General features: G+C 66.8%; 58 protein-coding genes, 1 tRNA gene and 2 pseudogenes (2 of these 61 only partly in view). 45 read left to right on the top strand and 16 right to left on the bottom strand.

Annotated elements, in window-relative coordinates; genetic code table 11:
• The 7 genes from ACIHA7_RS05445 to ACIHA7_RS05415 form a co-directional block, all read left to right on the top strand.
• A protein-coding gene (locus ACIHA7_RS05445) for a fused (3R)-hydroxyacyl-ACP dehydratase subunits HadA/HadB (protein WP_397286535.1) crosses the window boundary here: on the top strand, window positions 1-561 show its 3' portion. 501 nt of this gene lie to the left of the window's left edge; only the last 561 of its 1062 coding nucleotides appear in the window; its start codon lies off the left edge, out of view; it ends in the stop codon at window positions 559-561.
• 230 nt (window positions 562-791) lie between these two features.
• Window positions 792-864 (top strand) — tRNA-Trp (locus ACIHA7_RS05440).
• Window positions 865-931: 67 nt separating this feature from the next.
• The gene (secE, locus tag ACIHA7_RS05435; protein WP_167768870.1) at window positions 932-1324 is read left to right on the top strand and encodes a preprotein translocase subunit SecE; all 393 of its coding nucleotides are present in this window, start codon (window positions 932-934) and stop codon (window positions 1322-1324) included.
• A gap of 118 nt (window positions 1325-1442) precedes the next feature.
• Window positions 1443-2222, top strand: coding sequence for a transcription termination/antitermination protein NusG (gene nusG / locus ACIHA7_RS05430; RefSeq protein WP_397286533.1), 780 nt, complete (start codon window positions 1443-1445; stop codon window positions 2220-2222).
• Window positions 2223-2318: 96 nt separating this feature from the next.
• Entirely contained in the window at window positions 2319-2753 is a 435-nt protein-coding gene (gene rplK / locus ACIHA7_RS05425; protein ID WP_107659500.1) for a 50S ribosomal protein L11, read from the top strand.
• Window positions 2754-2830: 77 nt separating this feature from the next.
• The gene (gene rplA, locus ACIHA7_RS05420; protein WP_107659499.1) at window positions 2831-3544 is read left to right on the top strand and encodes a 50S ribosomal protein L1; all 714 of its coding nucleotides are present in this window, start codon (window positions 2831-2833) and stop codon (window positions 3542-3544) included.
• A 104-nt stretch (window positions 3545-3648) separates the two neighbouring features.
• Entirely contained in the window at window positions 3649-4179 is a 531-nt protein-coding gene (locus tag ACIHA7_RS05415; RefSeq protein WP_397285786.1) for an NADPH-dependent FMN reductase, read from the top strand.
• Window positions 4180-4230: 51 nt separating this feature from the next.
• Here the strand turns inward: ACIHA7_RS05415 and ACIHA7_RS05410 are convergent, their stop codons facing one another.
• Complete coding sequence (locus ACIHA7_RS05410; protein ID WP_397285784.1) at window positions 4231-5853, bottom strand: MFS transporter; 1623 nt, start codon at window positions 5851-5853, stop codon at window positions 4231-4233.
• A gap of 412 nt (window positions 5854-6265) precedes the next feature.
• On the opposite strand from ACIHA7_RS05410, the gene rplJ reads away from it, so the two are divergent.
• From rplJ to ACIHA7_RS05305, 21 genes are all read left to right on the top strand, one after another.
• Window positions 6266-6814 (top strand): 50S ribosomal protein L10, encoded by a 549-nt coding sequence (gene rplJ, locus ACIHA7_RS05405; protein ID WP_397285782.1) that lies wholly within the window; start codon window positions 6266-6268, stop codon window positions 6812-6814.
• Window positions 6815-6958: 144 nt separating this feature from the next.
• Entirely contained in the window at window positions 6959-7339 is a 381-nt protein-coding gene (gene rplL / locus ACIHA7_RS05400; protein ID WP_218471879.1) for a 50S ribosomal protein L7/L12, read from the top strand.
• A 242-nt stretch (window positions 7340-7581) separates the two neighbouring features.
• Window positions 7582-8658, top strand: coding sequence for an ABC transporter ATP-binding protein (locus tag ACIHA7_RS05395; protein ID WP_135233583.1), 1077 nt, complete (start codon window positions 7582-7584; stop codon window positions 8656-8658).
• 11 nt (window positions 8659-8669) lie between these two features.
• Window positions 8670-9464 carry an ABC transporter permease gene (locus ACIHA7_RS05390; RefSeq protein WP_107659493.1) on the top strand — a complete coding sequence of 265 codons (795 nt, stop codon included), beginning with the start codon at window positions 8670-8672 and terminating at the stop codon, window positions 9462-9464.
• Between the two features lie 105 nt (window positions 9465-9569).
• Window positions 9570-10334 carry an ABC transporter permease gene (locus ACIHA7_RS05385; protein ID WP_226887528.1) on the top strand — a complete coding sequence of 255 codons (765 nt, stop codon included), beginning with the start codon at window positions 9570-9572 and terminating at the stop codon, window positions 10332-10334.
• On the top strand, window positions 10331-11737 hold the full coding sequence (locus tag ACIHA7_RS05380) for an MCE family protein (RefSeq protein ID WP_397285778.1): 1407 nt from the start codon (window positions 10331-10333) through the stop codon (window positions 11735-11737). The genes ACIHA7_RS05385 and ACIHA7_RS05380 overlap by 4 nt, the downstream gene beginning before the upstream one ends.
• The gene (locus ACIHA7_RS05375; RefSeq protein WP_397285776.1) at window positions 11734-12810 is read left to right on the top strand and encodes an MCE family protein; all 1077 of its coding nucleotides are present in this window, start codon (window positions 11734-11736) and stop codon (window positions 12808-12810) included. The genes ACIHA7_RS05380 and ACIHA7_RS05375 overlap by 4 nt, the downstream gene beginning before the upstream one ends.
• On the top strand, window positions 12810-13820 hold the full coding sequence (locus ACIHA7_RS05370; RefSeq protein ID WP_397285774.1) for an MCE family protein: 1011 nt from the start codon (window positions 12810-12812) through the stop codon (window positions 13818-13820). The genes ACIHA7_RS05375 and ACIHA7_RS05370 overlap by 1 nt, the downstream gene beginning before the upstream one ends.
• Before the next feature lies 1 nt (window position 13821).
• The gene (locus ACIHA7_RS05365) at window positions 13822-15075 is read left to right on the top strand and encodes an MCE family protein (RefSeq protein ID WP_397285772.1); all 1254 of its coding nucleotides are present in this window, start codon (window positions 13822-13824) and stop codon (window positions 15073-15075) included.
• A 41-nt stretch (window positions 15076-15116) separates the two neighbouring features.
• Window positions 15117-16310 carry an MCE family protein gene (locus ACIHA7_RS05360; protein WP_397286528.1) on the top strand — a complete coding sequence of 398 codons (1194 nt, stop codon included), beginning with the start codon at window positions 15117-15119 and terminating at the stop codon, window positions 16308-16310.
• The gene (locus ACIHA7_RS05355) at window positions 16307-17548 is read left to right on the top strand and encodes an MCE family protein (RefSeq protein WP_397285768.1); all 1242 of its coding nucleotides are present in this window, start codon (window positions 16307-16309) and stop codon (window positions 17546-17548) included. The genes ACIHA7_RS05360 and ACIHA7_RS05355 overlap by 4 nt, the downstream gene beginning before the upstream one ends.
• A gap of 29 nt (window positions 17549-17577) precedes the next feature.
• A complete protein-coding gene (locus tag ACIHA7_RS05350; RefSeq protein WP_397285766.1) occupies window positions 17578-18285 on the top strand; it encodes a hypothetical protein in 708 nt (235 codons plus the stop codon).
• Between the two features lie 11 nt (window positions 18286-18296).
• Window positions 18297-19016 (top strand): hypothetical protein, encoded by a 720-nt coding sequence (locus tag ACIHA7_RS05345; protein WP_397285764.1) that lies wholly within the window; start codon window positions 18297-18299, stop codon window positions 19014-19016.
• Between the two features lie 388 nt (window positions 19017-19404).
• The gene (locus ACIHA7_RS05340) at window positions 19405-22911 is read left to right on the top strand and encodes a DNA-directed RNA polymerase subunit beta (RefSeq protein WP_397285762.1); all 3507 of its coding nucleotides are present in this window, start codon (window positions 19405-19407) and stop codon (window positions 22909-22911) included.
• Window positions 22912-23051: 140 nt separating this feature from the next.
• The gene (locus tag ACIHA7_RS05335; protein ID WP_397285760.1) at window positions 23052-27005 is read left to right on the top strand and encodes a DNA-directed RNA polymerase subunit beta'; all 3954 of its coding nucleotides are present in this window, start codon (window positions 23052-23054) and stop codon (window positions 27003-27005) included.
• 224 nt (window positions 27006-27229) lie between these two features.
• The gene (locus ACIHA7_RS05330; protein WP_397285758.1) at window positions 27230-28261 is read left to right on the top strand and encodes an alpha/beta fold hydrolase; all 1032 of its coding nucleotides are present in this window, start codon (window positions 27230-27232) and stop codon (window positions 28259-28261) included.
• A gap of 8 nt (window positions 28262-28269) precedes the next feature.
• A complete protein-coding gene (locus tag ACIHA7_RS05325) occupies window positions 28270-28407 on the top strand; it encodes a hypothetical protein (RefSeq protein WP_397285756.1) in 138 nt (45 codons plus the stop codon).
• A 58-nt stretch (window positions 28408-28465) separates the two neighbouring features.
• Complete coding sequence (locus tag ACIHA7_RS05320; RefSeq protein ID WP_397285754.1) at window positions 28466-29296, top strand: zinc-binding dehydrogenase; 831 nt, start codon at window positions 28466-28468, stop codon at window positions 29294-29296.
• The gene (locus ACIHA7_RS05315; RefSeq protein ID WP_397285752.1) at window positions 29265-29435 is read left to right on the top strand and encodes a zinc-binding dehydrogenase; all 171 of its coding nucleotides are present in this window, start codon (window positions 29265-29267) and stop codon (window positions 29433-29435) included. Before ACIHA7_RS05320 ends, ACIHA7_RS05315 begins: the two co-directional genes overlap by 32 nt.
• Before the next feature lie 94 nt (window positions 29436-29529).
• A complete protein-coding gene (locus ACIHA7_RS05310) occupies window positions 29530-30558 on the top strand; it encodes a glycerophosphodiester phosphodiesterase family protein (RefSeq protein WP_397286526.1) in 1029 nt (342 codons plus the stop codon).
• A gap of 131 nt (window positions 30559-30689) precedes the next feature.
• Window positions 30690-31160 (top strand): PaaI family thioesterase, encoded by a 471-nt coding sequence (locus ACIHA7_RS05305; protein ID WP_397285750.1) that lies wholly within the window; start codon window positions 30690-30692, stop codon window positions 31158-31160.
• 67 nt (window positions 31161-31227) lie between these two features.
• Here ACIHA7_RS05305 and ACIHA7_RS05300 read toward each other — a convergent pair.
• Window positions 31228-31791: pseudogene (locus tag ACIHA7_RS05300) on the bottom strand (aldo/keto reductase); the annotation flags it as partial.
• Between ACIHA7_RS05300 and ACIHA7_RS05295 the strand changes: the two are divergent.
• Window positions 31708-32577, top strand: coding sequence for a helix-turn-helix transcriptional regulator (locus tag ACIHA7_RS05295; RefSeq protein ID WP_397285748.1), 870 nt, complete (start codon window positions 31708-31710; stop codon window positions 32575-32577). The pseudogene ACIHA7_RS05300 and the gene ACIHA7_RS05295 sit on opposite strands and share 84 nt — an antisense overlap.
• Window positions 32578-32582: 5 nt before the next feature.
• Here the strand turns inward: ACIHA7_RS05295 and ACIHA7_RS05290 are convergent, their stop codons facing one another.
• Window positions 32583-33209, bottom strand: a complete 627-nt coding sequence (locus tag ACIHA7_RS05290; RefSeq protein WP_397285746.1) for a hypothetical protein — start codon at window positions 33207-33209, stop codon at window positions 32583-32585.
• A gap of 115 nt (window positions 33210-33324) precedes the next feature.
• Complete coding sequence (locus ACIHA7_RS05285; protein ID WP_194831923.1) at window positions 33325-33795, bottom strand: MarR family winged helix-turn-helix transcriptional regulator; 471 nt, start codon at window positions 33793-33795, stop codon at window positions 33325-33327.
• A gap of 84 nt (window positions 33796-33879) precedes the next feature.
• Here ACIHA7_RS05285 and ACIHA7_RS05280 point away from each other — a divergent pair, with 84 nt between their 5' ends.
• Window positions 33880-34251, top strand: coding sequence for a VOC family protein (locus tag ACIHA7_RS05280; protein WP_397285743.1), 372 nt, complete (start codon window positions 33880-33882; stop codon window positions 34249-34251).
• 23 nt (window positions 34252-34274) lie between these two features.
• On the opposite strand, the gene ACIHA7_RS05275 is transcribed toward ACIHA7_RS05280, so the two are convergent.
• The 3 genes and pseudogenes from ACIHA7_RS05275 to ACIHA7_RS05265 all read right to left on the bottom strand — a co-directional run.
• Entirely contained in the window at window positions 34275-35261 is a 987-nt protein-coding gene (locus ACIHA7_RS05275; RefSeq protein ID WP_397285741.1) for a pirin family protein, read from the bottom strand.
• A 40-nt stretch (window positions 35262-35301) separates the two neighbouring features.
• Complete coding sequence (locus tag ACIHA7_RS05270; protein ID WP_397286524.1) at window positions 35302-35613, bottom strand: GNAT family N-acetyltransferase; 312 nt, start codon at window positions 35611-35613, stop codon at window positions 35302-35304.
• Between the two features lie 21 nt (window positions 35614-35634).
• Window positions 35635-36096, bottom strand: a pseudogene (locus ACIHA7_RS05265) (carboxymuconolactone decarboxylase family protein); the annotation flags it as partial.
• A gap of 172 nt (window positions 36097-36268) precedes the next feature.
• Between ACIHA7_RS05265 and ACIHA7_RS05260 the strand changes: the two are divergent.
• Window positions 36269-36439, top strand: a complete 171-nt coding sequence (locus tag ACIHA7_RS05260) for a hypothetical protein (protein WP_167837573.1) — start codon at window positions 36269-36271, stop codon at window positions 36437-36439.
• A gap of 62 nt (window positions 36440-36501) precedes the next feature.
• Here the strand turns inward: ACIHA7_RS05260 and ACIHA7_RS05255 are convergent, their stop codons facing one another.
• Genes ACIHA7_RS05255 through ACIHA7_RS05245 form a run of 3 tightly spaced genes read right to left on the bottom strand, consistent with a single transcriptional unit; the run spans window position 36502 to window position 38318 of the window.
• Window positions 36502-36792: a putative quinol monooxygenase gene (locus ACIHA7_RS05255; protein ID WP_397285739.1), complete on the bottom strand. Its 291-nt coding sequence runs from the start codon at window positions 36790-36792 to the stop codon at window positions 36502-36504.
• Window positions 36793-36822: 30 nt separating this feature from the next.
• On the bottom strand, window positions 36823-37830 hold the full coding sequence (locus ACIHA7_RS05250; RefSeq protein ID WP_397285737.1) for an aldo/keto reductase: 1008 nt from the start codon (window positions 37828-37830) through the stop codon (window positions 36823-36825).
• Complete coding sequence (locus tag ACIHA7_RS05245) at window positions 37827-38318, bottom strand: MerR family transcriptional regulator (RefSeq protein WP_397285735.1); 492 nt, start codon at window positions 38316-38318, stop codon at window positions 37827-37829. Before ACIHA7_RS05245 ends, ACIHA7_RS05250 begins: the two co-directional genes overlap by 4 nt.
• Window positions 38319-38569: 251 nt before the next feature.
• Between ACIHA7_RS05245 and ACIHA7_RS05240 the strand changes: the two genes are divergently transcribed.
• Entirely contained in the window at window positions 38570-39145 is a 576-nt protein-coding gene (locus ACIHA7_RS05240; protein ID WP_397285733.1) for a Uma2 family endonuclease, read from the top strand.
• Between the two features lie 60 nt (window positions 39146-39205).
• Here ACIHA7_RS05240 and ACIHA7_RS05235 read toward each other — a convergent pair whose 3' ends face one another.
• Window positions 39206-39574, bottom strand: a complete 369-nt coding sequence (locus tag ACIHA7_RS05235) for a glyoxalase superfamily protein (protein WP_397285731.1) — start codon at window positions 39572-39574, stop codon at window positions 39206-39208.
• Between the two features lie 58 nt (window positions 39575-39632).
• Here ACIHA7_RS05235 and ACIHA7_RS05230 point away from each other — a divergent pair, with 58 nt between their 5' ends.
• Window positions 39633-39836 (top strand): hypothetical protein, encoded by a 204-nt coding sequence (locus ACIHA7_RS05230; RefSeq protein WP_397285729.1) that lies wholly within the window; start codon window positions 39633-39635, stop codon window positions 39834-39836.
• An 8-nt stretch (window positions 39837-39844) separates the two neighbouring features.
• Here ACIHA7_RS05230 and ACIHA7_RS05225 read toward each other — a convergent pair whose 3' ends face one another.
• The gene (locus tag ACIHA7_RS05225) at window positions 39845-40336 is read right to left on the bottom strand and encodes a SixA phosphatase family protein (protein WP_397285727.1); all 492 of its coding nucleotides are present in this window, start codon (window positions 40334-40336) and stop codon (window positions 39845-39847) included.
• 158 nt (window positions 40337-40494) lie between these two features.
• Between ACIHA7_RS05225 and ACIHA7_RS05220 the strand changes: the two genes are divergently transcribed.
• Complete coding sequence (locus tag ACIHA7_RS05220) at window positions 40495-42165, top strand: FAD-dependent oxidoreductase (RefSeq protein ID WP_397285725.1); 1671 nt, start codon at window positions 40495-40497, stop codon at window positions 42163-42165.
• 126 nt (window positions 42166-42291) lie between these two features.
• On the opposite strand, the gene ACIHA7_RS05215 is transcribed toward ACIHA7_RS05220, so the two are convergent.
• Window positions 42292-43068, bottom strand: a complete 777-nt coding sequence (locus ACIHA7_RS05215) for an acyl-[acyl-carrier-protein] thioesterase (protein WP_397285723.1) — start codon at window positions 43066-43068, stop codon at window positions 42292-42294.
• A 152-nt stretch (window positions 43069-43220) separates the two neighbouring features.
• On the opposite strand from ACIHA7_RS05215, the gene ACIHA7_RS05210 reads away from it, so the two are divergent.
• The 4 genes from ACIHA7_RS05210 (at window position 43221) to ACIHA7_RS05195 (ending at window position 48491) form a co-directional block, all read left to right on the top strand.
• The gene (locus ACIHA7_RS05210; protein ID WP_397285721.1) at window positions 43221-43412 is read left to right on the top strand and encodes a hypothetical protein; all 192 of its coding nucleotides are present in this window, start codon (window positions 43221-43223) and stop codon (window positions 43410-43412) included.
• Between the two features lie 71 nt (window positions 43413-43483).
• Complete coding sequence (locus tag ACIHA7_RS05205) at window positions 43484-45337, top strand: serine/threonine-protein kinase (protein WP_397285719.1); 1854 nt, start codon at window positions 43484-43486, stop codon at window positions 45335-45337.
• Window positions 45337-47277, top strand: a complete 1941-nt coding sequence (locus tag ACIHA7_RS05200; protein WP_397285717.1) for a serine/threonine-protein kinase — start codon at window positions 45337-45339, stop codon at window positions 47275-47277. The genes ACIHA7_RS05205 and ACIHA7_RS05200 overlap by 1 nt, the downstream gene beginning before the upstream one ends.
• Window positions 47277-48491 carry a hypothetical protein gene (locus tag ACIHA7_RS05195; RefSeq protein ID WP_397285715.1) on the top strand — a complete coding sequence of 405 codons (1215 nt, stop codon included), beginning with the start codon at window positions 47277-47279 and terminating at the stop codon, window positions 48489-48491. Before ACIHA7_RS05200 ends, ACIHA7_RS05195 begins: the two co-directional genes overlap by 1 nt.
• A 9-nt stretch (window positions 48492-48500) precedes the next feature.
• On the opposite strand, the gene ACIHA7_RS05190 is transcribed toward ACIHA7_RS05195, so the two are convergent.
• The gene (locus tag ACIHA7_RS05190; RefSeq protein WP_397285713.1) at window positions 48501-49622 is read right to left on the bottom strand and encodes a transglycosylase SLT domain-containing protein; all 1122 of its coding nucleotides are present in this window, start codon (window positions 49620-49622) and stop codon (window positions 48501-48503) included.
• The gene (locus tag ACIHA7_RS05185; RefSeq protein WP_107659465.1) at window positions 49619-49942 is read right to left on the bottom strand and encodes a type VII secretion target; all 324 of its coding nucleotides are present in this window, start codon (window positions 49940-49942) and stop codon (window positions 49619-49621) included. The genes ACIHA7_RS05190 and ACIHA7_RS05185 overlap by 4 nt, the downstream gene beginning before the upstream one ends.
• 200 nt (window positions 49943-50142) lie before the next feature.
• Between ACIHA7_RS05185 and ACIHA7_RS05180 the strand changes: the two genes are divergently transcribed.
• Together ACIHA7_RS05180 and ACIHA7_RS05175 are read left to right on the top strand one after the other, a co-directional pair.
• Window positions 50143-51117: an NADPH:quinone oxidoreductase family protein gene (locus tag ACIHA7_RS05180; protein WP_397285710.1), complete on the top strand. Its 975-nt coding sequence runs from the start codon at window positions 50143-50145 to the stop codon at window positions 51115-51117.
• Between the two features lie 13 nt (window positions 51118-51130).
• Window positions 51131-52243: a winged helix DNA-binding domain-containing protein gene (locus tag ACIHA7_RS05175; protein WP_397285708.1), complete on the top strand. Its 1113-nt coding sequence runs from the start codon at window positions 51131-51133 to the stop codon at window positions 52241-52243.
• Window positions 52244-52249: 6 nt separating this feature from the next.
• On the opposite strand, the gene ACIHA7_RS05170 is transcribed toward ACIHA7_RS05175, so the two are convergent.
• Window positions 52250-52774 (bottom strand): Lrp/AsnC family transcriptional regulator, encoded by a 525-nt coding sequence (locus tag ACIHA7_RS05170; RefSeq protein ID WP_107659462.1) that lies wholly within the window; start codon window positions 52772-52774, stop codon window positions 52250-52252.
• 187 nt (window positions 52775-52961) lie between these two features.
• On the opposite strand from ACIHA7_RS05170, the gene hppD reads away from it, so the two are divergent.
• The 5 genes from hppD to rpsL form a co-directional block, all read left to right on the top strand.
• The gene (gene hppD, locus ACIHA7_RS05165; protein WP_397286522.1) at window positions 52962-54170 is read left to right on the top strand and encodes a 4-hydroxyphenylpyruvate dioxygenase; all 1209 of its coding nucleotides are present in this window, start codon (window positions 52962-52964) and stop codon (window positions 54168-54170) included.
• A 68-nt stretch (window positions 54171-54238) separates the two neighbouring features.
• The gene (locus ACIHA7_RS05160; protein WP_397285706.1) at window positions 54239-54445 is read left to right on the top strand and encodes a hypothetical protein; all 207 of its coding nucleotides are present in this window, start codon (window positions 54239-54241) and stop codon (window positions 54443-54445) included.
• Window positions 54446-54542: 97 nt separating this feature from the next.
• Entirely contained in the window at window positions 54543-55070 is a 528-nt protein-coding gene (locus tag ACIHA7_RS05155) for a DUF3558 domain-containing protein (RefSeq protein ID WP_397285704.1), read from the top strand.
• Between the two features lie 14 nt (window positions 55071-55084).
• Window positions 55085-55636: a DUF3558 domain-containing protein gene (locus tag ACIHA7_RS05150; RefSeq protein WP_397285702.1), complete on the top strand. Its 552-nt coding sequence runs from the start codon at window positions 55085-55087 to the stop codon at window positions 55634-55636.
• A 269-nt stretch (window positions 55637-55905) separates the two neighbouring features.
• Window positions 55906-56196, top strand: the 5' portion of a protein-coding gene (rpsL, locus tag ACIHA7_RS05145; RefSeq protein ID WP_019049359.1) for a 30S ribosomal protein S12. It continues 84 nt past the right edge of the window; only the first 291 of its 375 coding nucleotides appear in the window; the start codon lies at window positions 55906-55908; its stop codon lies off the right edge, out of view.

The following is a 56196-nucleotide window of genomic DNA, read 5'->3' as shown; positions in this document are numbered from 1 at the left end:
GACCCGAACCTCAACGACACCGTCCGCAACGTGCTGATGCACGGCATCGGCGAGGACGCCCCGGATCACAAGCCGCGCGCCAATATCATCGCCGCGCCGGTGCAGCCCGCCACGGTGCCCGAGATCACGCCGAGCAAGCACGCGATCAGCTTCGACGACATCGCGGTCGGCGACGAACTGCCCGCCCGCATCGTCCGGCTCACCCGCGGCGACCTGGTGAACTACGCCGGTGTCTCCGGCGACGCCAACCCGATCCACTGGAGCGACGAGGTCATCAAGCTCGTCGGCCTGGACAACGTGGTGGCGCACGGCATGCTCACCATGGGTCTCGGCGGCGGTTTCATCACCTCCTGGCTGGGCGATCCCGGCGCGGTCAAGGAGTACAACGTCCGCTTCACCAGCCCGGTCTACGTGGGCACCGACGAGGCCGCCGAGATCGAGTACACCGGTAAGGTGAAGTCGGTGGATCCGGAGACGCGGACCGCGGTCGTCGCCATCGTGGCGAAGTCGGCGGGGCGCAAGATCTTCGGGCGCGCGACGGCGACCGTGCAGCTGGCCTGACCTGGTCGACTGACCCTGATTGGCTAACGACGTGGGCGGTAACGTACACTCAAGTTTCTGGGGTCACCAGCCGCTGCGCGCTGCTCTGTAGGGCTGGTTCCAGGTGAGGCCGTGAAGGTTTCGCCTACGGGGCCGGCGACTGCGAAAGCAGCGCGCGTGTCATGTGGTGGCACCGGAGTTCTACAACTGAATACCGAACAGTGGTTGGACAGCCGATACGGTCCAACCGAAGGGGCGTAGCTCAACTGGCAGAGCAGCGGTCTCCAAAACCGCAGGTTGCAGGTTCAAGTCCTGTCGCCCCTGCCTTTCCGAAGCGACTGCTTGCAGGTCGCTCGAAAAGAACCAGCATGCCAGCGACGAAAGGATCGACGTGGTCGACGAGCGGGATTCTCGCCACGGCGCGCATGCGACCGACGACGGCGACGACACCGCCGCGGTGGCCCGGCCGAGCGGCAAGCGTTCCGCCCGGCGGACACGCGGCGCGTCGCCCGACACAGGTTCGATCGCCACCCTCGATCGGCCTTCGTCGCGCAAGGCAGCCAAGACCGATCGGGCCGAACGCACAAAAACGGCTAATCCGTTCAAGCGTTTGATCAAGTTCCTGCGTGAAGTAGTCGCGGAACTGCGCAAGGTGATCTGGCCCAACCGGAAGCAGATGGTCACCTATACGAGCGTTGTTCTGGTGTTCGTGATTTTCATGGTCGCGTTCATCAGCGGGTTGGATGTGGCGTTCATCAAGGGTGTCAACTGGCTGTTCGGCTAGAGATCGACGCCGACGCCGCCGGCCGATCCCGGGGCGGACACGGGTGGAGTAGTTCCGCCGCGCGCCCGGCCCCGGCACGCAGAGGATGTACGTGACGACACAGGAAGCGAGTGCCCCAGTGAGCACCCCGGAGAACGACACAAACGAAGAGTTCCCGGTCGAGGACGCGGTGGTGGATCCCACGACCGACGACGCCACGACCGTCGAAGACTCCGAGGACGTGGACTCCGAGGAAGCCGCACCCGAGGCCGCTCCCATCGACGAAGAGCCTGCCGACCCGGTCGCGGAGATGAAGGCCGCGCTGCGCCGCGCGCCCGGTGACTGGTACGTCATCCACTCCTACGCGGGCTACGAGAACAAGGTGAAGGCCAACCTCGAGACCCGCGTGCAGAACCTGGACCTCGAGGAGTACATCTTCCAGGTCGAGGTGCCGACCGAAGAGGTCACCGAGATCAAGAACGGCCAGCGCAAGAACGTCAACCGCAAGGTGCTGCCCGGCTACATCCTGGTCCGGATGGAGCTCAACGACGAGTCCTGGGGCGCCGTGCGCAACACCCCCGGTGTCACCGGTTTCGTCGGCGCCACCTCGCGCCCGTCGCCGCTGTCCATCGACGATGTGGTGAAGTTCCTGGTCCCCGCTGCCCAGCAGAAGAAGGCGCCTGCCGCCGCCGGTGCCGCGGGTTCGGCCGAGTCCGCCGCCGAGTCGGTGTCCAAGCCGACCATCGAGGTCGACTTCGAGGTCGGCGAGTCGGTGACCGTGATGGACGGCCCGTTCGCGACGCTGCCCGCCAGCATCTCCGAGGTCAACGCCGAGCAGCAGAAGCTCAAGGTGCTCGTGTCGATCTTCGGCCGCGAGACCCCGGTCGAGCTCGGCTTCACCCAGGTTGCGAAGATTTAGTCCTGTTACGTGAGCGGCCGACGGCATCCGCCCGGCCGCGGACCGCAACACCAGCACTTGCAAAGAGCAAGGAAAACAGACACCTAGGAAAGAAAGATGCCCCCCAAGAAGAAGAAGCTCGCCGGGATCATCAAGCTTCAGATCCAGGCCGGCCAGGCGAACCCCGCCCCTCCGGTGGGTCCCGCGCTCGGTCAGCACGGCGTCAACATCATGGAGTTCTGCAAGGCGTACAACGCCGCGACCGAGTCGCAGCGTGGCAACGTCATTCCGGTCGAGATCTCGGTCTACGAGGATCGCTCGTTCGACTTCAAGCTGAAGACCCCGCCCGCCGCTCGGCTGCTGCTCAAGGCCGCCGGTGTGCAGAAGGGTTCGGCTGAGCCGCACCGCCTCAAGGTCGCCAAGGTGACCATGGATCAGGTGCGCGAGATCGCCAAGACCAAGCAGGAAGATCTGAACGCCAACGACATCGATCAGGCGGCGAAGATCATCGCGGGTACCGCGCGTTCGATGGGTATCACCGTCGAGGGCTGAGCCTCCGCAGCTCCAGGTGGGAGGGCCGGCCAGGCCCGCAAACCACGGCTGAACCAGACACTTAAGGACAGAGAATTATGGCAAAACGAAGCAAGGCGTATCTCGCCGCGGCCGAGAAGGTCGATCGCGACACCCTGTACTCCCCGCTCGCCGCTGCGCGGCTGGCCAAGGAGACCGCAACCACCAAGACCGACGCGACCGTCGAGGTCGCCGTCCGTCTCGGCGTGGATCCCCGCAAGGCGGACCAGATGGTGCGCGGCACGGTCAACCTGCCGCACGGCACCGGTAAGACCGCCCGCGTCATCGTGTTCGCGGCAGGCGAGAAGGCCGCCGAGGCCGAGGCCGCCGGTGCGGACGCCGTCGGCGCCGAGGACCTGATCGAGCGGATCCAGGGCGGCTGGCTCGAGTTCGACGCCGCGATCGCCACCCCGGACCAGATGGCCAAGGTCGGCCGGATCGCGCGTGTCCTCGGACCGCGTGGCCTGATGCCGAACCCGAAGACGGGCACGGTCACCAACGACGTGACCAAGGCCGTCAACGAGATCAAGGGCGGAAAGATCAACTTCCGCGTCGACAAGCAGGCCAACCTGCACTTCGTTATCGGCAAGGCATCCTTCGACGACGCCAAGCTGGTGGAGAACTACGGCGCCGCGCTGGAGGAGATCCTGCGCGTGAAGCCGTCGACCGCCAAGGGCCGCTACGTCAAGAAGGTGACGGTCTCGACGAACACCGGACCGGGCATCCCGGTGGACCCGAACCGCACCCGCAACCTCCTGGACGAGGACGCGTAAGTAGCACCTGAGCAAATCCGCAAGGGCGGGAACGCATTACGCGTTCCCGCCCTTGTGCGTTTCGGGCTCGGACTATTTCCAAGTTCGGCATCGTTTGCACAGAGGTGACGGTTGTCCTGCTCATCTCCGGTAGCACCCGCGGCGCGTCGACCAACTCCGCCGCATTGCGCACCGTGCAAGCGCTCGCTCCCGTCGGCCTCGACGTGCGCTTGTTCGGCGGCCTCGCCGACCTGCCCGCCTTCGATCCGGATGACGACGGCACCGCGCACCCGTCGGTTCGCGCACTGCGCGAACAGCTTTCGCAGGCCGACGCGGTGCTGTTCTGCACCCCCGAATACGCGGGCACACTACCCGGCAGCCTGAAAAATCTGCTGGACTGGACCGTCGGCAACGCCGACCTCTACGAGAAACCCACCGCTTGGATCACTGTGGCCGCGCTCGGTCGCGGCGAAGGTGCCGCCGCGACACTGGCACTCGTCCTCGGTTACGTGGGTGCCGACGTCGACCCCGACGGCTGTGTCCGGCTGCCGGTCGGCCGGGACGACGTCGGACCGGACGGCTTGGTCGGCACGACCGAATTTCGCAGCGGCGCAATCGAAGCCTTGCACAAACTGGTGGCCAGAGCGGCGGCCTGATACCGGCGAAGACCGGAACCCTGCCGAATCCCGATCTTCGTCCGTGCGCGGTCAGTTGACCGAATCCTCCTGGGGCTCAGCGTCTTTCCGCCAGGCGAGCAGGACCGACTCATCCTCGGGCGCGCCCCACGGCAGGAAGGTGGCCACGATCACCGCGCACACCACGACTGCGCCCGCCGCGACGAGCGAGGCGGTATGGGAGCCTTCGAGCGCGGCCGTTTTCATTGCCACGATGAGGTTTTCGCGTTGACTCTCGAAGAACGGCGGGAGTGGCCGCTTGCGGATCTCCAGCACGCTGAGCGGACTGGATTTGACCAGACCCCGCTCGTTCTCGCTCATCAACGTGGTCGGTAGCGCGTCGATCCGCGGACCGATCCTGGTGGTGTAGTACGACGCCACGATCGAGCCGAGCACCGCGACGCCGAGGGTGCCGCCGATCTCGCGGGTGGTGTCGTTGACCGCGGACCCCGCACCGGCCTCGTTGAGCGGCAGCGATCCCATGATCGACTCGGTAGCCGGTCCCTGCACGATGCCGACGCCGAGCGCCATGAACACCATCGCGGGCAGCACGTCGGTGACGTAGGGACTGTCCACCGTCACCTGACCGCCCAGATACAGCCCGAGCCCGGTGCTCAGCAGCCCGATCACGATGACCGGCGTCGGCCCGAACCGCTGGGCGAGCAGGGTGGCAATGGGTGCGCCGATCGCCACCGAGAACGCGAAAGGCAATGAGGCGATACCGAATTCGAGCGGCGTGTATTCCCGCACCCCTTGGAAATACTGGGTGATGAGGAAAAGAAAGCCGAACATCGAGAAGTAGCAGATCGCAATCGCCAAGGCGGGCATGGAGAATCGCCGATTGCGGAACAGCGTCATATCGAGAATTGGTGCGGGAGTGCGTAATTCCCAGATGATGAACGCGGCAAGCAGGACGAGGCCGAGCGCGCCGGTGCTCAGTGTGGTGGTGGAGAGCCAGCCGAAGCGCGGCGCCTCGATGATGGACCACACCACCAGCGTGATGCCCGCGACGGACAACCCGATGCCGGGCAGATCGAGCTTGCCGACCTGGGTCGCCCGGGATTCGGGCACCCAGATCAGCGTGGCGACGAACGCGATGAGCGCAAGCGGCACGTTGATCCAGAACACCGAGTGCCAGGTGAAGTGGGCCAGCAGCCAGCCGCCCGAGATCGGCCCGATCGCGATGGCGAACCCGGCCATGGCCGTCCATGCCGCGATGGCGAGGGCCCGTTCGCGTTTGTCGTGGAAGATGTTGATGATCAGCGCCAGTGTCGCCGGGAAGACGGCCGCGGCGAACACACCCATCGCGGCGCGCGCGGCGATCACGCCACCCATCGAGCCGGACAGCGCGCCCGCGATCGACATGGCGCCCACGCCGATCAGGCCGACCATCATGATCCGGCGGCGGCCGAGCCGGTCGCCGAGGTTGCCGAAGGCCAGCAACAGGCCTGCGAAGGTGAGGGTGTACGCGTCGACGACCCATTGCAGGCCGCTGACGCCGGTGTGCAGCTGCACCCCGATGGACGGGAGCGCCACGTTCACGATGGTGTTGTCCAGGACGACGATCAGCTCGGCGAGGCAGATCACGGCCAAGGCGAGAAAGCGCTGGTTACGTCGTTCCAGCAGCATCGGTGGATCGACTATGGAGGTTGCCATAGTCAAGCAGTCAAACAGTAACTGTCACCTTAAGTAACGGATAGTGGGGGCGATCTCAACCACATCGCCGGGTGAATGTGACGCGATACACAACGAATCGCGCACTGAATGGTCCCGATTCGCCGGGGAGCACCCCCGTTTTGGCAGATGGAGGTGGCTCCGGGTACATTGGACAGCAGTTATCGACTAGTTCGATTCCTACCCAAATCCGTTCTACCGAAGACCGTTGGTCGTCGAGCCCGCATGGGTTCGATCGAAGGTCCGGCGACATTGCCGGCGGCCCACGCAGGGAGAACCGAGGCCGTGTGATTGTTGTGCGCCCCGGAACGCCTTGCGTCCGGGGCGTTTGTTTTGTCGCCGTCCCCCTGATCGGTAGTTCGTATCGAACCGACCATCAGAGAGGAGGCGAAGTATGGCAAAACCCGAGAAGGTCACTGCGGTCGAGGAGATCGCGGAGCAGTTCAAGAGCTCGACCGCCACCGTGGTCACGGAATACCGTGGCCTGTCGGTCGGCAAGCTCACCGAGCTGCGTCGTGCGCTCGGCGCCGAAGCCACGTACTCCGTCGCCAAGAACACCCTGGTCAAGCGCGCTGCCGCCGAGGCGGGCGTGCAGGGCCTGGACGACTTGTTCGTCGGACCGACCGCGATCACCTTCATCAGTGGTGAGCCGGTTACCGCGGCGAAGGCCCTGAAGACCTTCGCCAAGGAAAACAAGGCGCTCATCATCAAGGGCGGCTACATGGACGGCGCGCCGCTGTCCGTGTCCGAGGTCGAGAAGATCGCCGACCTGGAGTCCCGCGAGGTCCTGCTGGCCAAGCTGGCCGGTGCGATGAAGGGCAACATGGCCAAGGCCGCCGGCCTGTTCAACGCTCCGGCGTCGCAGGTGGCTCGCCTTGCCGCCGCGCTCGTCGAGAAGAAGCAGGCCGAAGCCGGTGGCGACACCGCCGCTGCCGCTGAATAAACCCACCGCGGCCTGAGCATCAGGCCCGGAGGCGGCAGCGCCAGCGTAACCACGCAGGGCCAGTGAAGGCCGCCAATCGAACACAGCGGGTGATTCGCGCGCGGCTCGCCCTCATAGACAACAACTACCGAAAGGAACAACATCATGGCCAACGTTGACGAACTGCTGGAGACCTTCGGCAACATGACCCTGCTCGAGCTGTCGGACTTCGTCAAGAAGTTCGAAGAGAAGTTCGAGGTCACCGCCGCCGCTCCGGTCGCCGTCGCGGGCCCCGCCGGCCCGGGCGCGGTTGCCGAGGCCGTCGAGGAGCAGGACGAGTTCGACGTCATCCTCGAGGGTGCGGGCGACAAGAAGATCCAGGTCATCAAGGTGGTCCGCGAGATCGTCTCCGGCCTGGGCCTGAAGGAAGCCAAGGACCTCGTCGAGGGTGCCCCGAAGGCCATCCTGGAGAAGGTTGCCAAGGATGCCGCCGAGGCTGCCAAGGCGAAGCTGGAAGAAGCCGGCGCCAAGGTTTCGGTCAAGTAATTCCGCGATCGAATCGCCCGACAGGCGGCCCCCATTTGGGGGCCGCCTGTTTGCTATTTACGGCGACCTGCGCGAACAATCCGGAAATACCACATGAAACGGGGTTACTCTTCAGTCAGGTTGGGGTGTGCGTCGTCTCGCTCTTGGGATACAGTGGCCCGACCCACTGTGACGTGACACACCGCTCGACCCAGCACGCGGTTCGCCGGTGGGCAGCTCGCTGAGAAATTGTGGAGGTTGGCGTGGGCGTCGAGGTCAGAACCGAAGGTGTTACCAAGTCCTTCGGATCCCAGCGAATTTGGCAGGATGTCTCCCTGACCTTGCCGACCGGCGAGGTCAGCGCATTGCTCGGCCCGTCGGGTACCGGCAAGTCCGTCTTTCTGAAGTCGCTGATCGGCCTGCTGCGCCCGGAGCGCGGCTCGATCTACGTCGGTGACACGGACATCACCACCTGCTCCAACAAGGAGCTCTACGAGATCCGCAAGCTCTTCGGCGTGCTGTTCCAGGACGGCGCGCTGTTCGGCTCGATGAATCTTTTCGACAATGTCGCGTTCCCGCTTCGTGAGCACACGAAGAAGTCCGAGTCCGACATTCGCAAGATCGTCATGGAGAAGCTGGAGCTGACCGGTCTGCTCGGTGCCGAGAACAAGCTGCCCGGCGAGATCTCCGGCGGTATGCGCAAGCGTGCGGGCCTGGCCCGTGCCCTGGTGCTCGACCCGCAGATCATCCTCGTCGACGAGCCGGACTCCGGCCTCGATCCGGTGCGTACCGCCTACATCAGCCAGCTGCTGATCGACATCAACGCCCAGATCGACGCGACGATTCTGATCGTCACGCACAACATCAACCTGGCCCGCACCGTGCCGGACAACATCGGCATGATGTTCCGCCGCCAGCTGGTCATGTTCGGCCCGCGCGAGGTGCTGCTCACCTCCGACGAGCCGGTGGTCAAGCAGTTCCTCAACGGCCGCATGCAGGGTCCGATCGGCATGTCCGAGGAGAAGGACGAGGCCCAGATGGCGCGCGAGCAAGCGATGTTCGACGCCGGGCATCACCACGGCGGCGCCGAAGAGGTCGAGGGCATCATTCCGCAGATGCAGGCCACTCCAGGCATGCCGGTGCGCCAGGCCGTGCTGCGCCGCAAGGAGCGGGTGCGCGAGATCATGCACACCCTGCCGCACGCGGCGCAGACCGCGATTCGCGAGTCACTTGATCAGAACGACGAGACCCAGGTCTTGGCGTACAACAACAGCGACCTGGGTGGTTACCCGGGCGGCGCGTACGAGACCACCACTCGACACAACACAACTAACGGGTAACATCTGCGATCGTGAATTCCTCCCTGGCGCGATTGCGGACTCCACTGGAGTCGGGGTTCGGCCAGGCCGGCAACATCTTCGCGCTGTTCGTGGACGTGCTGCGCAAGACGTTCCGCCGGCCGTTCGAGTGGCGGGAGTTCATTCAGCAGTCGTGGTTCATCGCCAGCGTCTCGATCCTGCCCAGCGCACTCGTCGCTATCCCGTTCGGCGCGGTGGTGGCGCTGCAGACCGGTTCGCTGATCAAGCAGCTCGGCGCCGAATCCTTCACCGGCGCAACGAGCGTGCTCGCCACGGTGCAGCAGGCGGCGCCGGTGGTGACCGCGTTGATCATCGCGGGTGCCGCCGGTTCGGCGGTCGCCGCCGACCTCGGCTCGCGCACCATCCGTGAGGAGATCGACGCGCTGGAGGTGCTCGGCGTCGACCCGGTGGCCAAGCTGGTGGTGCCGAGGGTGCTCGGCATGACGCTGGTCGCGCTGCTGCTCAACGGCCTGGTCTCGGTGGTCGGCATCGCGGGCGGCTACTTCTTCAACGTGCTGCTGCAGGGCGGCACGCCGGGCGCCTATCTCGCCTCGTTCTCCGCGCTGGCGCAGCTACCCGACCTGTGGATCGGTGAGATCAAGGCGCTGGTGTTCGGCCTGATCGCCGGTGTGATCGCCGCGTACAAGGGGTTGCATCCCAAAGGGGGTCCGAAAGGAGTAGGTGAAGCGGTGAACCAATCGGTGGTCATCACCTTCTTGGTGTTGTTCTTCGTGAACCTCATCCTCACCCTGGTGTATCTGCAGGTCGTCCCGGCCAAGGGCGCCTGACCGGTGGCCACCCAGTACCGCAACCCCGTTCTCGCCAAGTCGCTTCGCCGGGCCGGCGACGTCGTGCGCGCACCGCTGAAGGTGATCGACCGGGCCGGCGAGCAGATGTCGTTCTACTCGCGCGCCATCGCCTGGATCCCGCGCACCGCCGTGCATTACCGCAAGGAGGTCATGCGGCTGCTCGCCGAGGTGACCTTCGGCAGCGGCGCGCTCGCGGTGATCGGCGGCACCATCGGCGTCATCGTTTTCATGTCGGGCTCGGTCGGCGTCGTCGTCGGCCTGCAGGGCTTCAAGGCGCTGGACGCGCTCGGCAGTTCCGTGCTCACCGGCTTCCTCACCGCCTATATCAACACCCGCGAGATCGCGCCGCTGGTCGCGGCTCTGGCGCTGTCGGCGACCGTTGGCTGTGGTTTCACCGCGCAGCTCGGCGCGATGCGGATCTCCGAGGAGATCGACGCGCTCGAGGTGATGGCGGTGCCCGGCGTGCCGTTCCTGGTCACCACCCGGGTGATCGCGGGCTTCCTCGCGGTGATCCCGCTGTACATCGTCGGCCTGCTCGGCACCTTCCTGGCCTCGCGGATGATCAGCATCTGGTTCAACGGGCAGTCCAGCGGCTCCTACGACCACTACTTCAGCCTGTTCCTACCACCTGAGGACGTGCTCTATTCGTTCCTCAAGGTGCTGGTCTTCGCGTTCGTGATCATCATGGTGCACTGCTACTACGGATTCCACGCCACCGGCGGACCGGCCGGTGTCGGCGTCGCGGTCGGCCGCGCGGTGCGGGCCGCCATCGTGCTGGTGAACGTGCTCGATTTCTTCCTCAGCTTGGCGATTTGGGGGACCACGACGACCGTGCGGGTGGCCGGATGAGCACAGCATCGCGTAGCGATTCGGTGAGGGGTGGCGGTCGGGCGACGGGTGGGCCGCGCGGCGTGCAGGCTTGGCGGTCGACCGAGAAGCTGCGCGTCCGGTTGCTGGGCATCGCGTTCTTCGTGGTCGTCGCGCTGTTCCTGGCTACCACCATCGCGATATACAACAAGCAGTTCGTGAAGACGGTCGACGTCGACCTGGTCACCGACAGCGTCGGCAACGCGCTGACCAAGAACGCGGACGTGAAGGTGCGCGGCATCAGCGTCGGTGAGGTGCGGTCCAGCTACTCCGAGAACGGCAGGGTGACACTGAACCTCGCCATCCAGCCGGACAAGGCGGACCAGATCCCGGCCAACGCGACCGCCCGGCTGCTGCCGAAGACGCTGTTCGGCGAGCGGTATGTGGATCTGGTGATCCCCGCCGACCGCAGCGCGGCGCACCTGACCAACGGCGTGGTGCTGCAGCAGGACAAGAGCGGCAACGCGATCGAGCTGAGCAAGCTGCTCGACGACCTGATGCCGCTGCTGCAGGCGATTCCGCCGCAGGACCTCGCCGCCACCCTCGGCGCGCTCTCGCAGGCGCTGTCCGGTCAGGGCGGCGCGCTCGGCGAGAGTGTGGACAAGCTGGACAACATCTTCCGTCAGGTCAACGGCGTGCTGCCGGACCTGCAGGAAGACCTGCGTAGCTTCGCCGAGGTGGCCGCCACCTACTCCGACGCCGCGCCGCAGCTGGTCAATGCGCTGGACAACCTGCGCACCACCAACGCGACCGTGGTGCAGCGCCGCTGGGACATCGACTCGCTGTACGCGGTGCTGACACCCGCCTCGTCGAACACCGCCGATTTCCTGGTCGCCAACCGCGACAACATCATCGACCTGTCCGCCGACTCGCGCCCGCTGCTGGAAATGCTGGCCACCTACTCGCCCACCTTCCCGTGCGTGATGGCGAACTTCGCACAGCTCAAGCCGCGCATCGACGAGATCCTCGGCAAGGGCAGCGAGCACCCCGGCTCCCGGGTGACCATCGAGTTGACCAACCCGCGCGGCAGGTACCTGCCGAACCAGGACGAGCCGCGATGGCTGGATGACCGTGGGCCGTGGTGTATTCCGGAGAAGCCGCTCGGCGTCGACCCGGGCCAGTACACCGGCGGCGCCAACAACGACGGCTCCTACGCGGTGCCGAGCCGTAACCCCGGCGACCAGGAGACGGGCAAGCTTTCGCCGCCGCAGTTCGGGGTCTACCCGGCGGGCAATGTCGCGACCATCGCGGGCTCGCCGCTGGAGCAGCAGTCGCTCGGCGCGATTTACGGTGCGGCACACGGTGTCTCGCCTGATCAAGTGCCGAGCTGGGTGACCAGGGCCGGCGCGCCCGCGTTCCGTGGCAGCGAGGTGAGTGTGCGATGAAGCAGACACTGCGCGGCTTGGGCGGGCCGCTGACCAAGCTGATCATCTTCGTCATCGTGACGTTGTTCGCCACCACGATGCTCGGGCTGTCCATCGCCAACTACAGCGGTGGCGGCACCAAGTTCAAGGCTCGCTTCACCGATGTCACCTCACTGAACGCGGGGGACGAGGTGCGTATCGCCGGAGTGCGGGTCGGCAAGGTCACCGACGTCTCGATCGTGGACAAGCGCCTCGCCGAGGTGAAATTCGAACTCACCGACCGCGATTGGCTGCCCGCCTCGACCACCGCGAGCATCCGCTACCGCAACCTGGTCGGCCAGCGCTACATCGCGCTGGAGCAGGGCACCGGTGAGCAGGGCCGCAAGCTCAACGCGGGCGGCACCATTCCGCTGGAGCGCACCAATCCCGCGCTCAACCTGACCACCCTGTTCAACGGCTTCCGCCCGCTGTTCCGCACGCTGACCGCCGACGACGTGAACAAGCTTTCCTTCGAGATCATCCAGGTGTTCCAGGGCGAGCAGGGCACGATCCACGACCTGGTGGCCACCACCGCGAGCCTGACCAACAAGATCGCGGACAAGGACGCCGTGATCGGTGAGCTCGTCCGCAACCTGACCACCGTGCTGGACACGGTCAACCAGCGCGACGACCAGTTCAACCAGCTCATCGTCAATACCGAGGCGCTGGTCAGCGGGCTGTCCGCGGAACGCGACACGATCGGGCGCTCGGTGACCTCGCTCGGCAATCTGGCCTCGGCCACCGCCGACCTGCTCGTCCCCGTTCGCCCGACACTGCAGGGTTCGATCGCCGGACTGAGCCAGCTCACCGGCACCATGAACGAGCGAAGCGACGACGTGAACGCCGTGCTGGCCAACCTGCCGATCAAGATGGAGAAGCTCGGCCGGGTAGGCAGTTACGGCTCCTGGTTCCAGTTCTATCTGTGCGGTATCGACATCGTCGTCGGCCCCGGCGCGGTGGACGCGCCGCAGCTGAACCTGCCCGCCGGACTGCCGACGATCAACCAGCCGCTCTACACCAACGCCGCGCCGCGCTGCTCCGGGAAGGCCCGCTGATGGACGACCGGATTCTGCTCGGACGCCGCAGCCCCGTCTTCATGGGGGTGCTCGGCCTCGCGATGGTGCTGCTGGTGACGGTGTCGGCGTTCTTCCTCGACCGGCTGCCGATCATCGGCGCGGGCACCAAGTACACCGCCGAATTCTCCGAGGCCGCAGGTCTGAAGAAGGGCAACGAGGTCCGCATCGCGGGCGTGAAGGTCGGTTCGGTGTCCGACGTGCGCCTCGACGGCGCCAAGGTGCTGGTCGACTTCCGCACCCAGGACGCCTGGATCGGCAGCGAGACCACCGCCTCGATCCAGATCAAGACCGTGCTCGGCCAGAAGTACCTGGCGCTGGACCCGAAGGGCTCCCGCGCGGCCGACCCGGCGACCCGGATTCCGTTGTCGCGCACCGTCTCTCCGTATGACGTGGTGGACGCCTTCAGCGACGCGGCGAAGAACATCGATCAGATCGACACCGCGCAGCTGGCCACCAGCATGCGGGTGCTCTCCGACGCGTTCGCCACCACGCCGCCGGAGCTGCGCGGCTCCATCGACGGCGTCGCGCGCCTGTCGGAGACGCTGGCCAAACGCGACGAGGAACTGAAGAAGCTGTTCGCCGCGACCAGGCAGACCACCAAGGTGCTCGCCGATCGCAACGCGGAGTTCGAGCGGTTGCTCGCCAACGGTGGACAGCTGCTGGCCGAGCTCAATATCCGGCAGCAGTCGATCGCGCAGCTGCTCTCCGGCGCCAAGACGGTGTCGGCCGAACTCACCGCGCTGGTGCACGACAACGAGGAGCAGATCGGCCCCGCGCTGAAGAACCTGCGCGGCTCGATCGATCTGCTGAACGCCAACCAGCAGAACATCGCCAAGACCTTGGAGCTCGCGGCGCCGTTCTACGGGATCTACGCCAATGTGCTCGGTACCGGCCGCTGGTTCGACGCGGTGATCGTCAACTTGATCCCGCCCGCGCTGCCGGAGATCCCCGGTGCCCGTCCGCCGATCCGCAACATGGGAGGTAACTGACATGGCGGACCGGTTGCAGGCGCTGCGCGCTGCGGGCCGCGGCACCAAGATCACCATCGCGCTCGTCGTCGTGGTGGCCGTGGTCGCCGCCGCAGTGCTGTGGTGGACGTTCGACCGGCTGACCACCACCAAGATCACCGCGTATTTCGATCGCTCGGTCGGCATCTACGAGGGCTCGGACGTGCGGGTGCTCGGGGTGCCGGTCGGCCGGGTGGACTCGGTCGAGCCGCAGGGCGATCAGGTCAAGATCGTCATGAGCGTCGATCGCTCCTACGACGTCCCGGCCGAGGCGCGGGCCGCGCAGATCACGCCCTCGATCGTGTCCGACCGCTACATCCAGCTGACCCCGGTCTACACCGGCGGGCCGAAAATGCCGCGCACCGCGACCATTCCGCGCGATCGCACGGTCACCCCGGTCGAGGTGGACCAGTTGTACAAGAGCATCACCGAACTCTCGGATGCGCTGGGCCCCAACGGTGCCAACAAAGAGGGCGCGGTCAACGAGCTGGTGCGCACGGGCGCCGCCAACCTGGACGGCAACGGCGAGGCGCTGGGCAACAGCCTCACCCAGCTGTCCAAGGCCGCCAAGTACCTGTCCGACGCCCGCGGCGACATCTTCGACACCGTCAAGAATCTGCAGAGCTTCGTCGCCATGCTGGCCCAGAACGACGCGCAGGTGCGCCAGTTCAATGGGCAGCTGGCCGATCTGTCCAGCTTCCTGGCGAGCGAACGCGACGATCTCGGCGCCGCGCTGAATCTGCTGTCTGTCGCGCTCGGTGACGTCGCCAGGTTCATCGACAACAACCGCGACCTGATCGCCAGCAATGCCGAAGGCCTGGTCACGCTCACCAAGACCCTGTCGGATCAGCGTGACGACCTGGCCGCGGCGCTGCCGGTGCTGCCGCTGGCGCTCAGCAACCTGATCAATATCCATAACGCCGAATCCGGCACCCTGGACATGCGCGCCAACTTCACCGATCTGCAGGACCCGTTCGGTGTCATGTGCAAGTTGATCGACGTGTCCAAGTTGCGGCCGGGTGATCCGCAGTTCGAGGCCCTCGGCAGGCAGATGCGCCCGATCCTGGACCACTGCAAGGAGATCTCCGACCAGATCACCGCCGGGGTGCAGACGCCGACGCTGATCCTGCCGTTCGGCATCCTCAGCGGCGAGAACCAGCAGCGGGCACCGGTGCCGGGCACCGTGCCCGGCGTCCCGTCGGATCGGCTGCCGCCGTCGCAGGGAGGTGAACGGTGAGTCACCGAATCCGTTCCGTCACAAGAGGTATCGGCACGGCAATGGCCCTCGGGCTGGCCGCGGCGCTGGTCGCCTCGTGCTCCTCCGACGGCATCTACAGCGTCCCGCTGCCCGGCGGCGCCGATGTCGGCGAGCACCCGATGCGCATCGACATCCAGTTCGACGACGTGCTCGACCTGGTGCCGCAGTCCGCGGTGAAGGTCGAGGGTCTGCCGGTGGGCCGGGTCGAGGACATCACGATCGGCAAGGACCAGTGGACGGCGACCGTGCGCACCGTGGTGAACTCCTCGGTCGACCTGCCCGCCAACGCGCGGGCCGAAGTACGTCAGTCGAATCTGCTCGGCGAGAAGTTCATCGAGCTGTCCAAGCCCGCGGCCGAGCCGGACGCGAAGAAGCTGACCGACGGTTCGACCATCCTGGTCGCCAACACCCGGCACGCCACCGAGATCGAGCAGGTGCTCGGCGCGATGTCGTTGCTGCTCAACGGTGGTGGTGTCGCACAGCTGCAGCCGATCGTCACCGAGCTGAACAAGACCATCGGCGGCCGCGAGGATCGGGTGCGTTCGCTGCTCGAGCAGGCCAACATCCTGATCAAGGGCCTCGACGACCAGGTCAACGACATCACGAGGGCCCTCGACGGGCTCGATGTGCTGAGCAGCCGGGTGAGCAGCCAAACCGAGCAGATCGGCAAGATCCTCGACGAGCTGCCGCAGGGGGTCAAGATCCTCGAGGAGCAGCGCCCCCAACTGGTCGGGCTGCTCAGCCAGCTGGATCGGGTCGGCGAGGCAGGCTTCGACGTGCTGAACCACTCGAAGGACGACCTCATCCGTGATCTGACCTCGTTGCGCCCAACCCTGCAGGAGCTCGGCAAGGCCGCCCCGGATCTGATCACCGCATTGCCGCTGATCCCGACCTATCCGTTCCCCGACTCCACGCTGGAGTCCACCTTCGGCGGGTCGGTGAACACCTGGCTGTCGGTGGATCAGCAGATCGGCGTCACGCTGAGCAATCTCGGTGTCGGCAAACCGGATCCGGTGTACACGCCGCCGCTCGGCCCGCCGGTGCCGGTGAACCCGACCAACCCGTACTACAACGGCAACGGCCCGCGGCCGGGGTGGCCGACGGTGTCGATCCTGCCGCTACCGCCGAACATGGCGCAGCCGCCCGCGCCGGGCGTACCGCCGAATCCGGTGGGCGCGATTCTGGAGCAGCTGGGAGTGGGTGGTCCCCGATGACGAAGTTGGTCCGCTGGCAGTTGATCGCGTTCGCCGTCGTCGCGGTGGTCGGCGTGGTGTACGTCGGCGCCAAATACATTCGGCTCGACCACATGCTCGGCTTCGGTCAGTACGACGTGCGGGTGCAGGCGGCGCAGACCGGCGGCATCTACAAGGGCGCCGAGGTGACCTACCGCGGCGTGCCGGTCGGCCGGGTCGGGCAGCTGGAACTCACCGGCGACGGCGTGCTGATGCACCTCATCATCGACTCGGGCTCGCCGAAGATTCCCGCGACCGCGAAAGCCGTGGTGGCCAACCGTTCCGCGATCGGCGAGCAGTACGTCGATCTGCAGCCGGACACCGATACCGGGCCTTACCTGCACGACAATTCGGTGATCACCTCGGCGACCACGCCGGTGCCGGTGGAGCAGCTGGTCGCCAGCGTGGACTCCTTCACCCGGTCGGTGGATTTGGCCGCGTTGAACACCACCGTGCGCGAACTCGGAAAGGCGTTCGACGGCAAGGGCGACGATCTGCAGGTCTTCGTCGATTCGCTGAACAAGTTCACCAGCACGTTCCACGAGACGCTGCCGCAGACCATCCAGCTGATCCGCGACAGCAAGATCGTGCTCGGCACCCAGGCCGAGCAGTCCGGCGCCATCCGTGAGTTCAGCGACGGCCTGGACAAACTCACCGCGCAACTTCGCTCCAGCGATCCGGACATCCGCAGGCTCATCGGTACGGGCACCGACGCGGGCCAGCAGGTCGACGCGTTGCTGCGGGAGAGCGGCGGCACCCTCACCCAGGATTTGGCGAACCTGCGGCTGCTGCTGCAGGCCATCTCGCCCAAGTTCTATGCGATCCGGCCGCTGCTGCAGTTCCTGCCGCAGCTGTCGATCGGTGGGTCGGCCACCGCGCCCGGCGACGGGACCACGCACTTCGGTCTGGTGCTCGAGGCCAACAATCCGCCCGCCTGTACCGTCGGGTACGAGGGAACGCAGCGGATCCTCGAACAGATGAAGGCGCAGAACCCGGACTTCGACGACACGCGCGACGAGTTCCCCTTCAACAAGGACGCCAAGTGCCTTGTGCCGCAAGGTAACCCGACCGCCGTGCGCGGCGGTGAACGGGCCGATCTCGCCGATCCGAGGGTCGAGCAGCCGTGGGATTCGACCCCGAAGACCGATCCGGAACGGCTGAACCTGACTCCGATCGCCGTGCAGCTCGCCACCTTGATGGGAGTCACGCCGAAGCGGTGACCAGCAACGATGACGTTAGGGTGGCCAGCGTGAGTGCTGATTTGACGAAGCAGCTCGATTCCGCCGAGCCGCAGGAATCACCGGACCCCGCCGACGGCGTGGCGGAATCCGACGTGGTTGCTGAGGCTCCGGCCGCGCCATCCGGCCGCACGGGTCTCCTTCGTGGCTGTGCGCTGATCGGCTCCGCCGCGGCACTGGTCGTCGCGCTCGTCGCCGCCGTCTGGTTCGGCACCGGCTGGGTGCGCGCCGCGATCAGCGATGCCCCGCGCGCCGACGCCCGCGACACCGCGCTCGACGCCGCCCGCCAGGCCGCGCTCAACATGACCTCGATGAACCTCGACGACGTCCCCGGCTCGCTGGCGCTGGCCCGCTCCTCGATGACCGGCGCGCTGCTCGACTCGGCCGACAAGAACAAGGACCAGGCCGAGACGCTGGCCAAGCAGACCGGTGTCGGCATGACGTCCAAGGTGCTCGGTTCCGCGCTGACCACCCTGAACAGCGAGAACGACAAGGCCTCCGCCTTGGTCGTGCTGCAGGTGACCGAGCACGGCAAGGACAAGCCGCCCGCCGACTACCGCTACACCTGGAATGTCGACGTGACCAAGACCGGCGAGGTCTGGAAGGCCGAGCAGATCTCCTCGCTCAGCCAGCCGGTGCTGCTGAGCGGTGGCCAGAACCAGTCCCCGCAGGCGCCGCCCGCCGACCAGCCGCCCGCCGCGCCCAAGCCGGGATCGTAGGAGAAGCAGTCATGACCTCTCGCAAACCGATCAACCGGGTCACCTCCAAGCGCCGCCCGGCCGGCGACCAGCAGCCCCGCGCCGCCGCGCCGCGCAGCACGCCGAGCCGCAAGCCGCGGGTGACGGGCACCACGCGACCCGCCGCGGCGCGCCCGGCCCCCGCAGCGCGGCAGCCCGAGCAGGGCGAGCGCGTCAGCGTCGGAAGGAAGCTCCGCCGCGGCGCCGGCGCGGGCAAGTCGGGACGCTCGTTCTGGTCCCTCGTCGCCGCCTGCCTGATCGCCGCGGTGTTGCTCGGCGGCTTCGCCACGGTCGCCGCGTCGCGCCCCGGCGTCGACGATTCGAACAAGGCCTTCGTCGACAACAAGGCCACCGAGGAGGTGCGCGCGGCCGCCGATCACGCGCTGAAGACGGTCTACGCCTACGACGTGCAGCACATCGACGGCTACCGGGACACGGCGCGCCAGGTGCTCACGGGCAAGATGCTGGCCGATCTGGACAAGTACGCCGACACCACCATCTCGGCGGTAAAACAGGCCCAGACCAGCGCCGATGCCAAAGCGGAACCCATCGCTGTGACTTTGCTCACCGCTGATCGGGCCGAGCTGCTTGTCAACCTGGTCGTCAGCGCCACGAAGAACGGCGCCGCGCAGCAGAGCGTGGCGGGTCCGGTCGTGCTGCACATGCAGAAGGTAGGCGATCGCTGGCTGGCCAGCGACATCGTCGACCAGTGATCGTCCAGCGGCCCAGTCGATCTCGCTAGGCCCTGGTCGGCGCCGTCTACTTGACGAGTTTCGCTGAAGCCGTCACGCTATTCACAACAGCGGCAGCTGTCACAGTGGCTCCATTACGCCCCGTCGTCCTCGACGCAGCCAGCGATTCGGACACGGCGCGCCAGCCACGTGAATGTGCGCACGGGTGGTAGGTTGACACCCCCGTGACGGTTGGTGTACGGTTGGACGTTGCGCTGGCTGCCTCCTGTCCATACCTCGATTTGCACACGAAAGTTCCACCTTCCGGTGTTACTTCCGTTGTTGCCTGTTCGGGTTTCGTTCGGGTTGTAACCAGCGGAATTCGTAGCAGACAAGCGACGGTCGCGGACCACCACGCGGCGCGCGTGAGGTGCTGGAAGGACGCATCTTGGCAGTCTCCACCCAGACCAAGGCAGTTGCCGGAATCCCCGGAGCCCCATTGCGGGTGTCTTTCGCGAAGATCCGTGAACCCTTGGAGGTGCCCGGACTTCTCGATCTACAGACGGACTCATTTGCATGGTTGATCGGTTCGCCGTCATGGCGTGAAAAGGTCGCCCTTCGCGGCGATGTCGGGCTAGTCGGGGGACTCGAGGAGGTGCTCGAGGAGCTTTCGCCGATCGAGGACTTCTCCGGCTCGATGTCCCTGTCTTTCTCTGACCCTCGGTTCGAAGAGGTCAAGGCCTCCATCGACGAGTGCAAAGACAAGGACATGACCTACGCGGCGCCGTTGTTCGTCACCGCGGAGTTCATCAACAACAACACCGGTGAGATCAAGAGCCAGACGGTCTTCATGGGAGATTTCCCGATGATGACCGACAAGGGCACGTTCATCATCAACGGCACCGAGCGCGTCGTCGTCTCGCAGCTGGTTCGTTCGCCGGGTGTCTACTTCGACCACTCCGTCGACAAGACCACCGAGAAGGACCTGCACAGCGTGCGCGTCATCCCGTCGCGCGGCGCGTGGCTGGAGTTCGACATCGATAAGCGCGACACCGTTGGTGTGCGCATCGATCGCAAGCGTCGTCAGCCGGTCACCGTGCTGCTCAAGGCGCTCGGTTGGACGAACGAGGAGATCGTCGAGCGTTTCGGCTTCTCCGAGATCATGATGTCGACGCTGGAGAAGGACAACACCGCCGGTCAGGACGAGGCGCTGCTGGACATCTACCGCAAGCTGCGTCCGGGCGAGCCGCCGACCAAGGAGTCCGCGCAGACCCTGCTGGAGAACCTGTTCTTCAAGGAGAAGCGCTACGACCTGGCCCGCGTCGGTCGCTACAAGATCAACAAGAAGCTGGGTATCCACCTCGGCGAGCAGGTCACCGGATCTGTGCTCACCAAGGAAGACATCGTCAGCACGATCGAGTACCTGGTCCGCCTGCACGCGGGTGACCGCGTGATGACCGCCCCCGGCGGTCAGGAGGTCCCGGTCGACGTCGACGACATCGACCACTTCGGTAACCGTCGCCTGCGTACCGTCGGCGAGCTGATCCAGAACCAGATCCGGGTCGGTCTGTCCCGCATGGAGCGCGTGGTCCGCGAGCGGATGACGACTCAGGACGTCGAGGCGATCACGCCGCAGACCCTGATCAACATCCGCCCGGTCGTCGCCGCGATCAAGGAGTTCTTCGGAACTTCGCAGCTGTCGCAGTTCATGGACCAGAACAACCCGCTGTCGGGTCTCACCCACAAGCGCCGCCTGTCGGCGCTCGGCCCGGGTGGTCTGTCCCGTGAGCGGGCCGGCCTGGAAGTCCGTGACGTGCACACCTCGCACTACGGCCGGATGTGCCCGATCGAGACCCCGGAAGGCCCGAACATCGGCCTGATCGGTTCGCTGTCGGTGTACGCGCGGGTCAACCCGTTCGGCTTCATCGAGACGCCGTACCGCAAGGTGGTCGACGGCCGGGTGACCGACGAGGTCAAGTACCTCACCGCCGACGAAGAGGACCGGCACGTCCGGGCCCAGGCCAACTCGCCGGTCGATGCCGAAGGTCGCTTCCTCGAGGAGCGGGTGCTGTGCCGCCGCGGCAACGAGGAGAACGAGCTCGTCGCCGCCGATGAGGTCGACTACATGGATGTCTCGCCGCGCCAGATGGTGTCGGTCGCGACGGCCATGATCCCGTTCCTCGAGCACGACGACGCCAACCGCGCCCTGATGGGCGCGAACATGCAGCGCCAGGCGGTTCCGCTGATCCGTTCCGAGGCCCCCGTGGTGGGCACCGGCATGGAGCTGCGCGCCGCTGTCGACGCGGGCGATGTCGTGGTGAACGAGAAGGGCGGTGTGGTCGAGGAGGTTTCCGCCGACTACGTCACCGTGATGGCCGACGACGGGACTCGCAAGAGCTACCGGATGCGCAAGTTCGCCCGCTCCAACCAGGGCACCTGCGCGAACCAGCGGCCGATCGTGGACGAGGGCCAGCGGGTCGAGGTCGGCCAGGTGCTTGCCGACGGTCCGTGCACCGAGAACGGCGAGATGGCGCTGGGCAAGAACCTGCTCGTCGCGATCATGCCGTGGGAAGGCCACAACTACGAGGACGCGATCATCCTGTCGCAGCGCCTCGTGGAAGAGGACGTTCTCACCTCGATCCACATCGAAGAGCACGAGATCGACGCGCGTGACACCAAGCTCGGTGCCGAGGAGATCACCCGGGACATCCCGAACGTCTCCGACGAGGTCCTCGCCGACCTCGACGAGCGTGGCATCGTGCGCATCGGCGCCGAGGTGCGCGACGGCGACATCCTCGTCGGCAAGGTCACCCCGAAGGGTGAGACCGAGCTGACCCCCGAGGAGCGGCTGCTGCGCGCGATCTTCGGTGAGAAGGCGCGCGAGGTGCGCGACACCTCGCTGAAGGTGCCGCACGGTGAGTCCGGCAAGGTCATCGGCATCCGCGTGTTCTCGCGCGAGGACGACGACGATCTGCCGCCCGGTGTCAACGAGCTGGTGCGCGTGTACGTGGCGCAGAAGCGCAAGATCCAGGACGGCGACAAGCTCGCCGGTCGCCACGGCAACAAGGGTGTTATCGGCAAGATCCTGCCGACCGAGGACATGCCGTTCATGCCGGACGGCACCCCGGTCGACATCATCCTGAACACCCACGGTGTGCCGCGTCGTATGAACATCGGCCAGATCTTGGAGACCCACCTCGGGTGGATCGGCAAGGCGGGCTGGGATGTCGGCGTCGGTCCGGACGGGGCTCGCCCCGACTGGGCCAAGGCGCTGCCGGAGGAGATGTTGGCGGCCCCGGCCGACTCGAACATCGCCACCCCGGTGTTCGACGGCGCCCGCGAGGAGGAGCTGACCGGTCTGCTCGCCTCGACCCTGCCGAACCGCGATGGTGAGCGCATGGTCGACGACAACGGCAAGGCCACCCTGCTCGACGGCCGCTCCGGCGAGCCGTTCCCGTACCCGGTGGCGGTCGGCTACATGTACATCCTGAAGCTGCACCACCTGGTCGACGACAAGATCCACGCCCGTTCGACCGGCCCGTACTCGATGATCACCCAGCAGCCGCTCGGTGGTAAGGCGCAGTTCGGTGGTCAGCGCTTCGGCGAAATGGAGTGCTGGGCCATGCAGGCCTACGGCGCGGCCTACACGCTGCAGGAACTGCTGACGATCAAGTCCGACGACGTGGTCGGTCGCGTCAAGGTCTACGAGGCGATCGTCAAGGGCGAGAACATTCCGGAGCCGGGCATTCCGGAGTCCTTCAAGGTGCTCCTCAAGGAACTCCAGTCGCTGTGCCTCAACGTCGAGGTGCTGTCTTCCGACGGCGCCGCGATCGAGATGCGCGACGGTGACGACGAGGATCTGGAGCGCGCCGCGGCGAACCTGGGCATCAACCTGTCCAGGAACGAAGCGGCCACCGTCGACGATCTGGCGAACTAGGCGGTCGGCCGGGTGTCGTTGCGCTCCGTAGCGATTGCTTGCAGGTCGCTTGAAACGATCAGCACGGCATCCGGCCCCGCGTTCCACCAACTAGTGAACTTTTTGCTCGAATTCGACCCTTATAGGGGAAAGGAAGTTACGTGCTAGACGTCAACTTCTTCGATGAACTCCGGATCGGCCTTGCCACCGCGGACGACATCCGCCAGTGGTCTTTCGGCGAGGTGAAAAAGCCGGAGACCATCAACTACCGCACCCTCAAGCCGGAGAAGGACGGGCTCTTCTGCGAGAAGATCTTCGGTCCTACCCGGGACTGGGAGTGCTACTGCGGCAAGTACAAGCGTGTCCGCTTCAAGGGCATCATCTGTGAGCGCTGTGGCGTCGAGGTAACTCGCGCCAAGGTGCGTCGTGAGCGGATGGGCCACATCGAGCTGGCCGCACCGGTCACCCACATCTGGTACTTCAAGGGCGTGCCCTCGCGCCTCGGGTACCTGCTCGACCTGGCGCCGAAGGATCTGGAAAAGATCATCTACTTCGCCGCCTACGTCATCGTCGCGGTCGACGACGAGCTGCGCCACAACGAGCTCAGCACGCTCGAAGCCGAGATGGAGGTCGAGAAGAAGGCGGTCGCCGACCAGCGCGACGCCGACCTCGAGGCCCGTGCCCAGAAGCTCGAGGCCGACCTGGCCGAGCTCGAGGCCGAGGGTGCCAAGTCCGACGTGCGCCGCAAGGTCAAGGACGGCGGCGAGCGCGAGATGCGTCAGCTGCGCGACCGCTCGCAGCGTGAGCTGGATCGGCTCGACGAGATCTGGACCACCTTCACCAAGCTGGCGCCCAAGCAGCTCATCGTCGATGAGGTGCTCTACCGCGAGCTGATCGACCGCTACGGCGAATACTTCACCGGTGCCATGGGTGCGGAGTCCATCCAGAAGCTGATGGAGAACTTCGACATCGACGCCGAGGCCGAGAGCCTGCGGGAGACCATCCGCAGCGGTAAGGGCCAGAAGAAGCTGCGCGCGCTCAAGCGGCTCAAGGTCGTCGCGGCGTTCCAGACCAACGGCAACTCGCCGATGGGCATGGTGCTCGACGCCGTTCCGGTGATCCCGCCGGAGCTGCGCCCGATGGTTCAGCTCGACGGTGGCCGCTTCGCCACCTCCGACCTGAACGACCTGTACCGTCGCGTGATCAACCGCAACAACCGCCTCAAGCGACTGATCGACCTCGGCGCGCCCGAGATCATCGTCAACAACGAGAAGCGGATGCTGCAGGAGTCCGTGGACGCGCTGTTCGACAACGGTCGTCGCGGCCGCCCGGTCACCGGACCGGGTAACCGCCCGCTGAAGTCGCTGAGCGATCTGCTCAAGGGCAAGCAGGGTCGTTTCCGGCAGAACCTGCTCGGTAAGCGCGTCGACTACTCGGGCCGTTCGGTCATCGTGGTCGGTCCGCAGCTGAAGCTGCACCAGTGTGGTCTGCCGAAGCTGATGGCGCTCGAGCTGTTCAAGCCGTTCGTGATGAAGCGTCTGGTCGACCTGAACCACGCGCAGAACATCAAGTCCGCCAAGCGGATGGTCGAGCGTCAGCGTCCCCAGGTGTGGGATGTCCTCGAAGAGGTCATCGCCGAGCACCCGGTGCTGCTGAACCGCGCGCCCACCCTGCACCGCCTCGGCATCCAGGCGTTCGAGCCGCAGCTCGTCGAGGGTAAGGCGATCCAGCTGCACCCGCTCGTCTGTGAAGCGTTCAACGCCGACTTCGACGGTGACCAGATGGCCGTGCACCTTCCGCTGTCCGCGGAGGCGCAGGCCGAGGCTCGCATCCTGATGCTGTCCTCGAACAACATCCTCTCGCCCGCCTCCGGTCGACCGCTCGCCATGCCGCGTCTCGACATGGTGACCGGCCTGTACTACCTGACCCGCCTCGAAGAGGGTGCGAAGGGCGAGTACAAGGCCGCGGGCAAGGACAAGGCCGAGTTCGGCGTCTACTCCTCGCCCGCCGAGGCGCAGATGGCGGTGGACCGCGGTGAGCTCACCGTGCGTTCGCTGATCAAGGTGCGCCTCACCCACCAGCGCCCGCCGAAGGACATCGAGGCGAAGCTGTTCCCGGAGGGCTGGACCCGCGGCGACGCGTGGATTGCCGAGACCACCCTTGGTCGCGTGCTGTTCAACGAGCTGCTGCCCGCGGACTACGCGTTCATCAACGAGCCGATGCCGAAGAAGCGTCAGGCGACGATCATCAACGATCTCGCCGAGCGCTACCCGATGATCGTGGTCGCGCAGACCGTCGACAAGCTGAAGGACGCGGGCTTCTACTGGGCCACCCGGTCCGGGGTGACGGTCTCGATGTCCGACGTGCTGGTGCCGCCGGAGAAGACCGAGATCATGGAGCGCTACGAGGCGCTCGCCGACCAGATCGAGAAGAAGTACCAGCGTGGTGCTTTGGATCACAAGGAACGCAACAACGCCTTGGTCAAGATCTGGCAGGAAGCGACCGAAGAGGTCGGTACGGCGTTGCGGGCGCACTACCCGCCGGACAACCCGATCATCGCGATCGTCGAGTCGGGCGCGACCGGTAACTTCACCCAGACTCGTACCCTCGCCGGTATGAAGGGCCTGGTTACCAACCCGAAGGGTGAGTTCATCCCGCGGCCGATCAAGTCCTCGTTCCGTGAGGGCCTGACCGTTCTCGAGTACTTCATCAACACGCACGGTGCGCGAAAGGGTCTGGCCGACACCGCGCTTCGTACCGCCGACTCGGGTTACCTGACCCGTCGTCTGGTGGACGTCTCGCAGGACGTGATCGTGCGCGAGCACGACTGCGCCACCGAGCGCGGCATCATCGTGCACATCGCCGACAAGCAGGCGGATGGCTCGCTGATCCGGGACCCGCACGTGGAAACCTCCGCGTACGCTCGCACGCTCGCGTCGGATGCGGTGGATGCCGACGGCAACCTCGTCATCGGTAAGGGCGCCGACCTCGGCGACCCGGCCATCGAGGCGCTGCTCGACGCGGGCATCACCGAGGTGCGGGTCCGCTCGGTGCTGACCTGCACCACCGGCACCGGCGTGTGTGCGACCTGCTACGGCCGCTCGATGGCGACCGGCAAGCTGGTCGACATCGGTGAGGCCGTCGGTATCGTCGCCGCGCAGTCCATCGGTGAGCCCGGTACCCAGCTGACCATGCGTACCTTCCACCAGGGTGGTGTCGCGGGCGATGACATCACCGGCGGTCTGCCCCGCGTCACCGAGCTCTTCGAAGCTCGGGTGCCGAAGGGCAAGGCGCCCATCGCCGAGGTCTCCGGTCGCGTGCGGCTCGAGGACGACGATCGCTTCTACAAGATCACCATCATCCCGGATGACGGTGGTGAAGAGGTTGTCTACGACAAGCTCTCGAAGCGTCAGCGTCTGCGTGTCTTCAAGCACGACGACGGCACCGAGCGTCTGCTCTCCGATGGTGACCACGTCGAGGTCGGCCAGCAGTTGCTGGAAGGCGCGGCGGATCCGCACGAGGTGCTGCGTATCATGGGTCCCCGTCAGGTGCAGATCCACCTGGTCCACGAGGTCCAGGAGGTCTACCGCTCGCAGGGTGTGTCGATCCACGACAAGCACATCGAGGTCATCGTGCGCCAGATGCTGCGTCGCGTGACGATCATCGACTCGGGTGCCACGGAGTTCCTGCCCGGTTCGCTCACCGAGCGGTCCGAGTTCGAGGCCTCCAACCGTCGCGTCGTCGCCGAGGGCAACGAGCCCGCGGCGGGCCGCCCGGTGCTGATGGGTATCACGAAGGCGTCGCTCGCGACGGATTCGTGGCTGTCGGCGGCGTCCTTCCAGGAGACCACTCGAGTGCTGACGGACGCGGCCATCAACTGCCGCTCCGACAAGCTCATCGGCCTCAAGGAGAACGTGATCATCGGCAAGCTGATCCCGGCCGGTACCGGTATCAACCGCTACCGCAACATCACGGTGCAGCCGACCGAAGAAGCCCGTGCCGCCGCGTACGCGGTGCCGTCCTACGACGACACCTACTACAGCCCGGACAGCTTCGGTCAGACGACCGGTGCCGCGGTCCCGCTGGACGATTACGGTTTCAGCGACTACCGGTAATCCGGTACCGCAACACATCCGGCCCCCGCTCCCTCCATGGAGCGGGGGCCGTTTGCGTTGGTCGAGGTTTTCGCGGTGTCCGAAGAGTGATGCGAAATTTACTTCGCGGGGAATATTTTCTGTAAGAATATTTTCAATTGAAGGGGTTTGGTTGGTGGATGGTGCGCTCGGGCGGCTGGGACCTGCTGAATCCTGTTCCGCCCGTTGCGAAAGCGAGTCGCTTCATGACCGACCACCAGATCTTCGATCTCGGTGACTTCACCACCCAGCACGGTGCCACGCTGCGTGGTGCCTTCCTGACGTACGCCACCTATGGTGAGCTCAATGCGGACAAGAGCAACGCCATTGTCTATCCGACGTGGTACTCGGGGCGACATTGGGACAACGAGTGGTTGATCGGGCCGGGTATGGCGCTGGATCCGGCGGAGTACTTCATCATCGTGCCGAACATGATCGGCAACGGCCTGTCCAGCTCGCCGAGCAACACGCTGCAGCCCTATGACCGGGCCCGCTTCCCCGACATCACGGTGTACGACCAGGTGGCCGCGCAATACCGTTTGGTGACAGAGCGTTTCGGCATCGAGCGATTGGCGCTGGTGACCGGCTGGTCGATGGGCGCGGGTCAGACCTACCAGTGGGCGGTGAGCTACCCGGACATGGTGGAGCGGATCGCCCCGTTCTGCGGCTCCGCCCGAACCAGCGACCACAACAAGGTTTTCCTGGAAGGCGTCAAGGCTGCGCTGACCGCCGACTCGGCTTTCGCAGGCGGCTGGTACGGCGAAAACTGGCCGACCACCGGACTACGCGCCCTGGCACGGGTTTACGCGGGCTGGGGTTTCTCGCAGGCCTTCTACTGGGAGAAGGAGTACGAGAAGCTCGGCTACACCTCGCTGGAGGACTTCCTGATCGGCTTCTGGGAGGGCTTCTTCCTGGACGGCCGCGACCCGAACAATCTGCTCACCATGCTGTGGACCTGGCAGCACGGCGACGTCGGCCGCACGCCCGGCTTCGACGGCGACACCGAGGCCGCCCTCGCCTCGATCAAGGCCACCGCCCTGGTCATGCCCGCCGAGAAGGACCTCTACTTCCCGCCGGAGGACGAGGCCTGGGCGGTCGGCCACATGCGCAACGCGGAACTTCGGGTGATCCCCGGGATCTGGGGTCACTTCGCCGGCCACGGCAGCAATCCCGAAGACACCCGGTTCATCGACACCGCGCTAGCCGAACTACTAGGAAAACCCGGTGGCCTGGCCTGATCAGGCCAGTGAACTATCCACTGGTGGTCACGGTCGGTGCCCTGGTGCTGCTGGGCATCGTCGCGCTGGCGGTCTGGGACGACGTGCGAGATCTGGATGAGGACGGCATCCGGCAGGCCGACGAGGAGCGGATTGACATCAACTAACGTTTAGGTTGCACGCTGGTCACCGAAGCTCGAACGAGTTCTGACCAGAGGAGATGCTGTGCGCGCCGTAGTCCTGCATTCATTCGGCCCCCCGGAAAACCTGCGCTACGAGGAGGTTCCGGATCTGAAACCGGGTCCGGGCGAGGTGCGCATCGCCGTCCGGGCGGCCGGTGTGCACCTGATCGAAACGGCGATGCGGGCGGGCCTGCCGATCGGCCCGCCGCTACCGGAGCTACCCGCGATCTTCGGCGGCGAGGTCGCGGGTGTCGTCGACGCGATCGGTCCGGACGTGGACCTGTCGTGGCTCGACGCCGCCGTGGTGACGCCGCGCAGCACCTCCGGCGGCTACGCAGAGTGGGCGGTGGCGGAATTGCCTGCGCTGCATCGGATTCCGGATGCGCTGGATTATTCGACCGCCGTCGCCATGATCGTCACCGGCACCACCACCATCGAGGTTCTCGATCTCGCCGCGCTGACGGCCGACGATCTGGTCCTGGTGAACTCGGCGGCAGGCGGGGTCGGCCGATTGATCGTCCAGCACGCCCGCAATATCGGTGCCAGGGTGATCGGCGCGGCCGGCGGACCGGCCAAAGTCGCCGCGGTGGACGTCCTGGGCGCCGACCTCGCCGTCGACTACAACGAGCCCGACTGGACCGATCAGGTCCGGCAGGCGTTCTGCGACCGGGCGGTGACGGTGGTGCTCGACGGTGTCATGGGCGAGAAGGGCCGGGCGGCGGTGGCCTTGCTCGCCGAGGGCGGGCGGTACGTCACCTACGGAAACGCCTCGCGGGAGACCTTCGAACCGGACCCGGAAAAGCTGCGGGAACAAGGCATTACGGTGATCGACGCTGTCGATCATGCTGAGCAAGCCCCGCGAGGTGCGCGGTGAGGAGTCCCGCGCGCTGGCCGCGGCCGCCGACGGCACCATGGTGCCGACCGTGCAGACCTTCCCGCTCGACGAGGCCGCGAAAGCGCACGCCGCGTTGGAGAATCGGGCGACGACCGGCAAGGTGGTGCTGATTCCGTAATCCGCCGTGGATTCATCCGGACGTCACCGCCGCGTCGGTGGCGGCGGCCACAATGGGGTGTATGCGTCGAAGGTCTGTGCTCGGAGTCGCGGCGATGCTGGCCGGTCTGCTGAACGCGGGTGCGGTGTCGGCGCACGTGCCGCCGGTGCAGTTCGATCTGCAGGCGCACCGCGGCGGCCTCGCCCTGGTGGTGGAGAACACGGTGGCCGCCTTCGCCAACGCGTTGGAGCTCGGCGTGCACACGCTCGAGCTGGACGTGCAGATCACCGAGGACGGCTACCCGGTGGTCACCCACGATCGGGATCCCAATCCGAGCAAGTGCGTCGACACCGCTCCCGCCTTCCTCGGCGACCCCGAGTTCCCGTATGTGCCCGGCACCAGGTTCATTCGCGACCTGACGTTGGCGCAGGTGCGCACCATCGATTGTGGCTCACTGCGATTGGCGGCCTTCCCCGAGCAACGTACCGTGCCGGGCGCGCGAATGCCGCTGCTGTCAGAGGTTTTCGATCTCGTGCGTGCCTATCGGGCCGATGAGGTCATGCTGAACATCGAGACCAAGGTAGAGGCGGGCGCGCCGGAGCAAACCGCGCCGCGGGAGCAGTTCGTGCAGGTGGTCGCGGCGGAGGTGCGGCGCGCGCACCTCGAAAATCAGGTCACCGTCCAAAGTTTCGACTGGGGCGCACTGATGCGCATGCGCGAGGTGGCACCGGAGCTGCCGATCGTCGCGTTGACCAACGGACAGCAGTTCCTGCAAACCGGCCAGCCCGGGGCGTCGCCCTGGCTGGGCGGCCTGGACATCGATGACTTTCCCGGCTCGCTGCAGCGCAAGTTCGTCAGCGCCGCTGCGTCTTTCGGTGCCGATGCCGTATCCCCGGTGCACGGCGACCCGCAGGACGGCAGCGTCGAGGACCCGGGCTATCGGCCGTTCACGACGCGGGAGCTGGTGCAGGCCGCGCACCGGCAACAGATGCGAGTGGTGCCGTGGACGGTCGACGACCGCGCCACCATGACCGCGCTGATCGACCTCGGGGTGGACGGCCTCATCACCAACCGCCCAGACCTGTTGCGCACGGTCCTCGCCGAACGCGATTACCAGCTACCGAAGGCTTATCCCCGTCCCTGACGGGACCGAAGCCATGCGGGCCGGGTTGCGCCGCACTGCATCCAGGACTCGGTCTCGCGCTTCGCGTGGACAATGCCCGCCTGCCACGGTATGAAAATGGAACACGTTTCAGTTATGTAGTGGGAGATGCGATGGACAGCGCGGCCATGGGCGAGTTGGTGATGGCGGGGTTCCAGAAGCTGGGGTTCATCCAATTCACCGGGATCGAAGGGGTGGAGTTCGATGCCGGGCGGAACGTGGTGCGGATGGCGCCACGCGCCGAGCATCTCAACCACAACGGTGACCTGCACGCGGCGGTGCTGTTCGGCCTTGCCGAGACCGCGGCGATGGGTGCGTCGGTCTCGGGGATCGTGGATCTGATGGGCGAGACCTTCATCGTGGCCAGGGACGGCCGGATCGAGTACCGGGCGCGCGCGAAAGGCGATGCCGGGCCGTACCTTGCGACATCCGAGGTGTCGGGAGAGATTCTGCAGCAGGTGCGGGCGGATATCGCGGCGCGGACGCCCATCGAACTGGAAGTGCCGGTGAACATCACCGACAACACCGGAAAGTCGGTGGCCGCAGCCGCGTTCACCGCCGTGATCCGGCCACGCCGGAACTGATCCGGTCACGTCGCGGGTGCTCCGGCGGGGCGCGTCCGAGTACACGAGCGCGCCCGCCGCTCTCGGCTCAGCGCTCGCTGTCGAGCATCGCCATCTGCTCGGCGGCATACCGCGAACCGGCGATCTGCTCGGCGGGCACCGCAGCCTCGATAGTCGCCAACTCGTCCTCGGTCAACGAAACATCCAGTGCGCCTACCGCTTCCGTCCAACGCTCGCGCCGACGCGCACCGATGACCGGCACGATATCGTCGCCGCGGGTCAGCACCCACGCGATCGCCAGCTGGGCGACCGAAACCTTCTTGGTTGCAGCGATTTCGGCGAGCGCGTCGACCAGCTTCAGGTTCCGGCTGAGGTTCTCGTCCTGGAAGCGCGGGCTGTGCGCCCGGAAGTCGGTGGCGGCGAAGGTCGTCCCTGCCTGCACCGAGCTGCTGAGCAGCCCGCGCGACAGCACGCCGTAGGCGGTGACGCCGATGCCGAGCTCGCGGCACAGCGGCAGGATCTCGGCCTCGATACCGCGCGAGATCAGCGAGTACTCGATCTGCAGGTTATGGACCGCACCGAGCTCGCCGACTTCCTGCGCCGCCGCCGGGAGCAGCTGACGCCCGCCGCCGTGGGTTTGCCACCCGGTGTCCGGCGCCGCACGCCCGGCCTGCGCCGGGATGAGGTTGCGCTTCTGGCCGGCATGTCGACGGACTACTACACCCGATTGGAGCAGTCGCGTGGGCCGCGGCCGTCCACTCAGGTGCTCGCGTCGCTGGCTCGCGCGCTGCGCTTCAGCAGCGACGAACGCGACTACCTCTACCACCTGTGCGACCACTCCCCGCCGGGACGCGAGTCCACCGACTCCCACGTCGGCCCTGGACTGATGCACCTGCTCGCCAAGCTGGACGACACCGCGGCCACGGTGGTCACCGATCTCGGTGAGGTGCTGGTGCAGAACCGCATGCACACCCTGCTGGTCGGCGATCACGGCACCCGCCGCGGGTGGGACCGCTTCTACGCCTACCGCTGGTTCACCGATCTCGAGTCGCGCGCGATCTTTCCCGAGCAGGACTGGGATCGCTTGGGCCGCAAGCATGTCGCCGATCTGCGGGCGACGGCCGCGCGCAGAGCAGGCGATGCCGACGTCGCCGAGTACATCGGCGTATTACGTTCCACGAGCGCGGAATTCGACCGACTCTGGGACGAACACGAAGTAGCGGTGCGACTTTCGGACACCAAGCGCATCCAGCACCCGCAGGTCGGCTTGATCGACACGATCTGCGAGACGCTGCTCACCCCGAACGCCGCTCAGCGCCTGCTGGTCTACCTACCCCGCCCAGGCACGGACGCCGCGGCGAAGCTGGACCTATTGCGTGTCATCGGAACGCAGACCATGGACGCCGCAGGCGAAGTCGAGAATACCGCGCAGAGCTGATCGAATCAGGGTGCGCCGGTGGCGTAGTCGAGCGCCGCGTCGATCGCGGGCTGACCGCCGCCCATGGCGAGTCCGGCCGCCGCGCCGATCGCGGCGCCGAGCACCGTGGTGATCGGCACCGTGATGAAGTCGAGCACGAAAAGCCCGAGCGGGAAGCCGAGCACGAAGCCGATCGCCGCGCCGATTCCCGCGCCCGCCAACACGATCGGCATGGCCTTCTCGACCTCGGCGAAGAACCGTTCCTGGCTGCTGACATCGCGCAGCGGCGTCTGCGACATGTTGTCCGGAACGAGGGTGAGCCGGTGGCCCGACTCCTCGATGACCGGGTGCAGCGCCACTCGCTTGTCGCCGACGCGCAGCGCCATCGGGAGTGCGGCGACGACGCTTCCGTCGTGAGCGGTCAGCGTGACGACCCGGCCGTCATGGATCAGGTCGAAGCGACCGTCCTGAATGGTCGTCACGGCGGCGCGCCGATCCTCGGATGCCGCAACCTGATAGGCGATGTCGGCGAAGGATCCGCGCACATCGAGCGCGGTGTCGGGGGTAGTGGCATCCGCGTGCGTGGCGCCCGTGCTGATGACCATGGCGAGCAAGGCCAGCAGTGCCGTCGCGGCGATTCTGGAGACTCTCATCGTGTTCTTTCGGTAGCGCTGCCCCTGCGCAGTGTTTTTCGTCGGCGAGAGTATCAGGCGCAGCCGGGACGGCGGCTCGAACCGGCAGAACAGCTCGGTCGCAGCGCAACTCGGCTCAACGCTCGAGTTCGCCGCTCAACCTGCGCAGGTAGCCGGCGAAGCGTTGCCGGTCGAGGTCGTCCCAGTCGGCGGTGAGTTCGGTGAAGACTTGGCGCTGCCAGTCGCGGGCGTCGGCGAGCAAGCGTTCCCCGCTCGCGGTCAGCGCCAAGGAGGTTCGGCGTCGGTCGTGCTCGGACTCGGCGCGGGACAGATGGCCCGCCGCGGTGGCGTCGCGCACCATCCGGCTGGCGCCCGAATGATCAAGTCCGAGTTGGTGTGCCACCGAGGTGATGGTGGCCTCGGCGCCCTGTTCGACGGTGGCGGCTACCGCCTCGACCACCTGGACGTGCTGGGCGTGCCGTAACTCCTCGGGCAGGTCCGCGGAGGTCCGGTTGATCCAGCGTCGGGACCAGAATCGCACCAGTCGAAACAACGCGGGCCCGCCGTCGGCGGCGGTCCCCGGCTTGGCAGTCGCCCGTCTGCTCATGATGCCAGCCTAGCTGGCCCTTGCCGACCGTATGCGTATCGCATATATATTTATGTGCGGTGCGCATGTTTATTGGAGGTAACCATGACCATTGTTTTGAATCACACGATCGTCCCCGCGGCGAACCGGCACGCCGCCGCAACGTTTTTCGCCGAGCTGTTCGGACTGTCCGTCGGCCCGCCGAGCGGGCCTTTCGTGCCGGTACAGGTCAACGCCGATCTCACCTTCGATTTCGACGACCGAGGACAAGTCCAGCCCGGCCACTATGGATTCCTCGTCGACGACGAGACCTTCGATGCGGTGCTGGGGCGGCTGGCGCAGTGGCCCGCCGTCGATTACGGCTCAGGCCCGCAACACGGGTGGAACCGGGCGATCAATCACCTCGGCGGCGGGCGGGGTGTCTATGTGCACGTGCCCGATGGGCACAGCTACGAGCTGTTCACGGCGCTGCCATGAGCCGAACGCGACGGCCACGCGAATCAGGTTCTGGCCGGACCGATCCGGCGCTTGCGCGGCTTGAGATGCAGTCCGGGCAGCGGCGGCGCCGGGATGCGCTGCTCCGGTGGATGGCCTGCGATATCCGGGAAGCGGCTGAGGTCGCGGTTCTCCCAATCGTTTCGGGCTGCGACGATGTCCTCGTGGCTGCGGCCGACGAAGTTCCACCACATCACCAGCTCCTCGCCGAACGGCGCGCCGCCGATCAGCGCGAAATGCGCGCCGGCCGTGCTGGTCAGCGAGATCTCCGCGCGGTCGGTGCCGAGGTACAGCAGCGGGCCCGCGGCCAGCCGGGTGCCCTCGACCGTCACCTCGCCCTCGATCACCATCAGTGCGTGCTCGAAGCCGCGCTCCAGCGGGAGGGTGGCCGTACCCGGCGCCAGCCGCACATCCGCGCCGACGATCGGCGTATAGGCGGTGGCGGGGGAGGTGGCGCCGGCCAGCGTGCCGATCAGCACGATGGCTCGCAGTCCCGGCGCCTGATAGACGGGCAGGTCGCGATGCTGCTCGAAATGCGGGTCGATGCCGGTCTTGTGGCCGGGCAAGGCGATCCACAGCTGCAGGCCGTGCCCGGCGTGCGCGCCCGCGACACCGTATTCGGAGTGCGCGATGCCGCGACCCGAGGTCATCAGGTTCAGCTGCCCCGGCTGGATCCGCACATCGGAGCCGACCGAGTCGCGGTGGCGGATCAGGCCGTCGAACGGCCAGGTCACCGTCTGCAGGCCGATGTGCGGATGCGGATCGATATCCGGCGACGCCCCGGTGTCGGTGACGGTGGGCGAGCCGAAGTGATCGAGGAAGCACCACGCCCCGACGGTCGGCAGATCCCGTTGCGGCAGCACCCGTTCCACGAAGACGCCGCGCACACCGCCGAGCGGTACCTCACGCGCCGGGTAGAGCTCGGCCACCGGGCCCGGACCGGGTGCGGGCTCGCAGAGCGTCTCCGCCGGATGCGGATCGAGATCGCTCACGACCGCGTCGTTCCGGACGCTGGGCCGGCGGTGCGCACCCTCACCGGGTGACGCCCTTACCGATCACCTGCGCGTCGTACTGCGGGTGCTTGTCCAGGTAAGCCTTGATGAACGGGCACAGCGGGCGGATCACCCGGCCGCGCTCGATCACGTCTTCGACGGCGTGCTTGGCCAGCGTGCTGCCGAGGCCCTTGCCGGAGAACGCGCCATCGATCTCGGTGTGCGTGAACACCGTCTCGTCGTCGCGCTCCTCGTACTCGGCGAACCCGGCGAGCTCGCCGCCGTAGGTCACCTCGTACCGGTTCTTCTCGTCGTTGCGGACAACCTTGGATTCCGAGGCAGCTGCGGTCATGGTCGACTTCTCCTTCGATGCGCGTACCGGATGCTTACTGAGGATCGACACGCGATTGAACGCGCCGATCGTGGTGGCCGCCCAGACGACGACGGACAGCTGATCGTCGGTCAGGTGCTTGCGGGCGAAAGCGTAGTCACGCTCCATTGTCGCCTCGTCCGGCAGCGTGGCGGTGATCTCGGCCAGCGCGAGCGCGGCCTGTTCCTGCGGTGTGTACAACTCGGTGCGTCGCCACGCGGGCAGCACGGCGAGTTCCTGCTCGGTGTTTCCCGCGGCGAGCGCGGCCCGCTGGTGCGTGTCCAGGCAGAAGGCGCAGCCGTTGAGCTGGGAAACGCGCAGATTTATCAGCTCGATGAGCTTGCGGTCGAGGCCGACTTCGGCGCCTGCGGCGCGTACTTCGCTCGCGACCTTGCTGAGGGCGCGGAACGCGGCGGGCGTCTGCTTGTCGATCCAGACGCGGTCGTGCGGTACATCGGGCTTCACTCCACTGGATGGTAGTGACCCGGATACCCGGTCGTACGGCCGGGGCTGGTTTAAACGGACCGGGGTCCGCGTGCATTTACACCGGCATACAGAACTCGTAGAGATCGTTCGTCGCTGCTCGCGCGCGCCGGTGCGCGGGACAACCATGGAGGTCCGTAGAAGGAGAAGCGTCATGAGGTTCCGCAACCGCACCGCCCCCACCTTGGTCGCCGCCTGCCGTCGCAGCGCGCACCGCATCTGGGCCAGGCAGGATCTCACCCCGCAGGAACGGGCGAATCTGATGGCCGGGTGGACGCCGCCCGCGATCATCAGCGCCTCGCTGGGCGGGCGAACCTTCCACTGAGACGAGCAGGCCCGGCGATCCGCACTCGGACCGCCGGGCCTGCACCGGATCTCGGCTGTTCGCTAGATCTCGGTGAATCGCCGCAGCTCGAACGGTTCGACCAGGATCTCGTCCAAGGCTGCCGCGCACTGCTTCAGATGCGGGGTCTCGAAGTGCGCCGCCAAGGCGTCGGCGTCCACCCATTCCTCGAGCAGTACGACCCGGCTCGGATCGGTGGGGTGCAGGTACAGCTCGTAACCGAGGCAGCCGTGTTCGGCGACGGTCGGTTCGATCATTTCCTGCAACACCTCGCGCAGCTCGGCCTCGCGGCCCGGCTTGGCGGCGAAGCGGACATTGAGCGTCAGCGTGGACACGGTTGAACTCCTGATCTGTTGTGGTGCTTGTTATTCCCGGCCTGCGGACGTGAAAGACATGTCCGCGTAGCGGTCTCCGGCCACCTGGCCCGCGATCGGTGAGAGCGTCGCCGATTCGTCGGCGGTCAGCTCGATGGTCGCGGCCGCAACATTATCGGCAAGCCGAGTCCTACTGCGGGTACCGGGAATCGGGGCCACCGAGAGGTCGTGCACCTTGGCCTGTGCGTGCAGCCAGGCCAGCGCGACCTGGGCCTGGGTGATCCCGCGAGCTTCGGCGATGGTGCGCAGCGGCGCGAGCAGTTCGGCATTGCGCGCCGCGTTGTCCTCGGCGAAGCGCGGAAACACCCGCCGCACATCATCTTTCCCGAGTTCGCGGACCGCGCCGGTCAGGAAGCCGCGGCCCAGCGGCGAGTACGGCACGAAAGTCACGCCGAGTTCGGTGGCGGCGGGCACCACCGTTCGCTCGACATCCCGGGAGAAGATCGACCATTCGGACTGCACGGCGGCGATCGGGTGCACAGTGTGCGCTGCCCGAAGCTCGGGCCCGGTCACCTCGGACAGGCCGATGGTGCGAATCTTGCCCTGCCGCACCAGATCCGCCAGCACGCCGACGGTGTCCTCGATCGGCACCGCCGGGTCGCGCCGGTGCATGTAGTACAGGTCGATGACGTCGATGCCGAGCCTGCGCAGGCTGGCCTCCACCGCAGTGCGGATGTAGGCCGGTGAGTTGTCGATGCCGCGGTAGGCCGGATCGTCGGCCTTGCGGACGATGCCGAACTTGGTGGCCAGCACCACCCGATCGCGGTTGGCTCGCACGAAGTCGCTGAGGAACTCCTCGTTGTGGCCGAGGCCGTAGGCGTCGGCGGTGTCGAACAGGGTGACGCCCAGTTCCAGCGCCCGGTCCAGGGTCGCCCGCGATTCGGCCAGGTCACTGGCGCCGTAGAACTCGCTGATCCCCATGCAGCCCAGCCCCTGCACGCTGATCTCGATACCGCTGGTGCCCAGCGTGGTCTTCGGCAGCGTTTCGGTGGTGGTCATACCTTGATCCCTTCACTGTCTTGGAGCGCTTGCGAGTCGCGAATGCGCGAGGCCCCGTGCACGGTGATCGCGGCCGGCCGGGCAAGCTGTGCCTTGCCCTCGTAGATATCGATCTTGTAATCCAGCACGGCCACGGTCTGACGAAGTTCATCGATCTTGGCGAGGACCTCGGCGCGAGTGTTGCGGAACATCTCGAGTCGCTCGGGGAACGTCGAGTCACCGGCCCGCACCAGCTCGGCGTAGCGAACCATGTCCGCCACCGACATCCCGGTGGTGCGCAGCCTGCCGATCAGCGCGAGCCACTCCAGGTCGCGATTGCTGAAACGCCGCTTACCGGCGTGATCGCGGCCCACGTAATCCATCAGCCCGATCCGCTCGTACCAGCGCAGCGTGTCCCGGCTCAGCCCCGACCGTTCGGCGACCTCACCGATCGAATACCTCGGCTGCTCCCAGTCGCTGCCCCGCTCATCCCGCGCGCTTTCACTCACGACCTCGCCCTTCCCGTTGAACACCGCCGACGCTAGTCACCTGGAGTGCACTCCAAGCAAGTCCAATCTACGGAAAGCCGCGCTCAGGGTTCCGGCCGACGGCGCCTCTCCCTGGCCACCGACAAACCTGGCCCCTCGACCGCACCCCCAGTAAACCGATCTGCGTAAAACCGCAGTCAGGTTCCGGCCGACTATGTACCTTGCGTGGGACACTGGAGCCGACCAGGGGCGGGACGAGCTGAGGAACGAGGGTGACTGCACTTCCGGAAGCGTGGCGGCTGCTGACGGTCGCCGACTATCTGGCGCTCGGCGAAGACGAGGACGGGCGTCGCAGAGAGTTGCAAGAGGGAGTACTCACCAATTCGCCGTCGCCGACGCCGCGACACAACGTCGTGCGTGCCCAGCTCTACATGCAAGTAGACGCGCAGCTTCCATCGGATTGGGTCGCTGTGCCCGCGGTAGACCTCGACCTGCAACTCGTTCCTGACCACGGGCTTGCGACGGTCAGACGGCCCGACCTGGTCGTCGTCGAAGCGGCCGAGTACGAGCGAGTTGATGCGGAGCGGGGGATCCTGCGCGCCTCTGCCGCTTGCCTTGTCGTCGAGATCGTGTCGCCGGGCTCCCGGCGCATGGATTACGTCATGAAGCGCAGCGAGTATGCCGATGCCGGAATACCGCACTACTGGATCATCGACATGAGTCCGCTGAGCTTGGTGGCGTTCCGGCTCACCGAGGAGTTCGGGTACGTCGATGACGGCGAGGTGACCGATGTTTTCACGACCACCTCGCCATGCCCGCTGACGATCCGATTGGACCAGCTGGGCTGACATCGAGGGCGTGGCGTGCCGGGTTTCGCGCGACCTCTGTGCCGCCCGAAAGACCTTCGCTCAGTTGTACTGCGGCAATTCCTGCACGGCCCACTGGTTCCCGTCGGGATCGGCGAAGTAGGTGAACTTCCCCCAGGCCAGTTCTTCCACCGGCGAGGCCTGCACTCCGGCTGCCACCAACTCCTTGTACGCATCCTCGGCATTCGCGACCACGATCTGCATTCCGCGCACGCTGCCGGGGGCCGCGTCGGTGATTCCCTCGCCGATGCAGATCGAGCAGCCGGAGCCGGGCGGGGTGAGCTGGACGAAGCGGGTGTTCTCGTCGACCCGGTGATCGTGGTCGGCGTTGAATCCGATCGTGGTGTAGAAGTCTTTGGCGCGATCCACGTCGGTCACCGGGATCGCGATGAGCTCGATTTTCCAATCCATCGACCGAGCATCCCACCGGTGACCGACAAAGTCCCGGCTTCCGGCCTACTCTGGGGTCATGCCTGGTAAGGACGTCAACCGGATCAGGGCCCGCTCGGCTCTGGCAACGGTCAAGGAAAGCCCGGTGATCGCCGCTATCGCGGTGGCGCCGGTGGTGCTCGCGCTTGCCGTCGTGTGGTGGCTGCTCGGCGGGTTCGCCGCGTTCGTGCTGCTTGTCGTGCTCGGCGCGGTCGTGGTGGTCGGCGGCAAGCTGCTGAGCTGACTACCTGGTCAGCGGGGGATGTGGAAACGCACGAGTTCGCCGGTCCCCTGGTCGATCTGCGTCCACGGCCGGTCGAATTCGAGCACGGCCAGCGCCGAGGTGGGGAACTTGCGGCTGAGTTCGATGGCGGGCGTCGAACTGCGGTTGCTCGCCAACTCCCATGCCGTCCACGGCATTCCGGGCGCGTGCCCGATCACCAGCAGCGTCGACACGTCGTCGTCGCTGAGCTGGACCAGCTCGATGAGGCTCTGCGGGGAAGCCTCGTAGATGCCCGCTTCGTAGACCACCGGCGCGGTGACCCCGGTGGCGGCGAGGGTTTCCCTGGTGCGGGTCGCGGTGGAGCACCGCACCGCGTCGATCGGTGGCTGCGTGCGGCGCAACCACTCACCCGCCAGGCCCGCTTCGCGTTGTCCGCGCGGCGCCAGCGGGCGCTCGTGGTCGCCGACGCCGTCGGGGTAGGCCGACTTGCCGTGCCGCATGAGGATCAGAGTCCGCACCATGGAGATACCGTAAGGCCTCCGGTCGCATGGCCTCGACCACACTCGAGGCAAACTGAAAGCGGCGTCACATCGCGGTCGCTCCGCGCCGTGCCGTTTCTGTCCACCTCTGCCCACCGGGTGGCCTACAGCCCACGTACATCTTCGAGGATCTGCACAATATGGCCTACGTAATCACGCAGCGTTGTTGCAACGACGCCAGCTGCGTTTCCGAGTGCCCTGTCGATTGCATCCGTCCGACCCCGGACCAACCGGAGTTCGCGACGACCGAGATGCTCTACATCGACCCCGACACCTGTATCGACTGCGGTGCGTGCGTCGATGCGTGCCCGGTCGAGGCGATCTTCTCCGAGGACGACCTGACCGCATCGCTGGCCAGATACCGCGAGATCAATGCGGCCTATTTCGAGCGGCATCCGCTGGAATCGAACTTCGACCCGATCGTGACGCCGCCGCGGCCGCCGAAGGAGCTCGGCACCCTGCGGGTCGCGATCGTCGGCGCGGGCCCGGCGGCCTGCTACGCGGCCGACGAGCTGCTGCGCAGGGCGGACGTGGAGATCGAGATGTTCGACCGCGTACCGACCCCGTGGGGTCTGGTCCGGGCCGGCGTCGCCCCCGATCACCCGGGCACCAAGACGGTGTCGAGCCTGTTCGAGTCCGCGTTCCGGCGCGAAACCCTGCAGTACTACCTCAATGTCGAGGTCGGCACGCACATCTCGCACGAGGAGCTGCTGCGGCACCATCACGCCGTCATCTACGCGGTCGGCGCGTCGACCGATCGCAAACTCGGGGTGCCCGGGGAAGATCTGCCGGGCAGTCACTCGGCCACCGAGTTCGTCGCCTGGTACAACGGCCACCCCGACTTCGCGGACCGAGAGTTCGACCTGTCCGGCGAGCGGGCGGTGATCGTCGGTAACGGCAATGTCGCGCTCGACGTCGCCCGCGTGCTGACCGTCGACCCCGACGAGCTGGCCAAGACCGACATCGCCGACCACGCGCTGGACGCCCTGCGGCGCAGCAATATTCGCGAGGTGGTGGTGCTCGGCAGGCGCGGCCCGCTGCAGGCGGCGTACACGTCGTCGGAGTTCCTAGCGCTGGCCCACCTGCAGGGCATCGACGTCATCGTCGACGAGTCCGACCTCGCGCTCGATCACGCCAGCCAGGCGCTGCTGGACGACCCGCAGGTCGAGCCGTCGCTGAAGCTCAAGTACACCCTCGCCGAGGAGTACGCGGGCGGGCGGCGCGACCCTTCGCACAAGCGGATCGTCTTCCGCTACCTGGCCTCGCCCACCGCGCTCGTCGGCACCGAGCAGGTCGAGGCGATCGAGTTCGCGCACAACGAATTGTTCGAGGAGAACGGCCAACTGACGGCGCGGCAGACCGAGCGCACCGAGCGGATGGACGCCTCGCTGGTGCTGCGCTCCATCGGTTACCGCGGCGCGGCCGTCGCCGACGTGCCGTTCGACGAGCGGCGCGGGGTGATGCCGAACGAGCACGGCCGAGTGCTCGGCGCGGACGGTACGCCGCTGACCGGGGTGTACGCCAGCGGTTGGATCAAGCGGGGCGCCCGTGGCGTGATCGGCTCGAACCGGATCGACGCCGAGGAGACGGTGGAGAACCTGATCTCCGACTTCACCAGCGGCAAACTCGCTGCGCCCGAGGCGGATCGGGCGGCGCTGAAGGCGCTGCTCGGCCAGCGGCAGAGCGATCTGGTGGATCGGGAAGGGTGGCGGGCGATCGATCAAGCCGAGCGGGCCGCTGGCAAGTCCGCCGGACGGCCTCGGGTCAAGTTCACTACGCGCGAGGACCTGCTCAAGGCCGCACGCGGCTGAGTCGACGGCACGCCGACCGGATCGCGGTTTCCGGTCGGCGCGTTCGTCCCTGGACGATTCGGGTGACGCGGGCTGCTGGTCGGCGTACTCGAATTCGCTTGATCCGGCGGCGCGTGCGGGCGTTACTTATTCCGGCGGCAGCGGCATGATGCGGACGACGGTCGTGGTCGTGCCACCGACCACGAACCACAGCCGCAGCACCGGCCGCCCGGTGCGATCACCCGGCTCGTAGCGGCTGCGGACGGTCACATGCTGGCGCGCCAGCACCGGCGCGACGTACTCGATGACCGCGCGATGCGGACCGGCGAGCAGCTTGGGGTACTCGACCATGAACTGTTCCACCGCCTGCCAGTAGCAGGCGTTGTTGACGTGGTTGTACTGGTCGATGTCGGTCGCGCGCACCGGGAACGGCATGTCGGTGTCGGATTCCGACGGGGTGGCGTCGGTCAGGTAAGGCCGCCAGCGCAGGCGGTGTTCCTGGGTCGTCCGCGCGAGGTAGGCCAGACCCTCGTCGCTGATCCGCGCGGGCATCCCGGTCGCCTCGCTGATATTGATCCAGAAGCCCTCGGTCTCGATCAGACCGCCGTTCGTGCTCGTCACCCGCACGCGCATATTGGTCCAGCGGGTGGACAGCGCCGAGCACCAGCGCAACAGCTGCACCTCGTCCGGCCACAGGATCGGCCGGATCACGTCGATCACCGTGCGGCGCACGATCCAATTCGGATCGGTGCGGTGAAAGAACGTCTTGTGCAGATTTTCCCAGGCGATGTCTTGCAGGTAGCGGGCCACGGCGTCGAACCGCAGCCGGTCGTAGGGGTCCACATCGCCCGCCCGGATGGGCCACGCCGAAGCAAAGCCCATGCCCTCCTGGGGAAGCGGGGCGAGTGGCTGATCGAGTGACACTGGTGCTCCTCGCGCTGCACGGTGTGCCGCGTTCTTCGTGTGGTGCTGTTGTGAGACGACTTTACGGGGCGTACGTCACACCATCGCGTCGAGTGCGTCCGTTACCAACGGTATCCCCTTCTGCAACCCTTCTACCAGGCATCATGGCAGACATGAGCGTTTCGGATCTGCCTGCGAAACTGGGCAAACCGGCCGAACGTGCCCTCGCCGCGGCCGGCATTTGCCATCTCGACGACCTCGCCTCGTGGACCGAACGCGATCTGGCCGCCCTGCACGGTGTCGGACCGGCCGCGATAGGTAGGCTCCGCGCCGCCCTCGCCGCCGACGGACGAACACTCGCCTGACCCGGCGACACCAGGACGTGGCCGACCCGCGCCGGTACGATCCCGAACAGGCACTACAGGGGAGGACCACGGTGAAGCCGCTCGGCCGACACGATCCGCGCACGGCGGGCCGCCACCGGCTGATCGCGGTTATCGGCCAGGGCGCCATGGGTCGGGTGTTGCTCGGCCGCGCACCCGACGGCCGGCTGGTCGCGGTCAAGATGATCCATCGGCACCTGGCCAAGAACCCGGAGTTCCGTGCCCGCTTTCGGCTGGAAGTGCAAGCCTCCCAACGCGTCACCGGTGCGTACACCGCCGCTGTGATGGACGCCGATCCGGACGCCGAAGCGCCGTGGCTGGCCTCGGTTTTCGTGCCGGGCCCTTCGTTGCGGGCGGCCGTCGACCAGCACGGCCCGATGTCGCTCGGCGGCCTACGCCTGCTGACCGCCGGCCTCGGCTCCGCCCTGGTGGAGATTCATCGGGCGGGCATGATCCATCGCGACCTCAAACCGTCCAATGTTCTTCTCGCGGAGGACGGCCCGCGCGTTATCGATTTCGGCATCGCCCGCGCGCTGGAGACGGACCTTCAGCTCACCAGTACCGGTACCCTCGTCGGCTCCCCGGCCTTCATGTCGCCGGAACAGGCGTCGGGCAACGAACTCGGCACTGCCGGTGACGTTTTCTCGGTCGGCGCGATGCTGGTCCTGGCGGCGACGGGGGAGAGCCCGTTTCTCGGCGCCTCGGCTCCGCAGACCTTGTACAACGTTGTGCACCACCGCCCGGACACCAGTCGCGTGCCTGCTCCCTTGCGGCCCCTCGTGGATGCCTGCCTGGACAAGAACCCCGCGCATCGCCCGCTCCCGCGGCAACTGATCGACTCGGTGGCCGACATGACCGCCAGGTCCGGCTGGTCTGCCGGGGTGCGGCGGCAGATCACGCAGGATCGGGTGGAGGCCGAGCGTTGGGTGGACACCGGTGGCGAAGTGCCGCAGCGGTCGCCACGCCGGACCTCGCGATGGGTTGCCGCAGCGGCTGTACTGGTCCTCTTGGCCGCCGGTGCCGGCACGACCTTTCTCGTCACCCGCGGCTCTACAACCGCGCCCCCGGACCCGATGGCGAATCGCACCCTGGAATTGACCGACGAGCAGTTGCGGCTCACGGACACCTGCGCGTTGCTCGGCACCGATGTGGTCGGACAGCTGGGGCAGCCCGTCGCCCCGGAGCTGACGGATTCATCGATCTGTGGCACGAAATTCGTCGAGCCCGGTGGACGGCAGACGCAGCTGACCGTCGGGGTCGGTACGGCCGTGGCGGGTGGCAAGACCTTGGCGCAGCAGATCGCGGGCCGCCCCGTGCTCGACACGTCGGGGAGTGCGGATTCGTGCGGGCGGGCCATCGCGGTACGTGACCAGCCGAGGCTCGGTGTAGAGGTGAAAACCACTGCGGCAGTTGGCGATTCCTGCGCACTTGCGGAAAACGCCTTGAAAGCCGTGGCCGGTCGACTGGCGACAAGTCCGCCGAGTGTGCGTTCGCCGAAGCAGTCCGTTGTCCGGATGGTCCCGTGCGACTCGGTGGCTCAGGACCTGATCACCGCACAGGCGGGCCCCGGTTCGGCCCCGGTCCCGGTCGATGCGCACACCTGCACCTGGGCGGGTGGTCGCTTCACCATCACCGTGCACACCGCCGAGGGGAAGCGGGTCGATGTGGACCCGAAGTACACCAGCCTCCTGGTGAACGGCGGCACCCTCGGCGACTTCCCGTCCGCGCGCCGCATCGACCCCGACGGCACGTGCGCGACCTACCATCTGGTCCGGCCGACCATCGCAGACCGAGGAGAACTGATCGCCGTGACCGCGCAACCGACCGGGCCCGGTGCCGCCGAAACAGCCTGTGCCGCTACCGAAGCAGTGCTCGGTGGCGTCGTGACCCGACTGAGGAGCTTGTGATGGTTACCCCGCTCGAGCGCGATGAACCCCAGCAGATCGGCCGATACCGGCTGCTCGGCCAGCTCGGCTCCGGCGGCATGGGGCGGGTGCTGCTCGGTGTCGGCCCGGACGGTCGCCTGGTCGCGATCAAACAGGTGCACCAGCACCTGGTGACCGAGGAAGACTTCCTGCCTCGGTTCCGTCGCGAGGTGCAGACCTCCATGCAGGTCTCCGGCGCCTTCACCGCCGCGGTGATCGACTTCGATGTCGAGTCGGAAGAACCCTGGCTCGCTTCGGTTTTCGTGCCGGGGGTGCCGTTGGACAAGGCGGTTCAGGACTACGGCCCGCTGACCCCGGAGGAGGTGCACAAGCTGGCGATCGGCCTCGCCTCGGCGCTGCAGGCCATCCACGGCGTCGGCCTCGTCCACCGAGACCTGAAGCCCGCCAACGTGATTCTCGCCGAGGACGGTCCGAGGGTGATCGATTTCGGTATCGCCAGAGCGGTCGAGGGCCGATCCGAGCTCACGCACACCGGTTCGATCATCGGTTCGCCCGCGTTCATGTCCCCGGAGCAGGCGCAGTCGCTGCCGTTGACGCCCGCCAGCGACATCTTTTCCCTCGGCGCGGTGCTCGCGATGGCGGCAGGCGGCGCGAGTCCCTTCGCGGGCGCCTCGCTGCCGCACACGCTCTACAACATCGTGCACACCGACCCCGACCTGAGCGGATTGTCGCCCGAGGTCAGGGAATTGGTGGAGCCGTGCCTGCGCAAGGACCCGCAGGAGCGCCCGACGCCCGCCCAGCTGCTCGACTTCCTCGGCCCGCTGCCGCCGCAGCATCGCCCCTGGTCGGCGCAGGTGCACAAGGCGATCGGCGCGCAGGAGGCGGAGATGTCGGCGTTGCTGGCCGACCCGGAGGCCACCCAGTTCGTCGCGGCCGCGCCGACACCGGTCGCGGCGACGTACGCCGACGACTTCGAGCAGCGGCTGCAAGCGCTCGTCGAGATCCAACGCGCCGGTGTGTTGCAGCGGCGTCGGCAGCGGGTGCTGATCGCGGCCGCGGCCGTGGTGGTCTTGGTGGGCGGTGTCCTGGCCGGCACGGCCCTGTTCGGTGGCGAGGATGAGCGGCCCGCAGGTCCGGTGGCGAATCCGCTTGCCGCGCTGAATCTCACGAAGCTGCGGTCGATGGATGTCTGCGCCGCGATGCACGAGCCGCTGGTCTCCTCGCTGGGTAAGTGGACCGAGGAGCCGAGCTCTACCCAGTGGGGAACATGCTCGGGTGCGGCGGGTGGGTCCCGGTTCGACGTCGACATCAAGCGCATCGAGGGCTATCGCGACAACGGCACACGTGTTGCGGGAGTCCCGGTCCTGGAGGACGTGACCAGCGGAACTGACAGCTGCGGGCGGGCACTGCTGCCCGCGAAAACCGAACCGCAGTTCGGGATCGCGGTACGGGTGCAGGGCGGGCAATCCGCGCGGATGTGCGGCGCCGCCGACGATGCGGCCGAGGAGCTGGCCCGCCGGCTGACCGAGCGCGCGCCACAGCTGCCGGGCTTACGCACCTCGCTCGCCCCGCACGACCCGTGCGCCCTGGTCGATTCGAGCGTCGTCAAGCTGAATATCGGCGAGCAGGTCCGCGGTGCTCCGGATCAGCTGCACAGCTGCAAGTGGATCTCCACCGGCACGGTCACCGTCGCGCTGGAACGCTCGAAGGTGCTGGTGCCGACCGAGAAGCCGATCCCGTTCGATCTCGGTGGCGGCAATATCGTCTTCACCGACGAGGCGGAGTTGCGATCGCCAACCTGTGAACGTCGCAGTCAGTATCGCGGCATCAACAGCAGCGAAGCGGAGGTGGTGACCGTGCGGGTGGAGAATCCGACGCTCAACGAACGTCCCGAATTCAGATGTCTGGCAGCCCAATTGGTGCTGCAGAATGTCCTCGACAACCTTCCCCGGGTGAACTGATGAACTGGAATCCACGCGCGGTCACGGCACTCCTCGCTGTTCTCGCCGCCGTAGTCGGGGCCGGGGGCTGCGCATCGCCGGTGCGCGGCACCGGCGTCTCGGCCGAGATCGACGTGCGCTCACTCGATACGGGCAAGTTCGCGACCACGCCGGCCAAGATCTCGGCCCGCCTGGACGATGTCGGGTACGCCCGGCTGGAGGCCGCGCGCATGGCGGATGCGGTACTGAGCCCACACGAAGTGGACGCGAGATACTCCGCGGGCGCGTCGGCCCTCATGCATACCGATGTCGCGTCGGTGACGCGGTATCTCGCCGAGCCCACCGTGCCGGTCTTGCTGAATCATGGTTTCGTCCTTGGTTTTTCGACCGGCTCGGCCGAGGACGTGCTGCCGCTCACCACGGCGGCGGCCGGCAGTCGCCAGCGCGAGGGTCTCACCGTGACGGTGCTGCGTCTGCGGGATGCGGAGGCGGCGAAGGCCGCGGCGGCCGAGCTCGACGCCGTGGATTTCGCCCTGAATCCGGAGAACGTCGCGGTCAGCCTGCCCAAGTACCCGCAAGCGCGGGCACATTGGCGTCCGTCGGTGCCGACGCTGGGTAGCACCACCCCGCACGGGATCTACGTGATCAGTGTGCTCGCGGATTCTCGGTCCGCGGATATCAATCGGCTGGTCGAGGCGACCCAGAAGTACCTCGATGCCGAGGTAGCCGAGCTCGACAAGTTCACGCCGACCCCGGTCGGACAGTTCAACACGCTGCGCCAGGATCCGGACGGGTTGCTGGCCAGGGTCATCCACGACCAGGGGGTTGTCGCCGGGCCCGACGGGCAGGGCGAGGTGGTATTGACGTTGCGCGGCTACCTGAACTACGTGCTGGACCAATCGGGTCGGCTGCCGGTGCTGCGCCGGGCGGGGGTAGATCGGGTTGCGGTGGCACCCAGTGCTTTCGGCTTCCGCACCGGGGACGACGCCGCCGCGGCACGATTCGTCGCGGAGTCCGCCGAACTCGGCAACCCGGTGGACCGCCGTGCGGTCGATCCGCCGTCGGATGTGCACGGCGCAGTGTGTGTGCAGGACTATGTCGCACCGAAGGACGCGCAGTTCCGCTGCTTCGTCGCGTACCGGAGATACGCGGCGCTGGTACTCGGCGCCCGACTCTGGGAAACGCAGCAACGGGCGGCCGCGCAATACGCGGTGCTGGCCAACGCCCAGCGCTGAGCGGAACCGTCAGTAGCCGCGGTACGCGCCGCCCGATTCGACGGCCACCACACCGGGCACATTCTTGACCGAGCCGTACGTATCGATCGAATAGCGAACGCCGGCGATGATGTTGTCCACCGGATTCCAGATATCGTCGTGCCCCGGCGCCTTATAGGCGTTGAAGGTGCTGTCGATCGTCTGCATCAGCCCCTTCGACGGGTGTCCCGCCAACCAGTTGCTGTCCCACCGGTTTTCCGCATAGGGGTTGCCCGCCGATTCGTGCTGGATGATCATCGCGATAGCGCGCTCATCGATATCCTTGGGGTCGTAACCCATTTCGATGAGTTTCTGTTTCGCCTCCGCGATCCATTTCGCCATATCACCGCTCGGCAACGGACCGGTCGGCGCGCTCGAGCTCCCCGAATAACTTCCGGTATACGGGCTGCCGGAGGACGACCCGGAATTGCTGTTGTTCCCCATCGCGTAACTCGGTTTGTTCGACGAAGTACTGCTGCTCACCGGGGTCGGCGTCGCGACGCTGGCCGGTGCCGTCTGCACCGGCGGCGCCACATTCGTGGCGGGTTCGCCGAGTCCATTGAACGCCTGCTCCAACTTGCGTACCGCCGCGTCGACCTGTGTCGTCGCCTGGTTGGCAACGGTTTCCGCGGTCTTCAGCGCATTGGTCAGTTCCCACGTCCGAGTCGCCGCCTGCAGCGACTCCTGGAAAATGAGCCCTTCTACGTTCGCCTTGTCCGCATGCTCGCGCAGCGCCGCGATCCGGGTCGTCGCATTGACGGTGCCGTTCGGCTCCACATCGAAAGAGGGCGTTTGATTGACGGCGTCGTCGCGCAGTTGCAGCACCTTGGTTTTCGCTTCGATCAGGTTCTGCGTCTGGGAGGTGAACGCTGTCTTCAATTCCAGCAGTGCGGCACTGACCGGCGAGGCCTTGGTCTTCTCGGTGTCCATGCGCGCGTTCGCGGCGGCGCCGGCCGTTCCGGACCACAGCTTCGTGTCTTCCAGCGATTTCGTCTGACTGACGCCCTTGCCGACGGCGGCGTCCAGGCCCTGCGAGACGGTCCCCGCGTGTTCGCCTGCGGCGGTGAGCTGTTCGGGTTTCCAGTTCTCCACGTCGGGAATGGTGAGGGTCATGGCAGTCCGATCGCGCGCAGCTTCGCGGTGAAGTCGTCCTCGGCCAGTTCGTATTTCCCCGCGGCGTTGTGCATATTGTCGGCAATGGTGGTCAGCCGATTGCCGATCCGTTGCAGGCAGCGGTTGACCACATCGTTCGCCTGCTGTGCCGCGGTACCGAATTCGGTGCCGGGTAGCGCCGTGGCCGCGGCGGTGAACGCGCCACCCGCGTTGAGCCCGGTCACCTCGCCCGCCTCGGTGCCGAGGGTTTGCGCGAAGGACCGCAGTGCGTCCGGATCGACCTGCACGCTCGTCGACGATGGTTGATTCCGCTCGACCATGAGTCCCCCTTCACGCCCGACCATAGGTCGCGGTCAGCATAGCAAAACGGGGTCCGCGGAACAGGGGCGTCGAGCAGGTCGCGGCGGTCGCGTGCGGGTAGCAACGCGGGCAGGGTGCGCACGGCGCGGCGACGCGGGTTACGTTGATCACGGCGGCGCCGGCGCGGACGAGGCCGGTGCCACGACAGAGAGGTCGGCAGATGCGCGCAGCCCAGGTCAGCAAGCTGGAGGGACCGGAGTCGGTCGAGATCGTCGACATCCCGGAGCCCAAGTCGTATCCGGGTGGCGTGGTGATCGACGTGCACGCCGCCGGTGTCGCGTTCCCGGACGTGCTGATGTCGCGCGGGCTGTACCAGATGAAGCCGGAACTGCCGTTCGTGGTCGGCGGCGAGGTCGCGGGCGTCGTGCGCGAAGCGTCGGCCGACGCGCACGTCAAGGCAGGCGACCGGGTGGTCGCGCTGACGTTGCTCGGCAACGCCATGGCCGAGACGGCCGTCGCGCCCGCGCAGATGGTGTTCCCGTTGCCCGACAACGTCTCCCTGGAGTCGGGGGCAGGCATCCTGTTCAACGATCTCACCGTGCACTTCTGCCTGCGCAATCGTGGCAGGCTCGCCGAGGGCGAGACGGTGCTCGTGCACGGTGCCGCGGGCGGCATCGGCACCTCGACGCTGCGGATGGCGACCGCGCTCGGCGCGGGCCGGGTGATCGCGGTGGTCAGCACCGAGGCGAAGGCGGCGGTGGCCCGCGCGAACGGTGCCACCGATGTGGTGCTCGCCGAAGGCTGGCTCGCCGCGGTGAAGGAACTGACCGGCGGTCGCGGCGTGGACATCGTGCTCGACCCGGTCGGCGGCGACCGCTTCACCGACAGCATCCGTTCGCTCGCGTCGGCGGGCAGGCTGCTGGTGGTCGGCTTCACCGCGGGCGAGATCCCCACCGTGAAGGTGAACCGGCTGCTGCTGAAGAACGTCGAGGTGATCGGCGCGGCCTGGGGCGAATGGGTGATGACGCACCCCGGCTACCTGGCCGAGCAGTGGGCCGAGGTGGCGCCGCTGCTTGCGGCGGGCAAGATCGCCGCGCCCGAGCCGGTGCTGTACCCGCTGGAGCGCGCGGCGGAGGCGATCGCCTCGCTGGAGAACCGGACGGCGACCGGCAAGGTCGTGGTCACGCTGCGCTGAGGCGGCGCGAATCATGATGCTCTCCGACCGAATACTGAACCGCACGCTGCTCGCCCGCCAGCATCTACTGGAGCGCTCGCAGCGCACCGTGCACGAGATGTGCGACCACCTCGTCGGCCTGCAAGCGCAGGACTCACCGCCGCCGTTCGTCGCATTGTGGAGTCGCATAGCGGATTTCGATCCCGCGACGATCTCGAACGCGCTCGAGGATCGGACGCTGGCCCGAATCACCTTGATGCGCGGCACTATTCACATGGTGACGCCGCCGGACGCGTTGCGGATCGCGCCGCTCATGCAGCCGGAGCTCGAAAAGATCCCGTTCCGAAAGGGTTTCAACTACGGCGCGCTGGTCGGCCTCGACCCCGACGAGGTGCGCGCGCACGGCGAACGGGTGCTCGGCGACGAACCGATGTCCGCCGCCGACCTGCGACTGCATGCCGCCGAGTGTTACCCGGACCGCAACCCGGGCATGGTCGTGCAGGCGTGGCTCATTCTGCTTCCGGTGCTGCAAACCCCGCCGCGCGGCAAGTGGAAGGACAGCAGCAGGCCGGTCTGGTCCCGGGTCGAGCCGTGGCTCGGCGCACCGCTCGACCCGACCTACCCATTGGCGGAGTTGCTGCTTCGATACCTGCGCGCCTTCGGCCCGGCGTCCACCATGGACATGCAGACCTGGTCGAAGCTGCTCGGCATGAAGCAGGCGATCGCCCAGCTCGGCGACCGCGTGCGCACCTACACCGACGAGCGCGGCCGCACCCTCTACGACGCCGCCGACGGCGAGCTCGCCGATCCGGAACTTCCGGCGCCGGTGCGCCTGCTCGGCTGGTACGACAATGCCCTGCTCTCGCACCAGGATCGGAGCAGGATCGTGCCGGACGGCGCGGCGCCGCCGCTGCGCGCGTTCGCCGCCGCGGTCGCCCCGGTGCTGGTCGACGGCTTCCTCGCCGGTCTCTACAAGATCTTCCCTGAGTCCGGTACGGCACGCCTGCGGATCAGTCCGACCCGCAAGTGGACCAAGGCCGAACGCGCGGCGGTGGAAGCCGAAGCACATGCCCTGCTCGCCTTTCTGGAGGCGGACAAGGAACCGCGGGTCGAGATCTTGGAGGTGGGCGCCGACGTGCGTCCCTGAGCCGCGCTACCGTTCGTGCGCCGCGCGGTAGGCCGGAGCCTTCGTGCCGCCCGCCGGATCGAGGGTGCGCAAGAGCGGCAGGGTGCGAAACGGCACCACGGTGGACAACACGATCACGCTGTGCGACCGCACCACCGACGAGGTGCGGTCGATGCTCAGCAGCACCGCTTGCAGCCCGGCGTGCGAGTCGGCGCCGATCCGGCACCACACATCGCCCGAACCGGTGGTCGCGTAGGCCTCCAAAACCCCTGGGATCATGTCGAGTTCGGCGGCGACCGAGTCCAGCGCGCCCTGCGCGATCTCCAGCGTGACGAACGCCTGCACGTCGAAACCCGCTGCGGTAACGTCGATCTGCGGGTCGTAGGAGGCGATGACGCCGGATTCCTCCATCCGCCCGATCCTGGACTGCACCGTGGCCCTGGCCACCCTGGTCCGGCGGGACAGCTCGAGGATGCCCGCCTTCTGGTATTCGTGCATCGCGGTGAGGATCGCGAGATCGAGTTCGTCCAGTTTCGCCGGCGTGCGTGACATTGGCGGCCTCCGTTCCGAGCACAGGCTGGCCTTCCAGCCGTGGATAGCACCAGCCAGCTGATGCTATTCAAATTGTCCAGCATTTCGGGGCACTTCCTAGCCGGATTCGCCAGAGTGTCTAACGAAAATCGCCGCTGTTGCCTATCCGGCGACCCTGACGATTACTTGGTGCATGACCATCGAGCAGATGCCGAATGCCCGGTCCAGCACGGCAAACAGCCAGTCCGGCACCGCCCCCACCGACGGTGAGCTGCGCAAGCTCGTCGGACTCGTGGACCACGACACCAGTGTCGACAACTTTCCCGTAATCGGCTGGGATGCCCTCGTCTGGGTCGTCGGTAACGCGACCCAGACCGCCCATTACTTGGAATCCGCCTTCGGTATGCGACTGGAGGCGTATTCGGGTCCCGAGACCGGTAACCGCGACCACAAAGCCTTCGTGCTGCGCAGTGGCGGCGCCCGCTTCGTGGTCAAGGGCGCGGTCGACCCGGACAGCCCGCTCGTCGCCCATCACGACCGGCACGGCGACGGTGTCGTCGACATCGCGCTCGAGGTGCCGGACGTGGACCGCTGCGTCGAGTGGGCGCGCAACCACGGCGCCACCGTCCTCGTCGAACCGCACGACGAGACCGACGAATTCGGCACCGTCCGGTCCGCCGCCCTGGCCACCTACGGCGAAACCAGGCACACCCTGGTCGACCGTTCCGGCTACAACGGGCCGTACCTGCCCGGCTACGTCGCGCGCCGAGCCGGCTACCAGCCGCGCGAGGGCGCGCCCAATCGCCTGTTCCAGGCGATCGACCACGTCGTCGGAAACGTGGAGCTCGGCCAGATGGACGAGTGGGTCGAGTTCTACCGCCGCGTCATGGGTTTCACGAATATGGCCGAGTTCGTCGGTGACGACATCGCCACCGAGTACTCGGCGCTGATGAGCAAGGTCGTCGCCAACGGCAACCACCGGGTGAAGTTCCCGCTCAACGAGCCCGCGGTCAGCAAGAAGAAGTCACAGATCGACGAGTACCTCGAGTTCTACCGCGGCCCCGGCGTCCAGCACATCGCGCTCGCCACCGGCGACATCCTGGCCTGTGTCGACGCGCTGCGCCGCGAAGGCGTCGAGTTCCTCGACGCGCCCGACTCCTATTACGAGGACCCGGAACTGCGCGCCCGGATCGGTCGCGTCCGCGTGCCGGTCGAGGAACTGCAGCGCCGCGGCATCCTGGTCGACCGCGACGAGGACGGCTATCTGCTGCAGATCTTCACCAAGCCGATCACCGACCGCCCCACCGTGTTCTTCGAGCTGATCGAGCGGCACGGCTCGCTCGGCTTCGGCAAGGGCAACTTCAAGGCGCTGTTCCAGGCGATCGAACGGGAACAGGAGGCCCGCGGCAATCTGTGATCGGTTGTGGCCCTGAGCATCCGGCAGTACGCTCCGTTGACTCGCCGGATGCTTAAGGGGCCGCCGCAGTGCTCGACAGATCCGCCGCCGCCTTCTCCCTGGCCGTCGCCCTCACCCTCGGTACCGACGCCACCTCGCGCGCCGAACCCACCCCCACCTATTACCCCACCCTCGACGCCTGCCTCGGCGCCATGTCGAAATACAAGACCGGCCCGGCCCAGTGCACCTACATCGACTCGATGGGCGCCTATGAACTCCGCGTCCCGCACGAGTAGCGGTTGAGGCAGGTGCCGACTCGCCGATGCCTGCGGGCATCCGTGCCGATCGGTCGAGCAGGTCGCCCACACCGGTCTCGCCGGTAGAGTCTCAGGCATGCGGATCAAGTCGGCGATCGTCACGGGCACGGTCTTCGCGCTGTTGCTTTCCGCGTGCGGATCGGGCGGCGACTCGGACACCTCGAACACTCCGTTGCGTCCGCCGCCCAAGGTCGCCACGCTCGGCCCGTTCGTCGGCGAGTGCGGGCATGCCACCGACGACGAGGTGCGTGATCTCGCGGGGCTCGGTCAGATCTCCCAGGCGTTGAAGAACTCGGTTGGCTGCAATTGGCAGTCCGCCGGATTGGGTTCGCCCAGCGTCACTTTCGCGTCCTATCGGGGCAGCCCGATCGACCGCGAGAAGGCCTGGGTCACCACGCAGGGGCGGACCACCCAGGCGATCGAGGTCGGCGGCCGCACCGGCTGGCAAGCACTCGAGCCGGACAGCAAGGTCTGCGACCTCGCCGTGCAGCTCGACGACGACTTCTTCGAATGGTCCATGTCCTACGGGATGTTCGCGCCCGACGGCAATCCGTGCGACCGGATGCACAAGCTGGCGGAGCTGACCGTGCGGCGGCTGAAGTGACGGGGAGGACGGCAATGCGGCTTCGTCGCGCTCGCGCCATACTCACGGCGGCCGCCGTGTCGGCTCTCGCGGTGACCGTCGCGGGCTGTGGCCAGACGGTGAGTGGTTCGGCACATCCCGCCGGTTCGGGGACCGGGGACTCGGTGAACACCAACTTCGACAAGCTGCTGCGCGAGTGCGACATCGTCTCGCTGAACCAGGTCGGCGACGCGGTGAGCCAGGGCGCCATGGCGATGCAGTCCTTCTACGGCGCGGTCTGCATGTGGGACGTGCAGGGCTCGAGCAGCGCCATGGTCACCCTGAACTGGTACGAGATCGGCTCGCTGAACAACGAGAAGACCACCAACGACAAGTTGGGTTACTCGACCAGCAACATCACCGTGCAGGGGCGGCGCGGGTTGGAGACGCGGCGGCCGAACGATCCGGACTCCTGTGGCGTCAGCGCGGGTGCCGCGGATCAGGGTGTGATCGGGTTCTGGATCAACTATCGGCCCGGCTCGGCGCATCCGGATCCGTGCGCGGGCGCCAAGAAACTCGTAGAGTTGACGCTGAACCTGGCCAGGTAGCGGGGTCTGCAGCCACCCCGCTTTGACCCTGTGTCGCGACCACGAGTATCGTGGATCGCTGTGCCCGGAAGCATACGGGCAAGATCGTGCGTGACCGTAGGCCAGCGAAAGCGGCTGACACCTCCAGCGTGCCCGCATTTCGGGCCCTACACCGCGCGCGACACGCCCGACCTCGGGGCACGTGAAACGTGGCCGGACGTGCGAGTGAAAGCTCGATGACAAAGACATGAAGTTCCAGACACCGCGTAACTAATAAGGAAAGCCGGTCTATGCCAACCATCAACCAGCTGGTCCGCAAGGGTCGCCGCGACAAGGTCTCCAAGACGAAGACCGCGGCGCTCAAGGGCAGCCCGCAGCGTCGTGGCGTGTGCACTCGCGTGTACACCACGACCCCGAAGAAGCCGAACTCCGCGCTGCGTAAGGTCGCGCGCGTTCGCCTGACCAGCGCGGTCGAGGTCACGGCCTACATCCCGGGCGAGGGCCACAACCTGCAGGAGCACTCGATGGTGCTCGTTCGTGGCGGCCGTGTGAAGGACCTTCCGGGTGTCCGTTACAAGATC

The sequence above is a fragment of the Nocardia sp. NPDC052316 genome, from assembly GCF_044547795.1.
In the GTDB taxonomy this organism is placed as follows: domain Bacteria; phylum Actinomycetota; class Actinomycetes; order Mycobacteriales; family Mycobacteriaceae; genus Nocardia.
The sequence above is the reverse complement of the archived record's forward strand: the minus strand, read 5'-3'. Positions and strand labels throughout refer to the sequence as shown.

Coding starts and splice junctions, on each gene's coding strand:
- ACIHA7_RS05260 (WP_167837573.1), top strand. CDS start 36,269: ATGAGGTTCCGCAACCGCACCGCCCCCACCTTGGTCGCCGCCTGCCGT.
- ACIHA7_RS05360 (WP_397286528.1), top strand. CDS start 15,117: ATGGCCCTCGGGCTGGCCGCGGCGCTGGTCGCCTCGTGCTCCTCCGAC.
- rplJ (WP_397285782.1), top strand. CDS start 6,266: ATGGCAAAACCCGAGAAGGTCACTGCGGTCGAGGAGATCGCGGAGCAG.
- rplA (WP_107659499.1), top strand. CDS start 2,831: ATGGCAAAACGAAGCAAGGCGTATCTCGCCGCGGCCGAGAAGGTCGAT.
- ACIHA7_RS05345 (WP_397285764.1), top strand. CDS start 18,297: ATGACCTCTCGCAAACCGATCAACCGGGTCACCTCCAAGCGCCGCCCG.
- ACIHA7_RS05195 (WP_397285715.1), top strand. CDS start 47,277: ATGAACTGGAATCCACGCGCGGTCACGGCACTCCTCGCTGTTCTCGCC.
- ACIHA7_RS05225 (WP_397285727.1), bottom strand. CDS start 40,336: ATGGTGCGGACTCTGATCCTCATGCGGCACGGCAAGTCGGCCTACCCC.
- ACIHA7_RS05370 (WP_397285774.1), top strand. CDS start 12,810: ATGGACGACCGGATTCTGCTCGGACGCCGCAGCCCCGTCTTCATGGGG.
- ACIHA7_RS05410 (WP_397285784.1), bottom strand. CDS start 5,853: ATGGCAACCTCCATAGTCGATCCACCGATGCTGCTGGAACGACGTAAC.
- ACIHA7_RS05385 (WP_226887528.1), top strand. CDS start 9,570: ATGTCGTTCTACTCGCGCGCCATCGCCTGGATCCCGCGCACCGCCGTG.
- ACIHA7_RS05150 (WP_397285702.1), top strand. CDS start 55,085: ATGCGGCTTCGTCGCGCTCGCGCCATACTCACGGCGGCCGCCGTGTCG.
- ACIHA7_RS05290 (WP_397285746.1), bottom strand. CDS start 33,209: ATGAGAGTCTCCAGAATCGCCGCGACGGCACTGCTGGCCTTGCTCGCC.
- ACIHA7_RS05220 (WP_397285725.1), top strand. CDS start 40,495: ATGGCCTACGTAATCACGCAGCGTTGTTGCAACGACGCCAGCTGCGTT.
- ACIHA7_RS05310 (WP_397286526.1), top strand. CDS start 29,530: ATGCTGGCCGGTCTGCTGAACGCGGGTGCGGTGTCGGCGCACGTGCCG.
- ACIHA7_RS05175 (WP_397285708.1), top strand. CDS start 51,131: ATGATGCTCTCCGACCGAATACTGAACCGCACGCTGCTCGCCCGCCAG.
- ACIHA7_RS05280 (WP_397285743.1), top strand. CDS start 33,880: ATGACCATTGTTTTGAATCACACGATCGTCCCCGCGGCGAACCGGCAC.
- ACIHA7_RS05355 (WP_397285768.1), top strand. CDS start 16,307: ATGACGAAGTTGGTCCGCTGGCAGTTGATCGCGTTCGCCGTCGTCGCG.
- ACIHA7_RS05315 (WP_397285752.1), top strand. CDS start 29,265: ATGCTGAGCAAGCCCCGCGAGGTGCGCGGTGAGGAGTCCCGCGCGCTG.
- ACIHA7_RS05155 (WP_397285704.1), top strand. CDS start 54,543: ATGCGGATCAAGTCGGCGATCGTCACGGGCACGGTCTTCGCGCTGTTG.
- ACIHA7_RS05230 (WP_397285729.1), top strand. CDS start 39,633: ATGCCTGGTAAGGACGTCAACCGGATCAGGGCCCGCTCGGCTCTGGCA.
- ACIHA7_RS05210 (WP_397285721.1), top strand. CDS start 43,221: ATGAGCGTTTCGGATCTGCCTGCGAAACTGGGCAAACCGGCCGAACGT.
- ACIHA7_RS05235 (WP_397285731.1), bottom strand. CDS start 39,574: ATGGATTGGAAAATCGAGCTCATCGCGATCCCGGTGACCGACGTGGAT.
- ACIHA7_RS05375 (WP_397285776.1), top strand. CDS start 11,734: ATGAAGCAGACACTGCGCGGCTTGGGCGGGCCGCTGACCAAGCTGATC.
- ACIHA7_RS05285 (WP_194831923.1), bottom strand. CDS start 33,795: ATGAGCAGACGGGCGACTGCCAAGCCGGGGACCGCCGCCGACGGCGGG.
- ACIHA7_RS05170 (WP_107659462.1), bottom strand. CDS start 52,774: ATGTCACGCACGCCGGCGAAACTGGACGAACTCGATCTCGCGATCCTC.
- ACIHA7_RS05250 (WP_397285737.1), bottom strand. CDS start 37,830: ATGACCACCACCGAAACGCTGCCGAAGACCACGCTGGGCACCAGCGGT.
- ACIHA7_RS05190 (WP_397285713.1), bottom strand. CDS start 49,622: ATGACCCTCACCATTCCCGACGTGGAGAACTGGAAACCCGAACAGCTC.
- ACIHA7_RS05305 (WP_397285750.1), top strand. CDS start 30,690: ATGGACAGCGCGGCCATGGGCGAGTTGGTGATGGCGGGGTTCCAGAAG.
- hppD (WP_397286522.1), top strand. CDS start 52,962: ATGCCGAATGCCCGGTCCAGCACGGCAAACAGCCAGTCCGGCACCGCC.
- ACIHA7_RS05365 (WP_397285772.1), top strand. CDS start 13,822: ATGGCGGACCGGTTGCAGGCGCTGCGCGCTGCGGGCCGCGGCACCAAG.
- rplK (WP_107659500.1), top strand. CDS start 2,319: ATGCCCCCCAAGAAGAAGAAGCTCGCCGGGATCATCAAGCTTCAGATC.
- ACIHA7_RS05200 (WP_397285717.1), top strand. CDS start 45,337: ATGGTTACCCCGCTCGAGCGCGATGAACCCCAGCAGATCGGCCGATAC.
- ACIHA7_RS05295 (WP_397285748.1), top strand. CDS start 31,708: ATGGACCGCACCGAGCTCGCCGACTTCCTGCGCCGCCGCCGGGAGCAG.
- rplL (WP_218471879.1), top strand. CDS start 6,959: ATGGCCAACGTTGACGAACTGCTGGAGACCTTCGGCAACATGACCCTG.
- ACIHA7_RS05185 (WP_107659465.1), bottom strand. CDS start 49,942: ATGGTCGAGCGGAATCAACCATCGTCGACGAGCGTGCAGGTCGATCCG.
- ACIHA7_RS05270 (WP_397286524.1), bottom strand. CDS start 35,613: ATGACCGCAGCTGCCTCGGAATCCAAGGTTGTCCGCAACGACGAGAAG.
- ACIHA7_RS05330 (WP_397285758.1), top strand. CDS start 27,230: ATGACCGACCACCAGATCTTCGATCTCGGTGACTTCACCACCCAGCAC.
- ACIHA7_RS05180 (WP_397285710.1), top strand. CDS start 50,143: ATGCGCGCAGCCCAGGTCAGCAAGCTGGAGGGACCGGAGTCGGTCGAG.
- ACIHA7_RS05380 (WP_397285778.1), top strand. CDS start 10,331: ATGAGCACAGCATCGCGTAGCGATTCGGTGAGGGGTGGCGGTCGGGCG.